General features: G+C 52.3%; 43 protein-coding genes and 2 pseudogenes (1 of these 45 running past the window's edge). 18 read left to right on the forward strand and 27 right to left on the reverse strand.

The genetic code is table 11. The features are described 5' to 3' along the window. Window positions 1-291: hypothetical protein (locus P8N76_12745; GenBank protein ID MDG2382531.1), on the forward strand; the 291-nt coding region annotated here is incomplete at its 5' end. A 135-nt stretch (window positions 292-426) separates the two neighbouring features. Here the strand turns inward: P8N76_12745 and P8N76_12750 are convergent. The 4 genes from P8N76_12750 to P8N76_12765 all read right to left on the reverse strand — a co-directional run bounded on the left by P8N76_12750 (window position 427) and on the right by P8N76_12765 (window position 6,936). After that, complete coding sequence (locus tag P8N76_12750) at window positions 427-1,881, reverse strand: Gfo/Idh/MocA family oxidoreductase (GenBank protein ID MDG2382532.1); 1,455 nt, start codon at window positions 1,879-1,881, stop codon at window positions 427-429. Window positions 1,882-2,061: 180 nt separating this feature from the next. Continuing rightward, window positions 2,062-2,970, reverse strand: coding sequence for a transglutaminase family protein (locus tag P8N76_12755; GenBank protein MDG2382533.1), 909 nt, complete (start codon window positions 2,968-2,970; stop codon window positions 2,062-2,064). Window positions 2,971-2,979: 9 nt separating this feature from the next. Next, window positions 2,980-5,505 carry a circularly permuted type 2 ATP-grasp protein gene (locus tag P8N76_12760; GenBank protein MDG2382534.1) on the reverse strand — a complete coding sequence of 842 codons (2,526 nt, stop codon included), beginning with the start codon at window positions 5,503-5,505 and terminating at the stop codon, window positions 2,980-2,982. A gap of 471 nt (window positions 5,506-5,976) precedes the next feature. Continuing rightward, window positions 5,977-6,936, reverse strand: a complete 960-nt coding sequence (locus P8N76_12765; GenBank protein ID MDG2382535.1) for a sugar phosphate isomerase/epimerase — start codon at window positions 6,934-6,936, stop codon at window positions 5,977-5,979. A 384-nt stretch (window positions 6,937-7,320) separates the two neighbouring features. Here P8N76_12765 and P8N76_12770 point away from each other — a divergent pair. From P8N76_12770 to P8N76_12785, 4 genes and pseudogenes are all read left to right on the forward strand, one after another. Then, a pseudogene (locus tag P8N76_12770) lies at window positions 7,321-7,848 on the forward strand (sulfotransferase family protein). Window positions 7,849-8,404: 556 nt separating this feature from the next. Continuing rightward, entirely contained in the window at window positions 8,405-9,706 is a 1,302-nt protein-coding gene (locus P8N76_12775; GenBank protein MDG2382536.1) for a Gfo/Idh/MocA family oxidoreductase, read from the forward strand. 268 nt (window positions 9,707-9,974) lie between these two features. Then, the gene (locus tag P8N76_12780) at window positions 9,975-12,401 is read left to right on the forward strand and encodes a PSD1 and planctomycete cytochrome C domain-containing protein (protein ID MDG2382537.1); all 2,427 of its coding nucleotides are present in this window, start codon (window positions 9,975-9,977) and stop codon (window positions 12,399-12,401) included. Between the two features lie 80 nt (window positions 12,402-12,481). Further along, window positions 12,482-13,876 (forward strand): DUF1501 domain-containing protein, encoded by a 1,395-nt coding sequence (locus tag P8N76_12785; protein ID MDG2382538.1) that lies wholly within the window; start codon window positions 12,482-12,484, stop codon window positions 13,874-13,876. 128 nt (window positions 13,877-14,004) lie between these two features. On the opposite strand, the gene mprF is transcribed toward P8N76_12785, so the two are convergent. The 6 genes from mprF to P8N76_12815 all read right to left on the reverse strand — a co-directional run bounded on the left by mprF (window position 14,005) and on the right by P8N76_12815 (window position 21,072). Continuing rightward, on the reverse strand, window positions 14,005-16,551 hold the full coding sequence (gene mprF / locus P8N76_12790) for a bifunctional lysylphosphatidylglycerol flippase/synthetase MprF (protein MDG2382539.1): 2,547 nt from the start codon (window positions 16,549-16,551) through the stop codon (window positions 14,005-14,007). Next, window positions 16,548-17,213, reverse strand: a complete 666-nt coding sequence (locus P8N76_12795; GenBank protein MDG2382540.1) for a hypothetical protein — start codon at window positions 17,211-17,213, stop codon at window positions 16,548-16,550. The genes mprF and P8N76_12795 overlap by 4 nt, the downstream gene beginning before the upstream one ends. A 526-nt stretch (window positions 17,214-17,739) precedes the next feature. Next, window positions 17,740-18,417, reverse strand: coding sequence for a hypothetical protein (locus P8N76_12800; GenBank protein MDG2382541.1), 678 nt, complete (start codon window positions 18,415-18,417; stop codon window positions 17,740-17,742). A gap of 344 nt (window positions 18,418-18,761) precedes the next feature. Next, on the reverse strand, window positions 18,762-18,971 hold the full coding sequence (locus P8N76_12805; GenBank protein MDG2382542.1) for an FAD-dependent monooxygenase: 210 nt from the start codon (window positions 18,969-18,971) through the stop codon (window positions 18,762-18,764). Window positions 18,972-19,193: 222 nt separating this feature from the next. Next, window positions 19,194-20,000 (reverse strand): polysaccharide deacetylase family protein, encoded by an 807-nt coding sequence (locus P8N76_12810; GenBank protein ID MDG2382543.1) that lies wholly within the window; start codon window positions 19,998-20,000, stop codon window positions 19,194-19,196. 154 nt (window positions 20,001-20,154) lie between these two features. Then, on the reverse strand, window positions 20,155-21,072 hold the full coding sequence (locus tag P8N76_12815) for a ZIP family metal transporter (GenBank protein MDG2382544.1): 918 nt from the start codon (window positions 21,070-21,072) through the stop codon (window positions 20,155-20,157). Window positions 21,073-21,218: 146 nt separating this feature from the next. Between P8N76_12815 and P8N76_12820 the strand changes: the two genes are divergently transcribed. From P8N76_12820 to P8N76_12835, 4 genes are all read left to right on the forward strand, one after another. Next, a complete protein-coding gene (locus tag P8N76_12820; protein MDG2382545.1) occupies window positions 21,219-21,584 on the forward strand; it encodes a metalloregulator ArsR/SmtB family transcription factor in 366 nt (121 codons plus the stop codon). Between the two features lie 187 nt (window positions 21,585-21,771). Then, window positions 21,772-21,966, forward strand: a complete 195-nt coding sequence (locus P8N76_12825) for a hypothetical protein (protein ID MDG2382546.1) — start codon at window positions 21,772-21,774, stop codon at window positions 21,964-21,966. Then, complete coding sequence (locus P8N76_12830) at window positions 21,963-22,229, forward strand: hypothetical protein (protein MDG2382547.1); 267 nt, start codon at window positions 21,963-21,965, stop codon at window positions 22,227-22,229. The genes P8N76_12825 and P8N76_12830 overlap by 4 nt, the downstream gene beginning before the upstream one ends. 12 nt (window positions 22,230-22,241) lie before the next feature. After that, window positions 22,242-23,021, forward strand: coding sequence for a zinc-dependent peptidase (locus P8N76_12835; protein ID MDG2382548.1), 780 nt, complete (start codon window positions 22,242-22,244; stop codon window positions 23,019-23,021). A gap of 74 nt (window positions 23,022-23,095) precedes the next feature. Here the strand turns inward: P8N76_12835 and P8N76_12840 are convergent, their stop codons facing one another. The 7 genes from P8N76_12840 to pelA all read right to left on the reverse strand — a co-directional run bounded on the left by P8N76_12840 (window position 23,096) and on the right by pelA (window position 33,239). Continuing rightward, on the reverse strand, window positions 23,096-24,751 hold the full coding sequence (locus P8N76_12840; GenBank protein ID MDG2382549.1) for a PPC domain-containing protein: 1,656 nt from the start codon (window positions 24,749-24,751) through the stop codon (window positions 23,096-23,098). Between the two features lie 11 nt (window positions 24,752-24,762). Beyond that, a complete protein-coding gene (locus P8N76_12845) occupies window positions 24,763-26,103 on the reverse strand; it encodes a DUF1501 domain-containing protein (GenBank protein ID MDG2382550.1) in 1,341 nt (446 codons plus the stop codon). Window positions 26,104-26,128: 25 nt separating this feature from the next. After that, window positions 26,129-28,462 (reverse strand): DUF1549 and DUF1553 domain-containing protein, encoded by a 2,334-nt coding sequence (locus tag P8N76_12850; protein MDG2382551.1) that lies wholly within the window; start codon window positions 28,460-28,462, stop codon window positions 26,129-26,131. A 196-nt stretch (window positions 28,463-28,658) separates the two neighbouring features. After that, window positions 28,659-29,756, reverse strand: a complete 1,098-nt coding sequence (locus tag P8N76_12855) for a hypothetical protein (protein MDG2382552.1) — start codon at window positions 29,754-29,756, stop codon at window positions 28,659-28,661. A gap of 17 nt (window positions 29,757-29,773) precedes the next feature. Then, the gene (locus P8N76_12860) at window positions 29,774-30,571 is read right to left on the reverse strand and encodes a glycerophosphodiester phosphodiesterase family protein (GenBank protein MDG2382553.1); all 798 of its coding nucleotides are present in this window, start codon (window positions 30,569-30,571) and stop codon (window positions 29,774-29,776) included. Window positions 30,572-30,639: 68 nt separating this feature from the next. After that, window positions 30,640-31,914, reverse strand: coding sequence for a PQQ-binding-like beta-propeller repeat protein (locus P8N76_12865; protein MDG2382554.1), 1,275 nt, complete (start codon window positions 31,912-31,914; stop codon window positions 30,640-30,642). Between the two features lie 311 nt (window positions 31,915-32,225). Next, complete coding sequence (pelA, locus tag P8N76_12870) at window positions 32,226-33,239, reverse strand: pectate lyase (protein ID MDG2382555.1); 1,014 nt, start codon at window positions 33,237-33,239, stop codon at window positions 32,226-32,228. 441 nt (window positions 33,240-33,680) lie between these two features. Between pelA and P8N76_12875 the strand changes: the two genes are divergently transcribed. The 3 genes and pseudogenes from P8N76_12875 to P8N76_12885 all read left to right on the forward strand — a co-directional run bounded on the left by P8N76_12875 (window position 33,681) and on the right by P8N76_12885 (window position 35,887). Beyond that, window positions 33,681-33,881, forward strand: a complete 201-nt coding sequence (locus P8N76_12875) for a hypothetical protein (GenBank protein ID MDG2382556.1) — start codon at window positions 33,681-33,683, stop codon at window positions 33,879-33,881. Between the two features lie 24 nt (window positions 33,882-33,905). Further along, window positions 33,906-35,009, forward strand: a pseudogene (locus P8N76_12880) (Trx7/PDZ domain-containing (seleno)protein). Between the two features lie 83 nt (window positions 35,010-35,092). Next, on the forward strand, window positions 35,093-35,887 hold the full coding sequence (locus tag P8N76_12885) for a BtpA/SgcQ family protein (GenBank protein ID MDG2382557.1): 795 nt from the start codon (window positions 35,093-35,095) through the stop codon (window positions 35,885-35,887). Window positions 35,888-35,903: 16 nt separating this feature from the next. Here P8N76_12885 and P8N76_12890 read toward each other — a convergent pair whose 3' ends face one another. Both P8N76_12890 and P8N76_12895 read right to left on the reverse strand, forming a co-directional pair. Continuing rightward, a complete protein-coding gene (locus P8N76_12890; protein ID MDG2382558.1) occupies window positions 35,904-37,016 on the reverse strand; it encodes a mandelate racemase/muconate lactonizing enzyme family protein in 1,113 nt (370 codons plus the stop codon). Between the two features lie 160 nt (window positions 37,017-37,176). Beyond that, window positions 37,177-38,343 (reverse strand): M24 family metallopeptidase, encoded by a 1,167-nt coding sequence (locus P8N76_12895; protein MDG2382559.1) that lies wholly within the window; start codon window positions 38,341-38,343, stop codon window positions 37,177-37,179. A gap of 224 nt (window positions 38,344-38,567) precedes the next feature. Between P8N76_12895 and P8N76_12900 the strand changes: the two genes are divergently transcribed. Further along, complete coding sequence (locus P8N76_12900; GenBank protein ID MDG2382560.1) at window positions 38,568-39,791, forward strand: PEP-CTERM sorting domain-containing protein; 1,224 nt, start codon at window positions 38,568-38,570, stop codon at window positions 39,789-39,791. Window positions 39,792-39,867: 76 nt separating this feature from the next. Here P8N76_12900 and P8N76_12905 read toward each other — a convergent pair whose 3' ends face one another. Further along, window positions 39,868-42,729 carry an Hsp70 family protein gene (locus P8N76_12905; GenBank protein ID MDG2382561.1) on the reverse strand — a complete coding sequence of 954 codons (2,862 nt, stop codon included), beginning with the start codon at window positions 42,727-42,729 and terminating at the stop codon, window positions 39,868-39,870. Window positions 42,730-43,420: 691 nt separating this feature from the next. Here P8N76_12905 and P8N76_12910 point away from each other — a divergent pair. Continuing rightward, entirely contained in the window at window positions 43,421-47,956 is a 4,536-nt protein-coding gene (locus P8N76_12910; protein MDG2382562.1) for a CotH kinase family protein, read from the forward strand. A 123-nt stretch (window positions 47,957-48,079) separates the two neighbouring features. Here the strand turns inward: P8N76_12910 and P8N76_12915 are convergent, their stop codons facing one another. The 3 genes from P8N76_12915 to P8N76_12925 all read right to left on the reverse strand — a co-directional run bounded on the left by P8N76_12915 (window position 48,080) and on the right by P8N76_12925 (window position 50,971). Continuing rightward, window positions 48,080-48,964 (reverse strand): glycosyltransferase family 2 protein, encoded by an 885-nt coding sequence (locus P8N76_12915; GenBank protein ID MDG2382563.1) that lies wholly within the window; start codon window positions 48,962-48,964, stop codon window positions 48,080-48,082. A gap of 16 nt (window positions 48,965-48,980) precedes the next feature. Next, on the reverse strand, window positions 48,981-50,645 hold the full coding sequence (locus tag P8N76_12920; GenBank protein ID MDG2382564.1) for a hypothetical protein: 1,665 nt from the start codon (window positions 50,643-50,645) through the stop codon (window positions 48,981-48,983). Between the two features lie 131 nt (window positions 50,646-50,776). After that, entirely contained in the window at window positions 50,777-50,971 is a 195-nt protein-coding gene (locus P8N76_12925; protein ID MDG2382565.1) for a hypothetical protein, read from the reverse strand. Window positions 50,972-51,063: 92 nt separating this feature from the next. On the opposite strand from P8N76_12925, the gene P8N76_12930 reads away from it, so the two are divergent. Beyond that, the gene (locus tag P8N76_12930) at window positions 51,064-52,056 is read left to right on the forward strand and encodes an AAA family ATPase (protein MDG2382566.1); all 993 of its coding nucleotides are present in this window, start codon (window positions 51,064-51,066) and stop codon (window positions 52,054-52,056) included. 24 nt (window positions 52,057-52,080) lie between these two features. Then, window positions 52,081-53,955 carry a hypothetical protein gene (locus P8N76_12935; protein MDG2382567.1) on the forward strand — a complete coding sequence of 625 codons (1,875 nt, stop codon included), beginning with the start codon at window positions 52,081-52,083 and terminating at the stop codon, window positions 53,953-53,955. Between the two features lie 22 nt (window positions 53,956-53,977). Here the strand turns inward: P8N76_12935 and P8N76_12940 are convergent, their stop codons facing one another. After that, a complete protein-coding gene (locus P8N76_12940) occupies window positions 53,978-54,817 on the reverse strand; it encodes a hypothetical protein (protein MDG2382568.1) in 840 nt (279 codons plus the stop codon). A gap of 260 nt (window positions 54,818-55,077) precedes the next feature. Further along, the gene (locus tag P8N76_12945) at window positions 55,078-55,287 is read right to left on the reverse strand and encodes a CDGSH iron-sulfur domain-containing protein (GenBank protein ID MDG2382569.1); all 210 of its coding nucleotides are present in this window, start codon (window positions 55,285-55,287) and stop codon (window positions 55,078-55,080) included. Between the two features lie 182 nt (window positions 55,288-55,469). Here P8N76_12945 and P8N76_12950 point away from each other — a divergent pair, with 182 nt between their 5' ends. Further along, window positions 55,470-55,652: a CPXCG motif-containing cysteine-rich protein gene (locus P8N76_12950; GenBank protein ID MDG2382570.1), complete on the forward strand. Its 183-nt coding sequence runs from the start codon at window positions 55,470-55,472 to the stop codon at window positions 55,650-55,652. A gap of 59 nt (window positions 55,653-55,711) precedes the next feature. Further along, window positions 55,712-56,338 carry a rhomboid family intramembrane serine protease gene (locus P8N76_12955; GenBank protein MDG2382571.1) on the forward strand — a complete coding sequence of 209 codons (627 nt, stop codon included), beginning with the start codon at window positions 55,712-55,714 and terminating at the stop codon, window positions 56,336-56,338. A 185-nt stretch (window positions 56,339-56,523) separates the two neighbouring features. Here P8N76_12955 and P8N76_12960 read toward each other — a convergent pair whose 3' ends face one another. Both P8N76_12960 and P8N76_12965 read right to left on the reverse strand, forming a co-directional pair. After that, on the reverse strand, window positions 56,524-56,958 hold the full coding sequence (locus tag P8N76_12960) for a secondary thiamine-phosphate synthase enzyme YjbQ (GenBank protein ID MDG2382572.1): 435 nt from the start codon (window positions 56,956-56,958) through the stop codon (window positions 56,524-56,526). A 221-nt stretch (window positions 56,959-57,179) separates the two neighbouring features. Then, a protein-coding gene (locus P8N76_12965) for a DUF1501 domain-containing protein (GenBank protein MDG2382573.1) crosses the window boundary here: on the reverse strand, window positions 57,180-57,671 show its 3' end. Its footprint extends 912 nt past the window's final position; the window shows 492 of its 1,404 coding nt (coding positions 913-1,404); its start codon lies beyond the right edge, outside the window — the gene reads right to left on this strand; the stop codon is at window positions 57,180-57,182.

The raw sequence follows: 57,671 nt of genomic DNA on the forward strand, positions 1-57,671 counted from the left end.
TCGTATGTTTCGGAAGATCTGATAACAGGCGAGAATCTTGACAACAGGGGCCTCAGCAGGCTGTCTCGAAGTATGGAAAAGCATGGTTTGCTTGTTCTTGGATTCGACCCTGACACGATAGAAGATTACCTCGCGAAGTTCGGGCTGGTGACGCTTGATCATCGACGTCCGCAAGAGTTTAAGCAGCGGTATGTCATTCAGCAGGCACTCGGTCGTGACGTGATCGAAGTTGAACGCTTCGTCCTGGCCCAGGTCAACGAATGTACTGCTGCCGATCTGGTAGCTTCTTGAACTTTGATTCAATCATACCAGGGTCGCCTTTGTTCACAGAATCGGCTCAACTGTGATAAAAAAACGCCACACGGACCCGATGTGAATCCGTGTGGCCGCAAAATTGCGTGGGGGGCCGATCAATGGAGCATCCGGTTAGACATCACTCGCATCCGGGACTTCGAATCCAGCGTTGTTGGGATCTTTCAGTAACGCATTCGCTGCATCCGCATGATCTCCCGTGTGTTGCTCGGTGGCTGGATCGAAGGTAAGCCAAGGACCGACGACGTATTCGTTTCCATCCTCCGGAATGCCAACTCCGTCTCGCATCACTTCGTGCAATCGCCCGAAATGATCGTGAGCTTCGGCATTGTCGCCGAATCGACCTGCCTTTGCGTTGAACGGTACGGATTCGCCCAACCGATAGGAATTGTTCATCAGATGGCCAAGCACGCAACCATAATGGGCATCCTTGGCATTACCGTTGGCCATTTGAGGGTCGCCTGCACGGCAGGCTGCGATGAAGCTGCCCCAATTTCCACCCGGAGTTACTTTGCCTTTCGGCACGGAAATAGCTTGACCTTCACTACTGCCTTTCGGGTAGTACTTGCCACGAATAATTTTCCCGCCATCTTCAAAGTAGTACTCGTTTTCAACTTGTCGTTGATAACCGTCATAGTTCACATTGCGCACGTTGAAGAACGCATATTGTCCATTGGGATATTCGGCCAAGCCAAACATCGTGTTCGGAGTTTCGCCTTGGTCGTTCCACTTGAACCGTCCACCAATTGCCATGGCCCGAACGGGATGAGTTAAGTCATCATCGAGAGCCCAGCGGGCGACGTCCAATTGATGGGTGCCCTGATTGTTGAGGTCTCCGTTTCCAGTCTTCCAGAACCAATGCCAATCGTAATGGACAAAGTTGTCATGGTATTGATCGATGACGGCTGGACCTTTCCAAAGGTTCCAGTCGAGGTTGCTAGGAGGCGTTCCGGCTTGGTCGATTCCGATGCCGCCGCGAGGTTTGCAGCAGTAGCCGTAGGAGACCTTAAGCTTGCCGAACTGACCATCCTTGATCGCTTCGTGTAAGCCGGCGATTCCGGCATCACTACGCCGTTGTGTTCCGTGCTGTACAACCACGCCGTATTTCTCTTGTGCGGCAACTGCGACGCCCCCTTCGGTAACGTCGTGACTCATTGGCTTTTCGACGTAGACGTGCTTGCCATGCTGGGCGCCCCAAATGGTCATTAGCGAATGCCAGTGATTTGGCGTTGCAATCGAGATTGCATCAATGGTCTTGTCTTCCAGGGCTCGACGAACATCCGTCGCACCTTGGCATTTCGCTTGACCTTCGTTACGTGCGTGGATCTTGGCGAGCGTGTTGTTCAAGACATTCCGGTCTGGATCGACGACGTACGCAATTTCGACATTGTTCTGGCCGGACCAACCACCGATGTGACTTTTGCCCCGTCCGTTCAGCCCGATGACAGCAATGCGTAAACGGTCGTTTGCACCATTGATATTGCCGGAAGCACGTGTCCCTGTGATGAGCAAGGATGCGCCGACAGCTGAACTCGTCTTGAGAAAGCGGCGACGGGTAGGTTTTGACATGATCACCCTCTTGACTAGGCTTGTGTGAAACGGGCTTGTGTGAAACGGGCAGGAACGGATCGACAGAAGTCGCCGTCCACCGTGATTCTAAACAATTTCGCTGCTCGTGCGATGTGAAAATCAGGTCAAACTCCTGCTAAAATCAACGATTTGACCTGACCGTGTCCGAATGGGATCTTTTTAAATCTGCTCGCTGGCCGCAGATTTGGCTTCTTCGTCGCTGGGAGTCATATCAACACCCACACGTAGCTCATGATGGCCTCCCCCGACAAAGATGCCTTGGATAGGGGACACGTCATCGTAATCGCGCCCCCAAGCAACGCAGATATGGGAGTCGCCTGACAACAAGTTGTTGGTTGGATCTAGATCGATCCAGCCACAGTCGCCGCAATAAACCGAGCACCAGGCGTGCGAAGCGTCGGCGCCAACCAGCCTGGATTGACCCGCCGGTGGCGTTGTCCGAACGTAGCCGCTCACATAGCGTGCTGGGAGGTCAAGTGATCGCAAGCAAGCGATGGCCAAATGGGCAAAGTCTTGACAAACGCCTCGACGTAATCGGAATGCTTCATCCACCGTCGTGTGAATCGTCGTGGCTTGCTGATCAAACGTGAAGTCGTTATGAATGCGCTGATTGAGCTCTCGTATCGCTTCCAGAATGGGCCGATTGGCCGGAAAGCTTTGTTGTGCATAAGATCGGATTGGTTCACTGATTTGCACCCGAGCCGATGGCAGCAGCAAGGGGAAATGGCGTAAGCTGCTGAAACGGCGTGTCTCTCGTGCTTGAGCACGAATGACTTCCCAAGCCTCGGATTGCATCTCATCAAAATTCGGTGATGGAGATACTTCGACATGACTTGTCGAAGTCACTTCGAAGGCTCGATAAGCGCCATGGATCGAAAAGTAATCGACGAGATTTCCGAAGTAGTCGGTTTGGCGAGTAATCAGCTTGGGAGGCGGATTGAGAACAAGCCGATAATCGTGGCAGCGCTGACGGTCGGTTTCTCGCGGAGCCAAATGGAGCCGATTGTGACAGACCGCTACCGTCTCGGAGTAACGATACGACGTCGTGTGGGTAACCGAATAGTTCATCAACGTGACTCAGAGGCGATGCTGTGTGGGGCCCGCATGGAAAAAATACTTGTGGGAAATCACGTTCGACAATTCTGGCAATGTGACTTCTGCGATCGTCAAGAGATTGATCAACGGATTGGACGCTTCATACTTGAGTGGCTGTAAGCTCGACAAAAGATCCATGTTTCGTAAATGGTTGAGAATGCCATCCGCTAAACTCTGCTCCGTGCGGTGAGTATCTTCCTGGCCAATTGAAGGTAGATCGCTGACGTGTGTTGCGCAAAGAGCTAATTGATAGGCCAATGAGCGCGGATTGGATTCATCCTGGAGAAGTAAGTCGAGTACGGGGCCCCATTCGACACGTGTATGGTACCGTGAACGATAGGTCATCACTCCATCAAAGATCTCAAGCAGTGCTTCGAGTGCTTGATAATTTGGCTGCTGATCTTGTTCGACAACGGTCCGAATGATGGAACTAATTTGCATCGAACGCTCCAAGCGTCGTCCCAGATCCAAAAATCGCCAAGCGTGGGTGCGCGTCATGCTTTCAGAAACGTGTCCGCCGAAGGCTGCGAGTTGCAGCAACAGCGTTTCCAGTTGGTCGAGTACAGGCAGCAAGCTCTGGCTTTCTGAGTCTGGCCATGAGTCCACATTCATTTGACGAATAATCCGCCAGGTGTCGATCGACATCAAGTCGCGAACAGTGGAACTCAAGAAGACCAGTTCTGAAACGGTTGACCGCATCGTGCCGGGTTGCTGGTCGTCAAACACGGCAGCTGGCAGGGCATTTTCGATGGCCGGTAGTTGATCTTTGATCGCGTCGACAACGAAGCCCGGTTCGATTTGTCCTCGTTCCGCAAGAATACGCAATAAGACGGGCAGCTCCGGAAGTTCATCCGTGTCCTCTTCCCGAGTCAACCGCAAGGTGACTGCTCGTAATAATTTGCCAGAGATTTCTGCTCGAACCGCGTGTCGTCCCAACCAATAGAAATGCTCTGCCGCTCGGCTTGGCAAGTCCACGCCGCCACGCCGCAATTTCAAATCATCGCCCGCAGTCCGCAGCAAAGTGACCTGCGTCACCGGGCCGTCTGCCAACACCCAGGTGTCTTTGCTATGTTCTCCGGCAAGTAGCGATCGATCCAGTGGCGTGAGTGAGCTTGAAACGCGGCTAAGTGCTCCCGGCATGATCGTGTAGTCATCATCATCCGCTACCGCGAAGCTGCGGAGTGCGATGAACGATTGGTGGAATTGGCTGTTCGCCCAAACAGGGACCGACGATCGCACCACTCGTTCTTGTGCCACGAATGCGGCAGGGTCTCGGAGAATCAGTTTCCGCAACCTGTCAGGGTCCATCTCTGACAGTCGTCGGGCTTGGGTTTGTGCCAGACCGCGACGACGGTAGGCAGGTTTGACGCTCAGTTGATCGAGTTGATCCAGGACATGTTTAAGAGAATTCGGATCACCACACCAGAAGGTTTCCACGCCCGGCATTGCCAGGGGTTCACCCAATAATGCAAGGCAAATTTGCGGTAGAAACGCCATGAAGATCGGCGACTCGACCAAACCAGATCCAAGTGAATTGGCAATCGCAACCTGACCGCTGTGCCAGGATTGCACGAGGCCTGCCACGCCAAATGAGGCCGTTGTGGATAATTCCAGAGGATCGCATTCTTCACTGTTTGGGCGTCGGATCAGAACGTCGACGGGTGACAGACCTCCGAGTGTTTTCAAGTGGAGGCGTTGATCGCGAATGGCCAAATCACCCGCTTCTGCTAAGGTATAGCCCAGGTAGCGTGCTAAAAATGCTTCCTCGAGATAGTTGTCGCTGCCAGCCGCTTGGCTTAGCAAAATCACACGCGCGTCGGCGCCTCGTTGACTCAGTCGCGTCATTTGACGCCGGACAGCGAGGAAAAATGGTGCTAAACGTTCCACTTGGCAAGCATGGATCACGTCCGGCAAAATGCGGGAAGAAGCGATGCGGTTTTGCAAGGCAAAGCCAGCGCCGGATGGCGCCTCACAGCGATCTGCAACCACCCACCAGATTCCATCCGGAGATCTTGCCAAGTCGGCGGCGTAAAAGTGCAGTAATCGTTCTTCTGCTGGTCTCGCCTCGCAATAAGGCAACTGGAATCCTGGATGTCGAAAAACGACTTCGGGAGGTAAGATGTTCCCTGTTAATAATCGCTGGGGACCATACAAATCACGCAAAGTCAGATCGAGCAATCTGGCTCTTTGCTGGAGCGCCGACGAAACGGTTTTCCATTCGTCATTAGCAATCATGAGTGGAAGCGCGTCGAGTGTCCAAGGGTGATCCCCGTGCGTGGGACGAGTGGCAGGTTCTGGGTGCGCTAAACTATTCTCTCGTAGCAGCCGTTGAGCTTGCGACCAGCGACGACCAAAGTCTTCGGCAGTCAGGCCTGCACTTGACTCGATAAATCGTTTCCAGTGGGGGCGGAGTCCACCCCTTGTGTCTATGATCTCATCGTACGATCCCGGCGCGCTGGTGTAGCCCGGGAATGGGGCTTGCTGGGTGAACTGTTTTAAGGCAGACACAATAACATCCGACCTGCGGAATGCATTAAATAGGGAGGACAGCTGGCTGGCAAGAAATTGCCAAGCGTTGTCATTATCGGCATGCCGCCTGCTCGAGGGTCAATCCGTCTTTTTTCCTCGTGAGCTCCTCTTGACGGAACGACTAGGGGGCCACCGTGTTGCGTCCCATCCAAGTTTGGTGATTAATGCCGATTTCTCGGTGGAAATTAGGGGAAACGGCCACCCAACCGCAAGGGCTGATCTCCTCTTGCAATCGGCTGGTGGAAACAATCCAAACGGAGCGGTCGAGCCGATTGAAACGAGAATTTGGAAAGTGCAAAGTGAATCAAGGATTTGCCAAACAAGAAGTGATCTGCGAAATCGACCTGGTCGGCAAACTGATCGGAAGCTTTGTGTGCTGCGCGAATCTTATTTTGACATTAAGCTTCGATGAGGATGGATGGGGGCGACGGACGAGCAGCCCGATATGAGTTACTGGCGGTTGACTTGGCTGACACAACGTGACAGATAGCTTCGAGCTTGATTGATTTCCTCTGAAACCTCTTGCGTGGTTGGTAGAATTGGGATGCCGCGCGGGACCGGATGCATGAAAATCTCGGTCCAACCGTCGTATTGAATATCTCGAAGAGCTGCCACGATAGGTTGGAAGTCCAGTTTGCCGCGCCCCGGCATCTGCAGTAATTCGTCTGCTTTGGGTAGCTTTTTCATGCAGCCTTTTCCGTGTTGCCAAGCTTGGAAAAAGGCCAGATGCCTCTTGCCCAAATGCCGGATCAGCGAACCGATCAGATTTGGATCCTGAGGAAGATGGTACGGCGCCATCGCGAGACCAAGATGAGGTGATTTGGCGTAATCCGCAAAGTAACGGAGGGAGTCGGGTGAGCTGAGTAAGTTTCCGCTATGATTTTCGATGCCGATCACCACATCGTGCGCTTCTGCGATGGCAACATGCGGTTTCATGCTTTCGACAAACTTTGCGACACGTTTCTTTAAGCTGTCACCGGTTTGTTGCTGTGCACCGCATACGATCAACTTACCGTCAAAATCTCGGAGAAGCTCAATTTCACTCGCTAAACGATAGGGGCCTAAATCGTATCTTGTGAGCATGCCGAGTTTGAGATTGTGCTTCTGGAGCATTTGCTGGAACTTTAATCTGCCCATCGATTCCATTTGCTCTCGATGATCAGCATGGGGGCGGGGCCAAAGATCGATGTAATTTGCTCCGATTACTTTGGCTTGTTGGCTAACCACCGGTAGCGGCGTTGTGCCGTACATCGGCGATCCCAAGATATATTTCAATGAGAATGGCTTAGTGGGAGCGATTGTTTCAGCTGCTTGTGATGCATGGGAAAGAGCAGTCAAGCAAGTTACCGTTGTGCCGATGGCCTGCTGGCCAAATTGTCGCCGAGTTCGTTGGGCCGTTGTTGGGTTCATCGAGGATTTCCAGTTTTGCTCGTGATCAGACCTTGCCGAATGGCATTTTAGCTGCGGGCAGTGCGTCTAAAGCTGCGGTAAGGATTGCCTAGTCGTGTCCAGAAAGTCGGAACCTTATGCTCACGGTTCTTTGAGTAGCCATATTTGTAGACCTCATAGCCCTTGGTAAGCAAGTGAAATTTTTTTCTAGAAACAGGCGAAATAAGAAACGAATTGGATTACCTTTGGTCAAGAAATACAAAAGCAATTTACCCCTACAGATTTTGGATCGAAAAACAGCCGTTTCGAAAAAATATCGGTATAGCTACAGCCGGATCCCCAAAGCTGCAAATTCCACCGTGGTAGCGACGCTTTTCAAAGGTGAAACAGGCCGAGTTGCCTCCGATGCTGATTAAAGTCAAAGGAAGATATTTCAAATCCTTATCTGACTTGAATGAACAAGACATCGACTCTCTTGACGAGTTTTTTAAGTTTACGGTTGTCAGAAATCCAATCGCGCGCGTTAGATCTGCGTACCTCGATAAAATCGCCCGCTCTCCTGCTCGAAAAGCGAAATAAGTTCGACGAAAACAGGGACTCTCAAAGAATGAGCCAGTTAGTTTTGACATGTTCTTAGACTACTTAGAATGTGGCGGAATAATTGAGAATGGACATTGGTCTTTGCAAAAAGACTTGCTGTTTTTCCCCGTTGAACAGTATGAAGTGATTTGTAAGGTGGAGAATTTACAGGCTGATCTAAGTTTAGTTTTTGCACGAATCTATGGGGAAGATCGTGAACTCATTAAAGCAGACAAGCATAAGACTAATCACAATGAGTTAATTTTATCTTCCGACCAAAAGAAACGAATACATAAGATTTATCAGGAAGATTTTGAGTTGTTTGGATATCCGCTTTCTGTAGGCGATGACTAACCAAGGTCGAATTCAAGTTGGCCATCTGAGCAATCGGTTTAGCGGGAACACGGGTGTTTATCTAGTTGCGAGGAATGTTCCATTTTCATTGGAACCGTGTTTTACGCGGAGTCGACCTGCTCGTTGTACGCATCAAGTATCCAATAAGATCTCTCCCTAAGAAACTGGTTGCGCAATGTCTCTAATTGATTGCCAAGCCGTTGGCTCGCCCGGTTTTCCTGAGTGGAGGCCATGCGCTCAATGACGACTCAGCCCTGTCGTTTTCAACGATCGTTGTGTGGAAATGATCGTTGTGTGAAAAACAGTGTTTGATGTCTCAGTGTTTGATGTCTCAGTGTTTGATGTCTCAGTGTTTGATGTCTCAGTGTTTGATGTCTCAGTGTTTGATGTCTCAGTGCAATGGTCCTTTTGTTTAGCGAAACCCCTACGGGCGGCTCATTTCCTTGGCGATTAGTCGTATTCGATTCATGTTTCTACCGAGCGGATCGTTTACAATAACAATCATCTGGCCGAAGCGAGTTTGGCTGCTAACGATTGAATTTCAAGGATTGCTACATTGACAAGCCACCGCATCGATTCACGTCGTCGATTCCTGCGAACAGCCACTTCTTTGATGGTGTCAGCCACGGTTCCCTCAACGCAGGCTCGCGCCCAAAAAACGGCTGCGAAAAGTGAGCGGATGGGGATCGGTTGTATCGGATTGCGGTATCAGGGTTCTGTTTTAGCGCATCAGGCTCAAGCCTATGGGGATATCGTTGCCCTGTGCGATGTCGATCGACATGTTCGCGAACAAGCTCGAGCGGCTTTCGGCAGCACACCAGGAATCTATGAGGACTATCGTGCATTGCTTGCCAATCCTAATATCGATGTGATCACGATTGGTAGTCCCGATCATTGGCATGCCAAAATGTTGATCGATGCCTGCCGGGCGGGCAAGGACGTGTATTGTGAAAAGCCGCTTACATTGACAATTGATGAGGGGAAACGGATTCGCGACGTGGTGGCGGATACAGGGCGAGTGGTTCAAGTGGGGTCGTGGCAACGTAGTGACCATCGCTTTCGACTTGCGGTTGAAATGGTTCGACAAGGGCGGATTGGAAAACTTCAATCGGTTGAAGTTGTGCTCGGTAAAAACAAGCAAGGAGGTCCCTTCGCCACGGATGATCCGCCACCCGAATTAAATTGGGATCTTTGGCAAGGACAAACACCCAATGTACCGTTTTGCCATGAACGATCGCATTACACCTTCCGATGGTGGTATGCGTACTCGGGCGGGCAAATGACTGATTGGGGGGCACATCACCTGGATATTGCGCAATGGGCAATTGGTGGTTATCCCATTCGGGTTGAATCGCGGGCAAAGTTTCCGCGGATCGAAAACGGTTACGACGTGGCAACAGATTTTGAGGCCACCTATCGGTATCCAGAAGAGATCGTGATGCGAGTCAAAGATTATGGTCGAAACGGGATCCTGTTTGTCGGATCCGAAGGTCGGATTTTCGTGAATCGTGGCTCGTTGAGCGGAAAACCGGTTGATCACCTCAAGGTGTCGCCGCTGACACCGGAAATGTACACCCAATATGAAATTGACAACCGATCGCGTCCCCAGCGGATGGGAAAGCTTGACGCAATTAAGAATCACATGGGGAACTTTTTTGACTGTATTGAATCACGTCGACAACCCATCTCGGACGTTGAAAGTCAACATCGGAGTGTATCGACGTGCCACCTGGGCAATATTTCCATGTGGGAAGCACGAGCGTTGAATTGGGATCCAAATGCTGAACGTTTCGTCAATGATCAAGCGGCGGATAACCATTTGAGTCGAGAACAGCGTGCGGGATATCAGGTGACTTAGGCTCCTGTCCATCGTCGACATGGCACGGCGACAGCGTTTTCCAGGCTTGGGCCAGTTCTTTGCTAGTTTTCTGGCGAGTGACTGTATCAAGCGAACAACGAATGATTCGGAAAGTTACCAGTGGGTTAAGACCGTGGAGGCGGATCGATTTTTCAGCACGGATGTGCCGGCCTCCAGGCTGGGGAAACTTGATACTCAGGTTGTATTGGTGGTAGGCTAGCAGTTACGGAACGACTGTTTAGGGAGTTTGTTCAGGGAGTTTTGCTTCATGCGTTCATTCGTCTTGTTTTTTTTCTTGTTGATGCCAACCGCCGTTTGTCTTTCGGCCGAGTTGGAATCGGAATTCGAGCAGCAGATTCGGCCACTCCTTGTTGCCAACTGTATCAAGTGTCATGGCGCTGCCAAGCAAGAGGGTGAGTTGCGGTTGGATTCTCGAAGTGGACTGTTGGCGGGTGGTGCCAGTGGTTCAGCAATCGTGCCTGGATCGCCTTCGGAAAGTTTGTTGATCCGTGCTCTCAAGCACGACGGGCTCGAAATGCCCCCCGAGAAATCTTTAGCGACTCGCGAAGTCGAAGCCTTTGTCAGCTGGATTCGCAATGGGGCCGTTTGGCCTGACAATCTTCCGCCGTTGCGAACAGCGGCAAATCAGATCGCGAATGAAGATCGAGCTTGGTGGTCCTTCCAGCCGATTCAACCACCGAATGTGCCGGTTGATCCCAGTGACAATTGGTCCCGAAATCCGATTGATCGATTTGTTTATCAGCGCCTTCAACAGCATTCGATGAGACCGGCGCCGATGGCCAGCCCAACGCTGCTCGTTCGACGATTGTATTTCGACTTGTTGGGTCTTCCGCCGACGCCAAAGCAATTGGATGATTTCTTCAAGGATGATGAATCGGTTCGTTGGGAACGATTGATCGATCAATTGCTCTCCGAGTCGGCTTACGGGGAGCATTGGGCGAGGTATTGGTTGGATCTCGTTCGCTTTGCGGAATCGGATGGTTGGAAACAGGACGCCTATCGCCTCCATATTTGGCGGTACCGTGACTACGTGGTGAAGTCGTTCAACCAAGATAAGCCCTATCCAGAGTTCGTGCGAGAACAACTTGCGGGCGACGAACTTAACCCCAACAATCCGGACTCGTTGGCAGCAACCGGATATTTGCGACTCGGAATCTATGAATACAACCAGCGCAACGCTCGAGCCCATTGGAATGATATCCTGAATGAACTGACTGATGTGACTGGAGATGTATTCTTGGGAATGGGGATGGCGTGTGCTCGTTGTCACGACCACAAGTTTGATCCGCTGCTGCAGACGGACTACTTTCGCTTGCGAGCTTTTTTTGAGCCGATGGTTTGGCGCGATGACAGAACCTATGCCACCGATTTAGAGAAAACCGTTTTTCATCGTCGCGATGCAGCTTGGCAACACGCGACGAAATCCCTGCGTCAACAGATCGACGAATTGGTCCGACCCTACCAAGATCGCAAGCAGAAAGCGACGATTGACAAATTTCCACTTGAGATTCAAGCCTGTATCCAGAAGCCTGCGGAAGATCGTACTTCCTGGGAGCATCAGATGGTTTATCTGATCGAACGACAGTTCATTGAAGAGGGCAATAGTCCGCTCAAGTCGCTCAGCAAGGATGATCAGGAGACCTACGATCAGTTACAGCAGAAATTGGTGGATTTTGAAAGTTTAAAGCCTGAAGCTTTGCCGAATCTCATGTCCGTGAGCGATTCACGAGGGAGCATTTCGCCAACGGTGGTTCCCGGGGGTTCGACTCCGATCTCCGTTGAACCCGGCTTTTTGACCGTGTTGGAAACGGATGCGCCAAACACGGTGGGAACGCCGCATAATTCGCATACCTCGGGTCGCCGAGCCGCGTTGGCGGAATGGATTGGTCACGCTGATAATCCGCTGACGTCGCGGGTGATTGTGAATCGAGTCTGGCAACAGCATTTCGGGCAGGGTATTGTCAAATCGGTCAATGATTTTGGGCAGCTTGGTGACTTGCCTTCGCATCCGGAATTGCTGGATTGGCTCGCCAGCCAATTCGTCGAAAGCGGTTGGAGTTTCAAGCATCTTCACAAGCTCATTCTGACTTCAAGTACCTGGCGGCAGGCGGTGGAGCATCCGGAGGCGATGCGTTACGAACAGATTGACCCAGCGGAAAACCTGTTGTGGCGAGCACGTGTTCGTCGCCTGAACGCGGAGCAGATTCGTGATGCGATGCTGACCGTCTCCGGGGAACTCGAAATAGGAGTTGGCGGTCCAAGCGAAGATCAAAACTCTTCACGACGAGCCCTTTACATCAAGAGTTTTCGTAACACGCCGAACGAATTGTTGCATGCATTTGATCAAGCCAATGGCTTGAAAAGTGAACCGCAAAGAAATCGGACGACGACTGCAGTCCAGTCGTTGCTGATGATCAATGGAGAATTTACGCTCGAACGTGCAGACGCATTCGCCCGTCGGGTGACAGCTGATGAAAGTCTTACAGCCAATCAAGCCGTGAATGTTGCATTTCGGCTGGCGTGGGGCCGATTGCCTGATGATCACGAACGAGAACAGGCTTTACGATTTGTCGGTCTTGAGACCAACGCCAGGGAACTCAGCGAGCATTTAGATCGTTGGAGTGATTTGTGCCATGTCTTGTTGAACTCAAACGAGTTCCTCTACGTCGATTGATTGAACGGAGCTTCGGCGTTTTAGGATTAGATTGATAGCGGAGCAGACAAGTGACTGATCGATTTGATGTTCAATGTCCCATGCCTCTTAATCGGCTGGGACGATCCCGCCGGGAATTTTTGCGCCAAAGTGGTGTCGGTTTCGGTGCGATCGCGCTTAACTGGCTGATGCAGCAGGAGCGTTCCGAGGCATCGATCGCTTCGCATCTGCCTCGTGCAAAAAACGTCATTTGGCTCTTTATGGAAGGCGGGCCGAGCCATCTTGATTTGGTCGATCCGAAGCCTTTGTTGAATCAGTTGGCGGGGCAACCATTACCAGCTGCTTTCAAAGAACCGATTACGGCAATGGGGGAAAAGGGTTCACCAATCCTGGCGTCCCCCCGTCAATGGAAGCAATACGGTGAGAGTGGACTCTGGGCTTCCGATTGGATGCCGCATATCGCGGAACAGTTAGACGACATTGCGGTGATCCGATCGTGTTGGACGAACGGTATCAATCATTCCGGTGGCGTCTGTCAAATGAATACCTGCATTGACGTTGCGGGCCGACCATCTTTGGGATCTTGGGTTAGTTATGGGCTCGGTTCGGAAAACGAGAATCTCCCTGGATTCGTCGTGATCTGTGATAGTACGGGCCAACCGGTGAACGGGCCTCGGAATTGGTCGGCGGGTTTTATGCCGGCAAGTTTCCAGGGAATTCGCATCGGTCGTTCGGAAAGTGCGCCGATCGCGAATCTTGCTCCCCCTGCTGCTTATGGGAACGACCGGCAGACAGACAAGCTAGAACTCTTACAACAGTTCAATCGAAAACATGCAATGACCAGGCCACAACAGACAGAATTGGAGGCTCGTATTCGCAGCTATGAGCTTGCCTTCCGAATGCAAGCTCGTGCTCCGGAAGCGATCGATTTGGCGGAAGAAACTCGGCAAACAAAGCGACTGTATGGTATGGATCAGCAGGAGACGCTGCCTTTCGGTAAGAACTGTTTATTGGCGAGACGTTTGGTTGAGCGGGGTGTGCGTTTTGTCCAACTTTACAGTGGTACCGGCAGCAAATGGGACTCGCATTCGGCGATTGAAAAAAACCATTCGCGACTGTGTAAGTCAATGGACAAACCGGTTGCCGGATTGTTGCAGGACTTAAAACAGCGAGGTTTGCTCGATGAAACACTTGTTGTCTGGGGCGGTGAGTTTGGACGCACACCGATGAGTGAAAAAGGGAATGGCCGTGACCACAATCCTACAGGCTTCTCGATCTGGATGGCTGGTGGTGGAGTAAAGGGTGGCCAAGTGATTGGAGCCACCGATGACCTGGGTCTTTATGCAGTCGAGGATCGCATGCATGTCAACGATATCCATGCCTCAATTCTCTGGCTGCTTGGCTTGAACAATATGGAATTGACCTACGATCATAAGGGGAGACCCGAGCGGCCTACAATTAACGAGGGAAGTTTCAATTCCAAGTTGATCGGCTAGGCTTGTGGCGATGCGGGCTATTGGCGCGTGCATGCTTGCCTCGGGATCGATAAACCAATTCGATTCGGTTGGCGGGTACGTTCTGGTTTAGGTGGTTGTCAGAAATTCAAGAGTACCATCCGCATCAGTTATTTCTTCACTAAGCCAATCACTCCGCCGGAAATCAAGGATGCGACGTTGGTAAGAATCAACGGAAGCGTCCAACCACCAACGGATGCGATATACTTGGATGACCACTCCGGTTCGAATTTGTCTTTATACTGTCGCAGGCCTTGGAAATTGTAGAAATGTTCGCCGTGTTCGTAGGTTAAGGCAGCGATCTGATTCCAGGCGGGCGAGTTTTGTTGAACATCGATTCCTGACAAGGGGGCCATGCCGAGGCTAAACCAGTCGTAGCCTTCTTCCTTGCCCCACATCATCAACTGGATGAAGAGATATTCCATCACCCCCCCCGGAGCTTCGGAAACGTAACGCATCAGATCGATGGTTAATTCGGTCTTATCCGCACCGATCCATATGTTTGCGAACGCGATGATTTGTCCTTCTTGTTTAATAATCGCGACCGGACAATCTTCGATATAGGGTTCGCTGAAAAAGCCGAGCGAAAACCCTTTTTCTGCTGCGTTTTTTTCGTTCAGCCAAGAATCAGAAATCCGGCGAAGCTCTGGCATGAGCGCGCTGACTTCCGGTGGCTGAACGATTGAGAAGGAGCAGCCTGCTTCGGCGAGCTTCTTATTTGTTCTGCGTAGATTGCGTTTTGCGTGACCTTCAAGCTTGAAATTCTTGAGTGGTACACGAGCCTCTTCACCGATTTTGATTACGGAAAGGCCCATTTCAACATACATCGGAACCGTATCTTCGCTGATTTGGTAGAAGACAGGCCACCATCCTCCCTCGTCGCAGAGTTCTCGGAAACGCCAAGCCAATTCGCGTCCCGCTGTCGGGTCGCCTACGGGATCACCCATCGTGATCCAGCTTTGCCCTTCGACTCCGTACATGATAAAGGCAGTTTTCTCGTCATCGATCAGAAAACGCTTGTCACCAAGTCTTGCTAAATTACTTTCAATGCTTGGTGAATGGTTGGCGATTTCAATCGCCGTTTTCATGTCGTCATCGCTTATTGTGGGGATGTGTGACTTGCTTCTTAGTAAGCGGATTGCGCCGACGAACAGTACGACAATTGCCACGCCAAAAAATGCCCGCAAAGCGCGTGGCGCATGTTTGTCGAAAGCAAATTGCCACCACATCTCATTTCGATAGTCGGTTGTCTTGTGTGCCATCGCCATCAGCCAAAAGGTGGCGGCAAGCACCAGTGCAATGGCCAGCAGCCATTTGGGAGAGAATCGATCTGTCAATAACGCGCCATGTCGATAGAATTGCTTTCGGGATGGCAGCAACAGGGCCAGCATTACGGCGAGAAAGATTGCTTCTTCATAGTCGAAGCCCTTCAAGAGTGAGACGACGATGCCGGCTGCGAGCAGAGCGGCGGTGACATAATAGGCTGTTTCAATGCGTCGCTGTAACCCTCGCGACAAGATCAATAACAGAACCCCAATCACACTGCCGGCGAAATGAGACAGCTCGATGATGGGAAGCGGGAGCACGTGTCGCAAGTTGGCTAAGCGTTCGGCGATTGATGATGTGGCGCCAGAAAAAAGTAGCACGACACCCGCCAGAAACACACTAACAGTAAGCAGGCGCGGGCCGATCAACGCGGTCCAACGGCCCACCGTGTTTGCCGTTTTGCTGGCGGAACGTCGATTCGAAACAATTTCTGTAACTCCCATGCCCACCAAGCCGAGAGCGAGTGGGAGGAGAAAATAGATCACGCGAAATGCCAGGAGTGCTCCCACCAAGGTTTCCGGATCCTTGGGGTTGAGCAAAACGAGTAATACTAATTCGAGCACTCCTAAGCCGCCGGGAACATGCGATATGAGCGCAGCTACAGTTGCTAATAAATAGATGGTGACGAAGTGCCAATAGTGCACTTCAAGTGTTGCGGGCAATAAGCTGTAAAGCACAGTGGCTGCGAGCAGCATGTCGATTGTTGCTACGAACGTTTGTAGACAGGCCAGTCGTGGCGAGGGCAGTGAGAATTCCCACTTGTGGATCTTGATTGGTTTGCGTCTCGTGAGGCACAACGCCATGTAAATAACATAGAGAGAAACGAGCAGGTATCCGATCGGGCGTGCCGTGCTGACAGGCAGATTAAGCCGTTTGGGGATCGGAAGCGGTTCAATCAAAAAAAGAGTGCCGCCAAGAAAAAGTACACCAAGCCACAAGGTCACGCTGAGGAAAACTATCAACTTAAAGATTTCGATCGCTGAAAAGCCCCACGAGCTATAGAAGCGATACCTGACGGTTGATCCTCCCAGAAGCGAGCCAAAGCTGTTTCCGATCGTGTAACCTAAGAGGGAGGCGAGGCTGATTCGTTTCGGATCAAGGTTCCGTTTCAGATAGATCACTCCCATCCAGTCGTAACTGATGAGAACGAGATAGCTGAGGATTGTTAAACCAATCGCAATCGCCAGATTCGAATTCGGGATGCGGGCGAAACTCTCCAAGAAATCTCGCAGGGTATACTGCTTCAATTCCGCATGCAGAAGCCCCAATGCGACCACAAATACGGTGAAGATCAGCAGTGGTTCAGCCACGGATTTGATGAGTTTTTTCATGAGTTCGATGCGGTTCTAGGTTTAGAATCGTGTGGAGATTTGGCCGTCAGGCGAGCGGAATACAGGCCCAGTGGAAAGGCGATTGCGTGTGCAACATCGGCTGATAACATGCGTCCGTTTTCTGGTAAGTAGAAGGCGGACCAAGCGAGTCTCGCAGCAAGCACGCCCATGATAACGATTAGTGCTAATCGTCGCACCGTCGGTTTTCGTGAGCCGATGACCAGACCAAGGCAACCGTAATAACCGGCTGAAGGTCCCACATCCATCACGTTATAGAGGGTTTCGCCCCAGGAAATCTGGAGTTGTGTGGCAATCGTGATACCGGTTGCGATCACGACTAACGTCACCACGTGGACTCCGAAAAAAGTTGTCAGAGTACGTGTGAATCCGAATTGGATTTCCGCGGTGCCGACGCAAATAGCAAGCATGATGACCGAGAAATAGAAACTCAATCCGCCCGTGGTAAATGCCATCGAGCCGAACAGTTCCAACCAGTGTCCTTGTTGGAGTTCAGCTGGTGAAGAACCCCATTCCTGATACCAGATGGCACCCAACGCCTCTGAGGAGGAACCGGACATGATTCCCGCAAAGCACATGATCACCAACAAGACGATGGTCAGCAAAAGGCTGCGAAAGGTCTGTCTGATGGAACCAGTAAACATCAAGAGTCTTCTTGGAGTCTATGCGAGGATGCGAATGGGGTAATCAAAACAGTCTTTAACCCGCCATCTCGCTCTTCTGTTTCATGAGCTGATAAAAATAGATTAAGCCGTTCAGTGAAAGACGTCATCAGGAGGACGGTAAAACTGAATAGAAAAAATACGATCAGGCATCGGTTGCCTGCAGGGATGATAATGCAGTCACCCTCTCGCAGCCAAACGGTGTCTGTCACTGCTGCGACAGATCGCTTCACAAGATCCATGATTTCCGTTCCTTGCCGCCTTTTGGCGTGACTCCCCAGCCGTAGAGGTCCACCTTTTGCCTCGCCATGATCGTAACGTTCGTCTTGTTCGGATGCCACGACCCAACCGAATCAGGCCGAGCTTTTTTCGTTTTGTGGCTCTGGGCAAGTCCGATGGAATTGGAATCTGGACACGGCGGGTCGAGTCGGTTGATTTTGCTGGTTCGCAGACGTATCGCAGAGGGTAGAGCGATTAGAACGGATGTCGATTGGTATCCTATTGGGGGTTAGAGCCCCCAGGCTTTCCATATTTTCGGGTGAACGGGGTAGATGGCGGATCGATTTTCTTCACTTTCCCAGGCCGTATAAACCGAGTCGTAAAGAGGGGTCTCCAGGAACCCAACTATGTTCAAATTGAGACCGATTGCCCATCTCTCGCGTGCGCGCAAGCAGTTGTTGCCCGGTTCCCAGATCCGCAATGCTTCCTGGACATCGCCGTCCGTGTCTCGTAACGCATCTCGTAATGCCCTTCCGTCTGCATAGGTTTTTGCTGTCCCAGCGGCCGCATGAGGTCGTGCCGCGAAAGCCGCATCACCCATCAGGCAGGTGCGTTCAAATGCCATGCGAGAGATTTTGATGTGATAAATTACCTGGACAAAGCGTTGTTCTACCTTTTCCAGCACTTCCACGAATTGGGACGGTATCTGTTCTCTTGCATAATTCCGGAACCAGTCAATATTGTCTTTGGTTACGCTACCCGGTGGTAGTGAAATCGGGCGACGAACGCCGCTTCGATCATTCATTAACTTGTCGAGCTCTTCGCCTTCAACACAATTGTGATACCAGACGATGTTGGCGAGTCGCTTGCCACGGCCGAGTTGGCCGTCCAGGTTTGGAATTGCATCGATGAGAATCTGGCCAGAGGGAGTCAGGAAATAGGTTAACGCATCTCCGAGGCTGTCCATGCTTTTCGCCGATAGGAGAGACTCCGCTACGATGCCGCGCCACGCGACGTAGCCGGCGTACTTTGGTTGGGCGTCCGGTTGCAAGATCTTACGTGACTGCTAAGAGATAACGTCGGCGCAAACGAAGCGGGTCGACTTGTATAGAAGCGCCGTTGACGAAGCTTAGCTGGGCTCCCTTCTCGTCCGGAGCAATCGATGCCAATTCTCTGCCAAAGTGGTAATGGGCTGGATCAAAATGACTTAGCAATGCTCGATAAAGTTTCGTCCATGACGAGAATCGGTAGTCACTTGTCTCCTGGAAAAGCGTACTTCCGTCCTGACGAAAAAAACGGAGCCATGATAGTTCAATGGCCACTGTTGTTCGGGTCGTTTTCGCTAAGGTACCTGAGGGTCGTTTGGTTCAATCCAATGCCGGCACCTCGACCCTTGAGGGCAGTTGTTTGTCTTTCATTGATGTCAACGGTGCAGCCTAGGTCGCGTAAAATGAGTCCGGTTGTCAATCCTGCCATTGAGCCACCGATAATCGCAACACGTGGCCATTTACTCTTGTGCATCCGACAGTCCTAACTGAGTTGTGACTTGAGAGTGTCGTTGCCGCTTGGCACGGGCGCCGCTTGGCACAGGAAAGCCGAGTAGCGGATCGCTGTGTAAGTTGGAAGGGTGAAGTTCAGGTTTCAGTGCGCGGCACGGCTGCTTTGTAAATCGTGATGTTTGTGTAGACGGGAGGGACTCGTATAAGAAAGAGCTAGCCTTCGCGAACCGTTCGGTAGATCCAATTAGCGGTTTTTCCGTAACGCCTGGGTTCTCTCCTTGATTGTCTGATAAGGGTCCTGCGCTCGCACACTTGGATCGACATATTTGGCCAAATCTCGCATGGCGATCACCGTGCATTGCTGGTCCTTGAGATACTTTATGTACTCTTTGAAATCTTGGGGGCGGTGTTCACTCATGGATGTTCCAAGGCAGGAACTCCATGAAAGCAAAGAACGGCGATTTTTCCATCGCGGGCCTGATCCACAGCCCATTTCAAATCTTTCATGGTCCAACTGAGGGTCATAGGCTGGTCCCGGTGAGCCCTCTCCAGCGTCGCTGTATTCGAGGGTCGAACTCCCCGCCAACTCCCCCTCCTCCGGCGCTTTGACGGCCTCTAAAGTGTGGCCGAATCCGGGGTAACAAAAAGTAACAGCATTCGGAATGCCATGTTCGGCACAGCGTTTCTCGATGTGTTTTACCGAGCTCTTTAATTGATCGCCAGTGATGGAACTGACGCCCCGGTGGTGTTGCGTATGGTTGCCAATTTCAAAACCCATCTCATGAAGTTCGCGAATCTGTTTCCAAGTCGTATAGTGATCCTTGTTCTTCAGAAAGCCTAATCCTTCGGTAACGTAAAATGTTGCGCCGAATCCGTATTGCTTCAGAATATCCGAGACAAAGATTCGATCTGATTTGTTGGCATCATCAAAAGTTAGCACCACTAACTTGTCGGGAATTTGAATTAATTTGGTTTCTTTCGCCTCAAGAAACTTGCCTGTTACCGTTAACTGCCAAAGTAAAATAATGAAAGTGATTGCTAGGGACTTCATGACTTGCCTCGGCGAAAATGAAGTGGCGAATTGTCGCCTCCCATTGTCGCCGAAAAGGTCTCGTTACTGACAACGGAAAGAACCGCGCCTGAAGAAATTGGTGATGCGAGATCACCGTGTGCTCGTTGGGCGCTCGTTGGGCGCTCGTTGGGCGCTAGTGATCGTGGCCTGCGTGATCGTGGCCTGTGTGATCGTGGCCTGTGTGATCGTGGTGGGCAGATTCGGCGGTGCCGCTGTGGGAGTGAACATGAGCAGGTTCCAGAAAGCCAATTCCATACGCGAGCGCCACACCCACTAGCAGTGCGGCAGTTAGCTTGATGCGATCATGAGCATGAAATTCCAGTTCTGGCAGCAAATCGCCCATCGAGATACAAAGGAAAATGCCACTTGCAAAGGCGAGTGAACAGCCAACAATCAAATCCTGTTGGGCCGAACCTCGCACACCAAAGAAAAACAGGGCTGCTCCAACCGGACACATGGTCGCATAGGCGAGATTTACAAACTGCCGAGCTCGCAGCTCCCAGCCACCACCGGCCATCAGGGTTGCGATCGAGAGTGAATCCAACGGCTTGTGCAGCACGACTCCCAGGAAGACGGCCAATCCAAAGAGTAACATGTGCGGCGTGTGTTCGTAGTCGCTCAGAACCGCCGCACCCAGGGCAGCGCCGTCCAAAAGTGTGTGCAGTGAGAGTCCGACGAAAACACCAATCCAGCGGTGTTTGCCTCCACTGGCCGCGTGATCGTGGCTGTGATCGTGGCTGTGATCGTGGCACTCTTCCTCGGATTCTTCCAGTGGAGCATGTTGGTGAGAGTGAAAAACGCGGATCAAGAAAAACGTCGTCAAGAGTCCACCCATCAGCCAGATTAACGCTCGATCCAGCGAGACCTGTGCGTTGACTGCGTGAGGCAAGAGATGAAAGATGGCGATGCCGAGCATCAGGCCGCCAACGCAACTCATCATGAGCTGCAGTCGCGTGTGAGTCAGCCGCACGAGCGACGGTAGCCAGCCGCCGAATAGCGACGCAGCGACGATGAGGATGCAATAAACAATCAGTACGAGGGTTGGCGACATGATCTTAATCTGATGGACCTGACATGGCGCGTCAAGACGCGGTAGATTACAGCCTGTAAGAGATGGGTTATCAGCGATGGGGTCTCGGCGACCAATCAATCAAAAATATAGACAATTAAGCAATTGCTTAAATGAACGGCTTTCGCATGTCATCTCATGAAACCGCGAGTTGTAGCTCCGACGATCACCAAGTCGGCCAATCCTCACCCTTGGACGCAATGGCCTGTCAGCGGGCGGCTGCAATCTTTTGTGCTCTTGGCGATGCCAATCGCTTGCGTTTACTGACGTTGTTGATGAATGGTGAGAAGTGCGTTACCGAGATCGCAAAGGCGCTGAATGACAATAATCCGGCTGTTTCACAGCGATTAAGACTGCTGCGGAGTGAGCGGATTGTCACGCGCCGTCGAGCAGGAAAGCATATTTATTACTCTCTCGATGACCAACATGTTTCGGATCTCATTGCAAATGCGCTCGCCCACGCCGAGGAAAACTGCGAGCGCCACTCGTCTTAAACGCCGCTTCACCGTCTTGCCCAACGCTGAACAACCGTTATAAATGTCGATTCAGTGGTGACTTGGCTAATCCGAATGGAATAGCCAAATAGAATTCTTTATAGCTTATTGCGTATTGGTCACCTTACCAGCCGATGTCTCATTTATCGGTAGGGTTTCGCAGTAGAAGCGTGAAGAGGGCATTTGGGTGTTGATAGCGTGTATTTGCGGTGGAGTGTTGGAAGTGGGCATCCTCGCCTGTTTGGTCAGTGGAGTGACTTGTTTCGGTACCAGTCTCTTGAATCGGTCCCGTCATGTTGCCCATCTGGATCGAATTGCCGACGAACAGAAATCCAATTCGGAAGGCCCTGTCGTCGAGGATGATTCGACTGCGATTGAATGATCAGCAATAGGGCAGATTTGATCAGCAATCGTAACGGACGGGTTGACCTGTTCACTTTCGATCAACGGTCCGAGCAGCAAGAGACCGTCGTGTCAAGCTTTCGCTGGCAAACCCAGTTGTCACTCCCAGTTGTCACTCCCAGTACCGACTCGTTGACCTTTGTGCCTGGCTTTGCAGACTCTGCTGATCCGGCCAGTGATGCCCGATCTGATTGTCTTGTTGGTCAGTCCACGATGCTGGTAGGTGATAGGGCAACCGAGTAAAGCGAGTGGATTATGTTTTCTTCCTGGCTGAAACGTCGTCGACGGCAGCAGATTATTTCCCAGCCATTTCCCGCTGAGTGGAATTCTGTTCTACGTCAGAATGTAAAGCAGTTTGGTTTGCTTACCGATCAGGAGCAAAACCAAGTGCGCGACGATTTGGCTGTCTTGGTGGCAGAAAAAAATTGGGAGGGATGTGGTGGTTTGACCATCTCTGATGAGATCAAGGTGACGGTTTCCGCCTTAATCGCAATCCTCGTTCTCGGAATGGGCGACGAGTATTTCGATGCTGTGCTCTCGATTCTCGTTTACCCGGATGCCTACGTCGCCCCTGGGGCACATGCGGTTGAAGGGGGTCTCATCGTCGAAGGGGGTTCGGCCCGTGAGGGCGAAGCCTGGTATCGAGGTCCGGTGATCCTTTCATGGTCGGATGTACTCCGAAGCGGCCAGGGCAATAGTTGGGGCCACAATCTTGTTTTTCATGAGTTCGCGCATCAATTAGATATGCTCAACGGGCGTGTGGCAGATGGCATACCGCCGCTTGAATCTGCTCGCGAAACGACTCGCTGGGAAAGACTGATTCAGCAAACTTACCAACAACTCTGCCAAAACTGTGCCGAAGGGCAATCGACTGTTTTTGATTGTTATGGCACCACGAACATTGCTGAATTTTTTGCTGTTGCGACGGAAGCTTTTTTCGAGAAGCCGCAGCAATTTCAGCGGCATCACCCAGAACTCTATTCGATCTTCCGGAACTACTACCAACAAGATCCTTTTTCTCGGCTCAGTGCTTGAGCACTGTCTGGATCTCGATTTGCATGAGTGGCGCAGATTCGCGTTGGCTTTGACCGTTGCAAGCGTTGCTGATTTTATTCGGTCGAGGCTGGCGGGGTGATGGTCAGCCAAAGATCATAGCTCGGTTTCCCGGTAGCCGGTTCCGAGATTTTGGCAAATTTGGTGGGGACGCGTTCTGCCAGTCCGCTGATCCGTATCGGTAGGCTCGTCTGGTTGACTTCGGCGGTTGATTGCAGCTTTAATTTCACCGACTTGGCCGAATCGTTGTCGGGTTGTGAGTAAGTGGGCGCTGCGGTGATGCCGTCCGGAAGTCCCTTGGCAAGTATTTTAATGGATTCGTTGAAGCCTCCTTGTCGTGATACGGTGACGGGGATTTCGACGGAGCCATCAGCGGCCAAACTTACTTGATGTTGTCCAACACTCAATTCAAAATCTGATTTGCCGGATTGAAGTGTGAGTCGATAAACAAAGTCTTCACCGCCCCGCTTGTGTAAATCTTGGACCACGAGACGGACGCGTTCGGTCTGTTTGCACTGATATTCCAGCGTCGCATCTCGTTTTCCAGCCGTGTCATCGACTCGTGACAGCTCTTTGCCGTCGGAGGCCAGAAGCACCAAGACGGGGTCCAGCGGATAGCCGAGCGATCGACTTTCCATTTTCGCGATAAACGCCTCACCTTCTTTGAGATCAATAGAGTAGCTGTCTTCATCTCCTGCGGTATCGATACGGCCTGTGATCGTAGATGGAGGATCGACGACCATCGAGTCCGATTTTGGCTCGTGCTCGATGATGACCGGATGGGGGACGAACGGCACACGAATCGTACCCGCGATTCCGGCTGATTGTAGTCGCACGTCGTATCCGGTTGGATCGGGTGCCACCGTCAGTTGGCGTTGCGATGGCCCTAGATTCCAGCCAAATAGCTTGACCTTTGTCTGGCCCTCTGTCTGGACAGCAAGCGGGATGGCGTAGTCGACGATCGCTGCTGTCGAAAGGGTGAGCCGATAGACATAGCCCGCTTCGCCCGCAAATTGGATACGACTGGTGGGTGTAGCTGGGAAGCCGAAAATTCGTACGTACCATAAACCGTCGTACGGAACGTCGAATGCCAGCCGAGGATCAAGCGAAAGTTGATCGTCATTTTGGGCCACGACAAATCCCTGCGGCGAGAGAATTTGCATGACCGCATCCACGCTTGATCCGAGTGGATGATGGGCGTCCATATCCGCAAGCAGTGTCTGTCCTTGCTTGGCGGGGATCGTGAAAATGTCAACGTCACCCGCTTCCTTCAATTGTCCGTTAAAGACGATCGAGTGAGTTGGGGCATCGGTGTTAGATGTAATCGGGGTCGCCTGCTGAGGTCGATTGTTGGGCTCAATTTCATTACATTCCTCTAAATGGCCGACCACAAAAGGGGCGGGAACGGAGCTTCCCGTCTCATCGAAAAGCCGCAGCCAATAGATGTTTGGTTGTGCATCTGGTGAAATCTTGATCGAAAGTCGATGCGTTTTGTCTTCGCCGGTTGGCAGGGCATTTATTTCGAGCCCAGGCTGATTGCACCAAGCTGTGACAGGCCAAGTCGAAAACGTTCCACCTACCTGCAGATCCACTTGCTGACCGACTTGGCCTCCTGCCGGAAAGAAGTAATCAAATTTTGGCTCTGCTTGCGCTTCTCGCCCGAAAAGCAAAAGCAGCAGCAGCAAACAATGGATGGTGCACTTAGTGGTCACGGCTGGCAAAACTACCCCATCAATTCAGCAATTGGCTCCGGGTCACTCACCAGGTGAACCGGTCGACCATTCGGAGCGTGATAGATCTGGCCAGGATCAATGCCTAACTTGCGGTAGACAGTGGAGACAAAGTTTTCAGGTGACAGTATACGCTCGCAGGCGGCGTATCCATTGCGATCGGTTGCTCCAATGATTTGTCCGCCGGGAGTGCCGCATCCGGCAAACAGGATGGACATGGCGTTGGCCCAGTGATCTCGGCCGGGGGTTTTGCGATCTGCCAGCGTCGAGATTTTCGGGGTACGCCCAAACTCACCAAGCATCATGACCAATGTGCTATCGAGCAAACCGCGGTCTTCCAGGTCGGTCAGTAAACTGGACAGAGCCGCATCAACATTTGGCAACGTATCTCGCATTTTTGGAAAGATCTCGCTGTGGTGATCCCAGCCCCCATCGTTAATGGTGACAAAGGGAACCCCAGCTTCGATCAAGCGACGGGCCAAAAGCACTCGTTGCCCAAAATCATTTCGACCATAAGCATCGCGGACTTTGTCGTCTTCCTGATTGATGTCAAAGGCAGCTTGCGCTGCTGGACTGGTGACCAAGTCATACCCTTGACTGTAGACTTGGTCCAAAGCCACAGCAGGATCGGCTGCAGCGCGGTCAGTGATCCTCACAAAGTGATCCACGATCCCACGAAGATCTTGCCGTTGATGAAATCGTTCATCGGTAAGTCCGTGAGGTAAAGCCACATCACGGAGGCGGAAGTTTTTGTTGTTGGGGTCGCCCCCGACAACAAAGGGCGCAAAATTGGCGCCGAGAAAGTTTGGTCCGCCGGATCGCGTCATCGACGGGAGAGAAAAATACGCGGGCATTCCGTTTTGCATTCCCCGCTCGTGAGCGGTCACCGAACCCATGCTCGGATGAAAGCTGACGAAGGCTCCGCATCCAACAGGAATGCGGGGCGGTGCGCCGGTCATCATGTAGTGGTTGCCAGCTCCGTGGTTACCCTGATTGTGTTGCACCGATCGGATGACTGCCAATTTATCAGTGATACCGGCTAGGCGTGGCAGGTACTCTCCAAACCGGACACCGGGGATCTTGGTTCCAATGGTTCCGAGTTCGCCGCGAATCTCTTCTGGAGCTTCCGGCTTGGGATCAAAAGTCTCGAAGTGGGATGGACCGCCATCGAGCCAGATGAGAATACAACGAGTCTCGGGTGTGGCGCCTGTTTGTTTGGCAGCTTGTGCCCGCAGCCCCATCAAACTCAATAGTCCGCCTCCACCGAATGCGCCTAAGCCCAATTGGAGACAACTACGACGAGACATGCCTTCGCAGTTTCGATTTGTATTCATTTCATGACCTCATCTAATCCTGAATCTAATCCTGAAGTAAGAACTCGGGCGAATTCATCAACGCCCATAGCAAGTCTTCGCTTGCTTTTCGCCGTTGCTTGGGATCATGACCGAACAACGGTTCCGCGGCGGCTCTCTCTTGATCGCTAGGATACCGAGAAACCGTCGACAGGTACAATTTTTCCAAAATTTTGCTGGCTGTTTCATCGCTGGCCGCTAACTGTGCGGCCAGCCCTTCATCGCGAGTGACTTTGTCATGGATGTGTTCCGCATTCATCATGTGGAGTGCTTGAACCACCGTTGAGTCACCAATTCGCTCGCAAGGTGGATCTTGATTGGCATCGGGTCGGCCAAATGCATCAAGAAAGGGAGAGGTGAGTCGAAAGGTCCAAGCTTCTGCAGCTCGGGACCCCTGCGGAACTCCTTTTGCACTGTCTCCCAGAAACGCTTCTGCGACTCCAGTCACATCACAGACTGCGTCGAGCAAAACTTCAGCCGGCATCTGTTGGCGATAGTGTCGCGAATAGTTGCGTCGATCGGCTGTGTTGGTTTCATTCGGTATAGAAGAAATCTGGTAGACATGAGACAGGGTGATCGTGCGAATCAACTCTTTCTGATCGAAATCGACTCGACGAAACTCTTCGGCGAGGGCTTTCAAGAGGGATGCATTGCTGGGTGGATTGGTGGATCGCAGGTCATCAACCGGATCCACGATGCCGCGTTCCATCAACTCTGCCCAAATTCGGTTGGCTCCCGCCTTGGCGAAACTGTCATTTTGTTTGCTGACCAGCCAGTCCGCGAACACGCGCCGTCTTCCATTCGTTTCCGTGACCTCCGCTGCTTCCCCGAACAAGGGTTTGGGAGGGACGGTTTGGCCGGTCAACGGGTGGCTTACTTCACCGGAAAGATTGTCAAAAACGATCTCTTCACCGCCTGAGATGGGTGATGATATACCAGATCCCTTGCGGCCAACTCGAGCAAAATAAGCTGCTACGCCGTAGAAGTCATCTTGTCCCCAGATTTCGAAGGGATGATGATGACACTTGGCACACTCGAGCCGGACTCCCAAAAATAATTGACTGATCGCAGTTGTAATCTCTTCGGGTGTTCGGCGGTCGCGAAACACCGTGGCAGCACCATTTCGCCAAGTGCTTCCCTGGGCTGTGACCAATTGATGGACCCATTGGTCATAGCTCAGATTGCGACGGAACGTATCACGCAGCCAAGCGTCCAGATTCAACGTCGCCTTGATCCCCGCCCGGTAGGGATTGGGCCGCAAAAGATCGGCCCACTTGTTCGCCCAGTGGTCGGAGTATTCCGGCCTCTCTAACAGACGGTCGACCAATCGAGACCGTTTGTCGGGCTGATCATCTGCCAAGAATTCACGCACTTCACTCGGTGTGGGCAGTCGGCCAATTAGATCCAAGTGGACCCGGCGAAGAAATGAACTGTCGTTGACCAAGGGGCTAGGCGCGATTTTGAGTTCGCGTAGTCGTTTCCAGACTTGTTCGTCGATGAAATTATTCCGAGGTAGATCATCGTAAAATCTTGGGTCGACGGTACCCTCTCGTGTGATCGCCGTATTCCATGCTGTGATTTGGTCCATGTAGCGAACCATAATCGATGCCTCTCCGGCGAGATTTCCGGCCGTCAAGCGACCTGCCTGGTCGACAGCGACAATCGCCGGTTCGTTCGATTGAAATGAAGTGATTTGCGTGACATCGCGTGAGGATCCATCGGAATAGGTTGCCAGGACGGTGAGCGGCTGGGACTCGCCTGCGGCCAATATTCGTTCGGCAGGGAGCAACGTGATGCTCTGCAGCGTTGGTGCGTCAGGCCCGCTACGAGGCATGCCCTTTGCGATCCAGTCTCGCACCATCATGTACATGGGGCCGTTGAAATTGAGTCTTGCACCACCGCCATGTGGTACGCGAGCCGACGCTTTCATCAGCAGCAGGCTTTCATCCGGCGCGCTAGGACGGAGTCTCCGCCCACGAGCCTGATGGACGATTGCTTCGTAGTCGAAATCCGCATCAAAACCTAACAGGGATAGCTGAAATCCATTCTGGCCGCGTTGCTTTCCATGACAGGCGCCGGCGTTGCAACCTGCGCCACCGAGGATCGGCATGACGTCCAATTCGAAAGAAAGTTGAGTCGTCACGGCCTCACCGGCCAAAGCGTGTGGAAGCAATGAGCCACTCAGACCACTTAGCATGAAAGCCAAGAGGCACGGGGTTGAAATCAGTAGGCGAAGGAAACCGAACATGTGAGGTTGGCGCTGCGGAGGGTGATGCGGCAAGAACACTCCGGTGGAGCGGATAGTATAGCCGTTTTTCGCTTCGTCCCCAAATCTTTCCATCACTCCTGCTGATTGGGGGGAGGGGAATTTTTGGGCTGAGTCAATTGGATCGCGGGCGGAAGCTGAACCGTTTTGTGGTTCAACGGGATTCTCGCAAATGTTTTAAGCCGAATATGACCGGGTAAGTGGGGGGAATGGGCTTGTTTTTGAGCCTCTATGCCGTTCTTCGTGGTTCGTTCGCTGCTCCGTCGACGTCCTAGTTGGTACGACAAGAGGATGTTTCCTCATCCGCAATGATGGCTAAGTCTGCCATGTAAATTGCTGTGATGGAATGACCGGCCGCATCATTTTCATGGGACGAATACCAAGACATGACCGCGCGATCATCGCTGAGTGGAATGAAGCCTGGGTAGGAGTTGTCTCCGCCACTGGGTAATTCAGCGAACTCATGAAGTTCTTTTCCGGTAAGCCAGTACATGGATGTTTTGGGGCCGTCGCCGACTGTTTTTCTACCGCCCACAACCCAGCGGTCTCCCCAACGCGTCAGGAGCGGTCCGCCGATGTAACGACCCAGGTCGTCACGTTGCCATTGATCGTAAGGAGGAGCGGATTGGAGCAGTTGCGCATTTGCCCGACCTCGGCGTCCGATCGCCAGGATGTTTCCATCCGGTTGGAATCGAAAAGCCGTTTCATCTCCTTCGACGGTCTGAAACAACGAGCGTGTGCGCCAAATCAAACCGTCGTCGCTTTCGAGCATGGCGGATTCGACTTCAGGACCTTCACCTCGTGCACGAACGTTAAAAGCGTGTTTGCGGCGGCCGCAAAGATAGGCTTTGCCGCCGTGTGACTCAGCTCGCCAGATGTAGTGTCCGAAGGTCCCTTCCAGCATGACAGGGCTTGTCCAGTGTACGCCGTCAGCGGACCAAGCGGCATAACCAAGGTGCTTGTTCAGATCGTATTCCGAAAACGGCAATTTTGTATCGCCGCTGTACCAAGTGCCGGTGTAAACGAACAAACGATTTTTGAATACAAGAAAGTGTGGGTCGCGAGTGTCACGTTTGTCGACGTTGAATTGATGGACTTTTTTCCAATTGTTTAAGTCTTCGCTCACCAAAACAATGATCGATGAGGTTGGATAGACGCTGTGGCCATCGGGACAGCTGCGAAATGCTAGATAGTACCGATTCTGGAAGGTCACGAGATCGGTAAACGCATTGTGTTCACCATTGTGAAATACGCGGCGCACATTGGTGACCCGGACCGATGGTAATTCAGCTGCTTGGCAAGTCAAGCTGAGTAGCGGCGCAATAAGTAGCGAAGAAATGAACCACTTAATAATATTTTTGTATTTCATAGTTTTGCACCTACATGTTATTTGGAGTCGCTCTCTGTTTTGCGACAGTCGGCTTCGTAGACAGAATCAATTTGAAAATGAGTCACACCGAGCTTCTTGAGTCGGCGAATGTCCTCGGCTGCCAAGCGGCGGTGCTGCTCAGGGGGATAGCGAAACGTATTAATTGCGGCGACGACGACAACCTGATGTTGTCTCGCCAAATCGATGATTTCTTTGTCGAGCTTGGCACCAAGTTCGAAGAGAAAATAGAGCTGATCAACCGGCTCCCCATTTTTGATCGCTTTCCGTAAATTTACTCGATTGATCGACACTTTCGCCTTGCGATGGAGCGCTTGTTTTGACCGGTCCGCTCCCAACACGTAGGCGCTGTTCAGTAAGTCACAGTCTTTCAGAATGGACTCCAATTGTTGGGAAAAACGTGGCCCTTGCCGGCCTTTCGTGTCGAGCATGAGACGTATCCGACCTTGGCAGGCGGCTGCGTATTCTGCAAAGGATAGCGGGCGCAGTGCGCTGACTCTCGAGCGCAATTGTTTCATCTCGTCCCAGGTCATTTCCGACACGCGACGGGGATCTCCGTAGAATCGCTGAAAATCCTGGTCGTGATGAACAACCAGATGGCCATCGCGGCTTTCGCGGATGTCCACTTCTAACATGGAGTAACCACGTCGGATTGCTGCTTCCAGGGCAGGCCGGCTGTTCTCTATATGATCTGCGTCAACGACTCCGCCACGATGGGCGATCAAAAACAGTTCGGCTGCGGGGCTCGTCGTCGAAAGCAGCAGGAGGAAAAGCCAGGGGTGATAAGAACGAAGCATGGGCGGGTAGTCATTGGGTTGGTGCAAACGGGAATAACGACGGGCGTTAGAAGTTTGTTGTGAAACTATTAATTGGATCCGACGCAGAATAAATGGTTTTCGCCTCGAATGAACAATCGGTTGTCGCTGGGGACCAGAGAGGCAATCACGGGCTGCTGCATGTCATTCGTGGCCAATAATTCGAAATTATCGCCAATTTTCGCGACGAAAATCGTTCCGTCTTCGCGGGCCGCGTAGAGTTTGTCACCGGCGATAAGCGGCGAAGAATAAAAGGAAGCTCGTCCCTTGGGAAACGCGCTACTCCAGATCGTCTCGCCTGTGGATGGGTTGATGCATTCGACTTCACCTCGGTCGCGCACCAGGTAAACCCGCCCTTGATACTCAATGGGTGTCGGGACAAATGTGCCGACGTCATCACGTTTCCATACACGGTGGGTTTCGGTGACATCTCCCTTTCCTCCCATACGAATGCCGTGCAGACGGGGAGTACCGCGATCGTTGCGACCGGCTGCGACTACGACGATGTCATCGGCAATTACGGGTGTGGCAATCGCCGGCCACAATGCGTTGGAGTCCGGATTGAAATTTCCGCAGGACCAGATCACACGCCCGTCTACTGGGTCATGCACAGTAATGTGTTCGGCACCCCAAATAAGGATGGCTTGTTGCCCCTGATGCTGAATGACGAGGGGCGTCGTGTATCCATGATCGCCTTCCACCGGGGTCTCGTAATTGCGGTCCACCTTCCATTGCATTTTGCCCGTCTGCTTGTCGAAGGCTGCGAGCCAGGATTCGCCATTGTGCATTCTCGTCATGATCAGACTGTCTGCCGTTAGGACGGGCGAGGTGCCGTGATCCCAGAACAGTGAGTCAGGACCGTACTGGTCGACCAGATTGGTTTGCCAACGAATTGACCCGTCATTGTTGAGTGCGGCCAAGGTACCACTCTTGAAATACACAAACACACCCTTCCCGTCGGTGACTGGGGATGCGTTGCTGCCGGACCCATTTCGATGCTTGCCTTGGTTCTCTTTTCCAAAACGCGTTTCCCATCGTTTCTTGCCGTTCCAATCAAATGCCAGTACGGCGTCCCGTTCATCAATCGGTGCGGTCAAGAAAAGGGTTCGGTCCCAGACAACCGGGGTTGAACAGCCCTTGCCGGGAAGCTCTGTTTTCCATAGTACGTTGTTGGGACTCCATTGAGTCGCATATTGCCCACCCGAGATGCTGCCGTTGTCCTGTGGCCCCCGCCATTGTGGCCAGTTGACAGTGTCGGCTGCGGTTGCCGAGTAAGAGATGGCTAAAGTCATCAAGGCGGCGCCGATGCGCTGCGTGTTATTCATGTTCGAGTTTCCAGGTTGCTGGGATGTTGCAGGAGACTCACCGACTCCGACGTCTGTTGAGTGGATCACGAGTGGAATGAACCAGTGCCAAGCCTAAGAAACCAGCCTAAGGAACCAGCCTGACCGCGTCAAGAATTTGTGAGGGTGAGCCCTGCTTGCACGTATTCTCGTTGTTACCGGGGGCGTTCATCGACCCTTGGAGTCGAACTCCCAAGCTGTGCTCAAAATGGTTGCGAATTCTCTGCGGGGATGCGTCCATGAGGAAAAGGGGGGGTGAGCCGGCTGAAAGCACCGGAAAGAAGAGTCGCGATTTATGGTTGCTGTTGATCGGATTTCCAGGTCGGATATTGTTTTTCGAGCAGATCAGTCGCATAGTATCCAAGCCACGAGTAACCGTTGCGTCGTTCATGAGAAATCTCTGCCAGGGATCGAATCGGTATGCCATCACGACTGCAATAGATTGGTTGGTTGCCCTCAATGGTGTAAAAGCGAGCCCACATGGGCGGTGCGTTCGCAGCTTTGACGACGATTCGATCATATCCGTTGGGTTGAGTCGGTGCGCTGACCCGTTCCACGCGAATGCCCTGCAGTTGCGACTTCCGAAACCAGCTCGTGGCACTTTCAATTGCGTCGATAATTTGTTGATTAGGATTCTCGACTTTCATCAGGAATTTGACGATGCCGACTGATTCACTACCACTTAAGGACGGTAGCTCGTAACTTCGTGCTCGTCGGGGTTCGAAGCTGACTTCGTCATGTTGAGCACACCAAACGGTTTTGTTTCCGGCGACGACAATTTGGCAGCGAAGGATGCAGTCAATTCCCCTCTTAATGGCTTGGGCACACCGGTTGCGTAAGGCAGGACTCACGAACGAGTAAGTGGAACGATCCTTGGCAATGGCACGGAGCATCGACATCACTCCGATCATGGCGCCATCATTGAACGTGATATGTCTCGAGTAGCCTGATCGATCTTCGGGACGCTGTGGCCATCCACCGTTTTTATACTGAGCCTGAAGCACAAACTCAATTCCCCGTAATGCGGCATCACGGTATCGCTGGTCATGCGTTTCGTGGAAGGCTTTGGCAAGATATTGGATTTCCGTGTGGGTGGCACCGTTGTCGATCGTGCTGTCGTTCCTCGACTTTTCTTCAGTCAGTTGTTTGCGATCTGACTGACTTAGCTTTCGTTTGCGATCGTAGTTTTTCGGCCACCCGCCGGCGTCTCGTTGGTAAAGCAGCATCCTTTCCGCGACTTCGCCATCGAATTCAGCTGCACTCGAAATCGGTGCGCTGATGATTAGGAGGGAAATCAAAATTGCCATGCTTGAGCAATGGAGTTTGCAGCGGGTCATATGAGTGCTGTTGGGAAACCTTCCGGGATCTGGTTAACGTCATCATTCTAAAGCATCTTGACCGTGATTTCACCGATTACAGCAGAATCAATCGGGAGATTTGGTTTTGTTGGCCCCAAGAGTGGTACGAAAGCGTCGACGGCGTTGATTTGTGCATGGCACAAAATACGACAAGCATGTTTTGATAAATGCATCCAGATCGGACACTCTGAGCTATTATTGCGTTTGCCCGATCAAGCCGGTCAATTGGAGTCGCCCAGCGCGTGAGGGGCATGCTGTGTGATTGTTGTTGCGGCGTTCTGCCTGCTAATATGATCGCTTCTTGATCGGCTTTTAAATTGCAACCCAACTAGCCAGCTTCTACGATGTGTGCTGAGGTTTGCTTGCTTTAATCCCCCAGGAGACAAGGTGATGGCTTGTCACTTTCGCTTGGCGTTGATTCTGCTAATGCTGATGGCCGCAGGTGCGACCGCTCAAAACGCTCGAGACACGGCTGTTCGACAGGACAAGGCGAAGCTCACTGAGCATGCCACCTGGTTGTACGATGACTTGGACCACGCAGTCGAAGTTGCGGCGAGGATGAATCGCCCCCTGATGATCGTCTTTCGCTGAATTCCCTGAAATGCCTGTCAAGGCTTTGACGAGCAGGTGGTTCGTCGCAATGGAGATTTAAGAGAACTTACGGACAAATTCGTTTGTGTGCGGATCGTAAAAGCGAACGATTTGGATCTGACATTGTTCCAGTTTGACTTTGATTTAACTTTTGCGGTCTGTTTTATGAATGCGGATAGGACGATCTATGCTCGCTATGGTCGTCGTAGTAGTCGGGAGAACGCAACCAAAGATGTTTCCCTGGCAGGTCTGGCAAGTACGATGTCAGAGGTTCTGGAATTGCATCAACAATATCCTGGCAACAGATCGCTGCTGCTGGGGAAACAGGCGGTTGCGAACGCGTTTCGTACTCCAGATGACTTTCCTGCCTTGCGAGGCAAATTCAAAAAAAATCTCGATTATGACGGGGCTGTTACGAAGAGCTGTCTGCACTGCCATCAGATAGGCGACGCGGAGCGTCAAATCTATCGAAATCTGCGGCAGCCGATTCCGGACCGTATCTTGTTTCCCTATCCCTCGCCGGCCGTTTTGGGGTTGTCGATGGATGTCGATAAGTCCCGATCCATTGCGAAGGTCGCATCCGATTCGATTGCCGATCAGGGCGGGCTGCAATCCGGTGACCAATTCGTGACGTTGAACGGTCAGCGGATTATTTCACCTGCTGATATTCAGTGGGTGTTACATCATGCGGCAGCTACAGATCGACTGTCTGTGGAAGTTCAACGTGGTAATCGGCGGAAGCGATTGCAGCTGCTCCTGCCTAATGGCTGGCGTCGAGAAAGTGATATTTCCTGGCGAGTTTCCAGCTGGCCATTGCGTCGCATGGGTACCGGTGGACTGCTTTTGAAAGCGGCCACTATCGAGCAACGTCGCCGTGCGAGGATCCCACAAGGACGGTTGGCGTTGGTGGTGAAGCACGTCGGACAGTATGGACCTCACGCCGCTGCAAAGCGAGCCGGTTTTCGACCCGGAGATATGGTGGTATCGTTCAATGGCCGCACCGATCAGCTTACGCCCAGTCAATTGCTGGCTTACACAGTTCAGGAAACAAAACCTGCTCAGCGACTGCCCGTGATCGTGGTTCGAGGTGAACAACGGGTGAAGCTGATGCTGCCGATGCAAAAATGATCGTCCGTTGGTAGATTTGTTGTCGGGTGATCGGTGTACGAAGGTGTGGCCAGCGAATGGTTGAAGAAATGGAAAGGCGATTTGTGAAATTCCCCCAAAATACTGTGCTGGGAATGCTGCATTTACCAGCGTTGCCAGGGAGTCCTGGCAATACGATGACCGTGGACGCGATCGAGACCTTTGCCTTGCGCGATGCTGAATCACTTATCGACGAAGGCGTGAATGGTCTGATTGTGGAGAATTTTGGCGACGCGCCGTTTTATCCAGCATCCTTACCACCTATCACGGTTGCTTGTCTGAGCCGGTTGGCTTTTCAAGTGAAACAACGCTATCCCACCATTCCCTTGGGCGTTAACGCCTTGCGAAATGACGGCCGCTCTGCACTCGCCGTGGCTGCGGCAAGTGGCGCGGATTTCATTCGTGTTAACGTGCTTTGCGGTGCTCGCCTCACCGATCAAGGGCTCATCGAGGGAATCGCTCATGACTTGATGCGCGATCGACACCATTTCGAAGCCGGGGCGATTCAAGTTTGGGCGGACGTGAACGTCAAACATTCTGCCGCCTTGGCGGACCGACCTGTTGAAGAGCAGGTTGCGGACACCATTCAGCGCGGCTTGGCGGATGCTGTGATTGCGTCAGGGTCGGCCACTGGCCAGCCCACGGCCCTTGGCGAGGTGAAAAGGTTTCGGCAGGCGGCCGGGGAAACACCTGTCTTTGTGGGCAGCGGGGTCTGCCGAGATAATGTGCAGCAATTCTTGCTTCATGCCGATGGGGTGATCGTCGGCAGTGCATTTAAGGAGGGGCGGTCGGCTACTGAGCAGGTTGATCGAATGGCGGTACGCGACTTCATGCAGCGGGTTGCCGATGCAGCCAAATGAAGACCAACCCGCATTTTCAGCCGCTGCTGCTGATTTCAAACACGGGCTCTCCTAAGACGGTCAGGTCAGGTTCAATTCCCAATCCGGGTGACAAGCTGGCAGACATGCGACCGTGGTCCCGTTGCGGAGCTCCAGCTGCCGTGCTGACGGTTACGTAGCTGTTGAAGTCGGTGGAAGTGAACAAGAGTTCTGTCGGGGTGCTGTGCGCGAGGTGTGCAATCGCGGCTGTGGTCACGTCACCTCCCCAACTGTCTTCGATCGTCATGGCAATGCCCAGCGACGCACAGAGATCGCGAGCTTGCCGGGCGCGAGTCAGTCCGCCAAATTTGCTGATTTTGATATTCACGACGTCCATCGCCAAATCGGCTTTCCCGCGAAACAGCATATCGACACTATCGATCACTTCATCCAGCACAAAGGGATGATTGGTTCGGCGTTGAATTGTCAGGCATTCCTCGTAGGCCGCACAAGGTTGTTCGATGTAAACATCAATGTCCTGTACTGCGCGAACCACACGCATCGCTTCATGCATCAGCCAGCCAGTATTTGCGTCTGCGATCAGCTTATCGCCCGGCTGCATTCGAGCTGCGACCGCGCGAATTCGCTCGATATCCACGTCGGGATCACCGCCGACTTTGAGTTGAAACCTACGGTAACCTTCGTCGCGATATTGTTGGACACGCGATGCCATCGCATCTGGATCTTCTTGAGAGATCGCTCGATATAAAACAAAATCCTTGCCGTAACGCCCGCCTAAGAGTGAGCAGACGGGTTGGCCGCTGACTTGGCCTAAAATATCCCAACAGGCGATATCGATCGGTGATTTGGCATAGGGGTGGCCTTTAAGTGCCGCATCCATTTGTCGGTTCAACTGATCAAGGTGTAATGGATTACAACCGATCAAATGAGGTGCGATCTCCGCAATTCCAGCTCGACAACCGGCGGCGTACGCGGGCAGATAAGCCGGTCCTAATGGGCAAACTTCGCCCCAGCCTATCAGCCCTGCGTCGGTTTCTACCCGTACCAGAGTACTGTCAAAGACAGTAACGGATTTTCCACCTGACCAGTTGTAGCTTCCTTCGTGAAGCGGTAGATCGACTTGATATGCCGAAATTCGACAGATTTTCATATTTGCCACAGCCGGTTATCGAGGATGGATTGTGAATACAAAAAGGGGGCTCCGAAGATGATTTCGGAGTCCGTCGTCAGGCAGGAATCAACCAGCATTTCCCTCTACTGCCGATTTTCAAGCAGGCCACAACAGGGTACGAGGTAATCACCGACAAGTCTTAGGACCAGTCTAGACCGTCTTGAAGTTGGTTGAAGTTATCGCATCCGTTCGCTGTGACTGCGACCATATCTTCGACTCGGATGCCACCCAGGTCACGGCGGTAAAGACCTGGTTCAATCGTTAGCACGTCGCCTATGACAAGGGCAGGTCCCTTTTTGTCCAGTAAGGGCGGCTCATGGACCTCCAGGCCGACACCGTGTCCTGTACCATGCGGCATGGCACAATACGAATCGGGATCTTGTTCGGAGGGCAATCCTATCTTGAAACCATGTTTCCTGATTGCCTCACAGGTTACCGCATGAACGTTTTCTCCCGTCACCTCCGGCGCCGTTGCAGCGATAGCCGCTTTTTTTGCATCCACCACCGCAAGATGCATCTTGTTCAATTCGTCTGAAATCTTTCCATGAACGACAGTTCTTGTGCAATCGCCGTTGTATCGAGTTGCTCGGTTCTGTGGAAAGATATCGATAATCACCGGTTGCTCTGTTTTCAGAATACCCATTCCCAATTCGTGGCAATCAGCTCCGCTGGGGCCACCTGCGATAATCGCTGGAACATTGGCGTAGCCTCGATCCATGAGCCAGTGATCGACTGCCGTGCGAACCCTTTCGGACGTTAAGGGTTCACCATCAACGAGTAGTTCGCCATCGTTTTTCGCGGTGGCGGTGGCTACCATTCGACATGCCATTTCCATCGCGCCTTCGGTGGTTTGTTGGGCTTCGCGTAGCCATGCTAATTCTTGCTCGTCTTTTGCTCGTCGTTGAAGAATGCCCAGTTCGGCATCCAGCTCAACCTCAATTCCTATCTGGCGAGCGAAATCCGCGTAGATAAAGGGAAGTGAACGATCGGCCCGTACGTGTTGAATCCCATGGCGCCGGAGGCATTCTGCCGCCGCTTGTGCGGTCGCCGTTTCGCGATCTCCGGATAGACCACCCTCGGGTGTGTAATCCGCTGGACAGGCGATCTGGTCGACACGAGCCGCTTGCCGGGCCCGTCGCATTTCAATGTCACGGAGAATCAGAATCGACGTTTCAGTACCGTCGGCCGTGGAAAAACGAATGACGGCCGTCGGATCGCCAACTGAAAAGCGCAGTTGATGGAAAATGGCCGCATTGTGGTCAGGGATTCCGGCCATCAAAACGGGCGTTTTCTCTTGATTTTTCATGGGGATCTGCTCAGGGCCAAGGGCTGTGGCTGGATTTGATCGAGATTATAGCGACTTGTCGCCAAATGATTCAGTGTCGTTAAATTGCATGAAGTGACGCATAAATATAACAACAAAGGTTTGAATAATCGACGCTAACCCCTTATCTTACGAGTCGGTGGATTGGAGCAGTTGGGGCACAACCGGATTCATTTCACTTTATTTAGCTGTCAGGAGATACGTTAATGTCACGGAACCTGCGTTTTTTAACAAAAATCTCAGCGCGTTTATTTCTTGCCTGCGGTCTGCTCTTTGTGACCGCGAATGCTTCTCAGGCAGACCTCTATGGCCATTGGCCGCTCGACGATGGAGAGGGTGATACAGCCAAAGACCTCAGTTCGAATGAACAGCATGGCGAAATCTATGATTATGACTTTCTTGGACTGGGTGATGATGGGAGCGTATGGGTTGATGATGACGAGCGCGGCATGGTAATGGGTATTGCTGGGGCTTGGGTTGACGCCGGTGAGTTGCCCGTGATGGATTTGGATAACGATTTTTCTTGGGTTCTCTGGACCAAACAGTCATTCGATGAACCGAGTCCTTCCAACAATATCATCATTGGAAATCGCTTTGGGTTTGGGGGTTCCGATACGTCGCCCCGTGAGTTCATCAAATTCACGCCAAATCGATTTGAGTATCACATGAATGCTGGGTTTGATAACGATCTTCAGTATGACCCTTGTGATTGCCCGGAGCGACACATTCCCAGTGACGAGGAATGGATGCATCACGTGGTGGTCAAAGATGGCGAAGTGATGACTTACTTTCGCGATGGCGAACTCATGAATGACACAGAACTCCTCGACCCGCAGTTCAGTGAAGATCCGCTTCCCTTTGCTATGGGCGGCCAAGATGGACGCGAGACCTGGACGGGATATCTCAGTGATGTTCGTCTCTATGACCATGCATTGACAGAAGCCGAAGTCGCCTCGATCTTTAGTGGCGCGCCGGACGGCGATCCGGGTGACTTCAATGGCGATACGGTCATTGATGCGAAGGACATCGATCTGCTAACCGCGGAAGTTATTGCTGGTACCAATGACACTTTATTTGATCTAACGGGTGATAACCTCGTCAATCAATTGGATCGCGATGCTTGGGTTAACGATATTAAGAATACCTGGTTTGGTGATTCCAACTTGGATGGGGAATTCAATTCCACAGATTTCGTCGTCGTGTTTAGCGCAGCCGAATTTGAAGATCAGCTGGAAAAGAATTCAGGCTGGGCGACTGGCGATTGGAATGGCGACCTGGAATTCAATAGCAGTGACTTTGTCACGGCTTTCCAGGCTGGCGGATTTGAAGCAGGACCAAAGGCTGCTGCGGCTCAGCTCGTACCGGAACCCAACACGGCGATCCTGTTGTTGCTAGGCTTCTTAGGCCTTTTTGCCACACGTCGTCGTTAGTCGTTAACTCGAAAAGATTGTTTTTCCAAGTTGGTGCCGCACTTGGTTGCGGCGCCAACTGAGCGGAGTACACGATCTAGCGGATCTGTAGCCCTTTCGGAAGTGATTCACCAAAGGCCCGTTGCTGTTCAGCAGCATCCAGGCTGCCGCCTTCTTTGACCAAGTGAATCATGTGATCGGCACTGTCGTGATCTGTTAACCAAGCAACCACATCGTCGCGGGCTGCTTGGTCGATGTCGCGGAAACGATCCCCTGTTCGACGCGTCAGCTGCATGAGAGCGAATGCTTGGCTCATATCGTTGACATTTTGATTCATCAAACTCCGGATCCACTTCGTCGCCGTTTCGGCGGCGACGACCGTATTGAGCGGTCCATATAATGGTTCTCGACTTCCAAGGCGGCCAAGAGTCCAGACGATGGCAGGGCGTACTGATTCCAGTTTTCGCTTGCCCAGGAGATCGACCAGCATTTCCCCTAAGTTGGTTTTGGTTCGTGGAGGTAACAACTCGAGTGAGGCTAACAGTCGCCAAAGTTCGGCGAATTCAGGAATGGTAAAGTGAGCGTCCCCTTTCACACTGGCCGCTGTCATTCGGCGATGGAGGGCTTTCACGGAGGCCAGTAATGGTTCCGCTAGGGCTCGCTGTTGTCCCGCCGGAAGTCCACCCGCAATGCGACGCCAGAGAATCCAGGATTCGGTGCGGCAGACCGGTGATTTGTGAGCCAGTTTGCCCTGGACCATACGCCAGGTTTCGGTGACGCGCCAATCGTCGACCGACATTCCATAGCCCGGGCGAAGTGCGAAACCAAGTAGGTTTAACCAACGCGCCTCATGTTGCTGGCTGCGACGGCGCCCCGATTCAAGCTGGATAAGCTCTTCCCAAATGCGTCGCAAGAACGACATCGGCCATGCGGTGCGTTCCATCTCAGACGCTTCAACAAGTCGTTTGATGAGAGCATTGGGTTTCGATTTGGCGTCTGGTCCAAAGGTGTCTTGAAGTGCGTGCTGGCAGTTGTGCCACAACGATTCATCCAGAACTCCCTCTTGTTCTCCGGCGGAGGCAGCGGCGTGGCGGTCGGTTTCTGTTGCGGATCGTACGTCAAACTGAAGACGCCAGCTACGGTCCCCATCCATCTGTTGCAACCAAAGTTCGATCGTCCCGATTTCGCTCAGTTGGGTGTGAAGACGGACGGGCACCGTGCCTCGTTGGTTCCGTCGCTGCGATCTGAGTGCGGTGCGTAAGGGTGGCAGAGATTTCATCTGTTCGGGATCAATCTCGATGAATTCTCCTGGTTGGTCTGCCAGGCGAATACTCGACACATGGAGGGGAAATTCGACGGGCTCTGAAATCCGTAAATCAAACTCCAAATCCGATAGCGCAATCGCGTCGCCCGGTTGTGCGGAACCAGGCACGACACAAACCCCAGTGGTTGCCTCTCCCGTGCTTGACGATTCGCGATTGCCAACTTCAACGTAATAGCTCCGTGCGAGCCCCGCGGCAATTTTTACTCCTTTGCCACGACGGACCATGCCGTAATAAGCTGCGCCGCGTGCCACGGCTAAATCGAGTCGATCATTGTCAAGAAGTTGCGGAGACCAGTCATCCGATTCATTCCCACGAAACCATTTTTCAATGACGGTTACCAGCCGCTTGCGTATCAGTGGCGAAGCGAAAAGGCCACCGTTTAAAAGAATCAAATCCGGCCTCGCTGGATCGTAGGGAAGTTCTGCGGATGGATCGCGATCATCGGCGTGCCGATGTGCACGCAGAAAAGCGCTCAGGTATCGCGTGATGGCTGAGTCGGTTGTGTAGGGCAAGCCAAATTCTTGGAAGCCTGATCGACGTTGATCAGGGTTTTCACTCAAGTCGACTTCTGGGAAAAAACCGTCAATCAGAACCCTTTCCGCTTCCTCACGTGTCAGTTCAACTCGCAGGCTTCCACCGACCAATTTGCTGCTCATGCTTGGAAGGTTGATCGTTAGGGTTTCGGGTGGATTGTTGCCCAGTAAACTTTCCTTTGCCTGGCGACAGCTGCGAACCAGCATGTCCCATTGTCGAGCTTGCAACGGCGATTTGGCCTTCAGTCCGACCTCGAGATGTTTCGCTAGCGCAAGATCCAGATTGTCACCGCCCAGGATCAGATGGTCTCCAACCGCAATACGGTGAAAGACAACGGCTGCGTCACTGTGATCTTCATTTTGTGCCGCACGAACCCGAATCAATGTGAAATCCGAAGTGCCCCCACCAATGTCGCAAACTAAGATTTTCTGTCCGGTTTCCACCAGGGATTGCCAGTCATCGCGATGAAGATTGACCCAGGCATAGAAGGCCGCTTGAGGTTCCTCGATCAAAACTACTCGCGGCAAATCAGCCAGCGCGGCTGCTTCGACCGTTAACTCACGAGCCACTTCGTCGAATGAAGCTGGCAACGTGAGGATAATGTCTTGTTCCGACAGGGGGAAATCAGGGAACCGATGGTTCCAGGCGTCTCGTACATGTTGCAAGTATCTTGCACTCACTTCTATTGGCGAGAGTCGCTCGACGTCATCGGTGCCGTGCCAAGGAAGGATCTCAGCCGTGCGGTCTACCCCCGCATGGCACAGCCACGATTTTGCTGACGCAATCATGCGGCCAGGTGCCAACGAACCCTCGTCTCGGGCCATCGATCCGACGACATGTTTTTCTGGTTTTTTTTGCCAAGGCAGGCGGTAGGCGTCCGTTTGCCCCTCAGCTTGAACTGGCTGAAAATGAAACGAAGGCAGGGTTTCTCGAGCATCCACTTCGCCGGTGGCAACCAGTTGATCGATCGCGAATGTTTGAACTTGCCAGTCTACAGATTCAGTATCAATGAAGCAGATTGCTGAGTTCGTCGTGCCCAGGTCGATACCGACTACATAACGACTTGGGGATTCTTCAAAAGATAGATTTGGATCAGACATTATTTCGAATAGTTTTCGGCTTTTCCCTTAGCGATGGCGAAACCGTGCAAACGGCGTGTGGAATGCTAGTGATGATAGTCGCTCAGCAGTTTTCGGTACATGACTCAAGGGGGTGATCGGGTTTGTTGTGTGCTTTTTGGGTAGCCCTTGGCATTTAACCAGGAGGGTGCATTTGAATGGAAATTTGAAACTTCAATCGAGTGAAGCTTTGCTTGGCTTCATTGAGCTTCTCAACTCTTGTCGATATTGCAGCAAGATCGAAACCGCATGGCGGAAGAGATCTTTTCGCGGAGATCCGAAGGTGGACGATCCGAAGGTGGACGATCCGCTTCAGAAACGGAAGCTTCCTGGTGAGATTTGCTGTCGATGCGACTCCACAAGCCGCTTGAATCCGCCCTCGGGATCGATGGGAAATGCGCCTGTCTGAGTCTGCCGAGATCGGTTCCGGTTCGATTTGGTGCGAGTTGGCAGTGGTTGATGCGTACCGCGTTTAAAAAAAGCGACGGAAGATTTATGGAGATGTCGCTGATTGGCAACCCGATTTTTTGCCCCGACTCTCGTTGGTGACAAAAAAATTCTATTGTTTTTCAGTGTCCTTTGGTACGATAGCGTCAGCATTGTCCAACGTAAATCTCTATGCGTGAGTGTGAAAGAATTGGGACTGAACGCCCAACACAACGAGGCATGGGAAATGATGACATCGATCAGCAATCGACGGCGTGTGAAGCGAAACATCCGAGCGCTCCGGTCAGGCGACCGAAGACGGATGTCCCTGGAACAACTTGAGTTGCGAGAGTTGTTGGCAGCGGCACCGATGATATCGGAATTTCAGGCTGTGAATCGTGCTACGCTTCAAGATGGAGATGGAGATTTTTCAGACTGGATAGAGATTCGCAACGACTCGAACCAACCTATTAATTTGCAGGGCTGGTATCTCACTGATGATGCCGACGAGTTAAGGAAATGGCAATTTCCTGCTACGTCAATTGCTGCGAACGATGAGATCGTGGTGTTCGCATCTGGCAAGAATCGTGTTGTCGTTGGTCAGGAGTTGCATGCAAGTTTTAAACTTTCAGGCGACGGTGAGTATCTCGGTTTGGTTGATCCGAACGGGCAGGTTTCACAAGCATTCGCTCCGGAGTATCCAGCTCAGGTCCAAGACGATTCCTACGGCTTAGGCGTGGGGCGTATTACCACTCAGCTGTTGGATCGCCAAATGGCAGTGCGATCTTTCGTGCCGCGCGACGATTCTCTCGGCGACGATTGGACTGCGCTGGGATTTGACGATGGTCAATGGCAACAAGGCATGGGACCGACTGGCTATGAACGCCCCTTGGTTGGCTCGGAAGAGTTAGAAGAGTTCACGGATGGGTTGGGAGCAGATTGGACGATCGATTTGCCAATGGAGGCTTCAAGTCGCGTTGCGGTGGAAGGTGGGCAATTGACGCTTGAGCTGCCTCCCGAGCAGTCATTGATGGGAGAGGCTGGTCGAGGTTTGGCGCCGTTGGTTTACCGTGAATTACCGGCGAACACGAACAGTTTTGACTTGGTGGCCCAAATTGATTCGGGGAAGTCTCGAGGAAACACAGGGGTTGTGGTTTTTGACGCGAATCGGGATGAACCGGTGTTGGTTGCCCAATACGAAGCGCGACGTCAGTTTGCCATGCGTAGCGGTGGTGGGGTTGAGATTGCCAAGGCTCGCAAGCCAAACCGAGACAGTTATTACATTCGTGTTGGGTTTGACCATGAGGTTCGTGAATGGACGAGTTACTACAAGGTGAAACTCGATGATGAATGGGTGCAGATCGGTACGGTGAGAGAGGGAGAGCGTGGTCTTGGCACGCCGATTGACCTGCGTGTGGGAGTTTTTGCCGAGTCAGGAAGTCGAGACGTCTCGGCTGTCATCGGATCTTTCGCGATCAGTCGCTTGCCCGGATCAGTCTATGAATCAACTATTGGTAATTCTGTTGAGTCGTCTTTGTATGATCACAATAGCTCGATTTTCTTGCGTGCCCCGTTCGAATTGGATGTGAATTCGTGGGATCCGACGCTGATTGATGGACTTGATTTCTCCGCAGCATTTGACGATGGCTTTCGCTTGTTTCTTAACGGCGTAGAGGTTGCTTCCCATCATGCGCCGGATGACGCCGGTTGGAACGCGCAGGCTACGGGAAGCTACGGGACTTCGTTAGGGGCGATTCCAACCAAGTCGTTTGACCTTTCCGAGCAGGTTGATTTGCTCCAGCCAGGTGACAATGTCTTAGCGATTCAGGGTATGAATCTCGATAGTGCCGATGTCGATTTTTATTTTGCTGCAGAGCTAACCGCTTTGCAGTTTGAACCGCTAACGGAACAGGAGTTTTCTAACCCAACACCCGGTCGTCCGAATCTTGCGCCCGCGCTGCCGTCACCAAAAATTGTAGGTGAACAGGGTGCGTTTGTTGGCACTCGAATGATCTCGGTAGAGAACCTTGCCGGGCCGAATACGGAGATTCGATATACGTTGGATGGAGAGGAACCCACCATCCATTCAGCCCTTTATCAACAGCCGATACCGATTTCTAAGACGACGATGTTTCAAGCACGCGTTTTTGATTTAGATGAGCATGGACGTGACCCAAGTCAGTTGGTGGGTGGGACCTTTTTGGCATTCGCGCCGGATGTGATGGGACGAGAGTCGGATCTTCCGATTTTGGTATTGGACACGCTCAGCCAAGATATTCCGCAAACTGAGGCGACTGAGCTAACCGCTGCAAATGCACTGCTATACGATTTGAATCCTGAAAAACTCGTTTCAGCTTTGGGCAGTGGTGATGTTGGTTATCTCGGTCGAGCGGGGCTTCGTGTTCGCGGTTCGACAACGCGTGGACAGGCTAAGCCAAATTTGACCTTCGAAACCTGGGGTGTCAATGGATTTCAACAAGATGATGATGTCGATGTGAGTCTTGTCGGGTTGCCACCCGATAGTGATTGGGTCTTGCATGCTCCGTTTGGATTTGATCGAGCACTCATCAGGAATCAGGTGTTCTTCGACTTGGCCAACAGTGTACTCGATTGGTCACCGCATACTCGTCCGATCGAGGTCTACCTCAATCGGAATGATGATGTTGTTTCGAATGAAGACTATGTCGGGATGTATGTGTTGATCGAAAAAGTGAAACGAAGTCCAGATCGAGTGGACATTCAACGCATCACGCCAGCCGATAGCGATCCGAATCGTCAAGAAATTAGCGGTGGTTACATCTGGAAAGTTGACCGATCCGATCCGGGGGACGCACCCTTTAGTGCGGGTGGTCGAAGTTTGAATTGGGTCTATCCGAAGAATTCTGGTGACCGTTCCAGGATTGACCAACAGGTTACGGCTGAGCAGCAAGCCTGGGTGCAGTCTTATTTCGAAGAATTCGCGGCGACGCTAGAGAAGCCTGATTTGAATGACCCGGCTGGCTATTCCAACTATATCGATGTCGATTCTTGGATCAATGCTCATTTGGTGAATGTACTTTCGTTTAATGTTGATGCATTGCGTTTGAGCACTTACTTGTTCAAAGATCGCGATGGGAAAATCGAGTACGGACCGCTTTGGGACTGCGATCGCTGTATGGAATCGAATGATGATCGGGATGATGATCCAACAATCTGGTCGCATCCAGGTGGAACGGATTTCTTCGCAGCGGGGCCCCACAATGATCCATGGTTCCGGCAGTTGTTCAAAGATCCGAATTTCTGGCAACTTTATATAGATCGTTGGTCCGAATTGCGACAGACGATTTGGTCCTCCGCCGGTCTGGACCAAATAATCGATCAACAAGCCGCACAGGTGGCGGCATCGAGTCAGCTGGACGCTGATCGCTGGAATCGAACATTTCGCGGATCCGCGGAATATGACTCCGGTGTGTTGGATGAGACTTGGGAAGGCGAAGTCGAACATCTCCGGATGTGGCTCCACGCTCGGGCTGAATTCATGGATCAGAATTTTGTCAGCCGTCCAGAATTGTTAGTCGGCGATAAGGCAGCAGGTTTGTCTCAGGAGATTCGTGTCACGTCGGGGACGAAAGTTTCCATTTCGCCGACGAAGATGACCTTCCTGGGCGAAACCACGACGCTCACGGGTCCGCCAGAGTCGACCATGGCATCGTATCGAGTACCGTCCGATAACTCGCTTGGCGAATCCTGGACCACGGTTGGCTTCGACGATTCCGCCTGGTCGACCGGCCCACTTGGTTTTGGCTTTGATTCGCGCGACAATTTTACCGAGCACATTCAAACAGAAGTGCCGGTCCGTGACCTGGTACCGGGAGCGACCACCATGCTGGTCCGAATTCCGTTCGAGCTTGAGGAGATGAACCAAGTCGCAGATAAAGCGATCAAGTTACGTATCAAATTCGACGACGGATTTGTCGCCCATTTGAATGGACAAAGAATTGCCTCACGGAATCTGCGCGATGAAACGCCTTCGTGGGATTCACAGGCAAACATTCGGCGAAATGCGGCGGCTGTCGAATTCCTCGAGTTTGACGTTTCAGACCATCGACAGGCGTTGATCGAGGGAACTAATGTTTTGGCGATTCAACTCGTCAATGCGGCGGCCACAAGTGGGGATATGCTGCTCGTGCCTGAACTTGTTAGTCAACAAGTAAGCGTCGGGAAAAATCCGGCTGCAAAAGTCTATCTGACGACGGATGGCAGCGATCCGCGATCGGCCGAGGGGATTCCGAGTCAAAATTCTGCCGATTGGGATGTGAATCAAAAGTTCACCGTGAACGAGAACGTCCGTTTGATTGCCCGGACTTTGGATGATTCGGATCGTGGACCCGAGTCGAAAATCGTTTTGACCGATTGGAGTGCACCGACGATTTACGATTTTGTCGTCAGCTCGATTGCCGGTGATTTCGATCACAGTGGGGTGTTGGATGTGCGAGACCTAGATCGCTTAACGGAAGAGTTACGTGTTGCAAATCCCGATATTCGCTTCGATTTGAACGGCGACGGTGTTGTGAATTCAGCGGATCGAGAACAGATGGTTATGGGGGTGCTGAATACGCCCTTCGGGGATGTCGATTTTAACGGAGCCTTTGACTCAGCGGATCTGATCGTTGTGAATCAGGCCGGTGAATACGAAGACGGTCAGTCGGGCAATTCAACCTGGGCAGAAGGCGACTGGGATGGGGATGGTGAATTCACAACGGCGGATTTGGTGTTCGCCTTTCGCCGTTCCAGATTTGGGTAGTCAGCGATCGCGTGTCGCCGAGATTGATCTCCGATCGATGAAATCAAATTCCGGGAGCCAAATCGGAAGCCAAGCTCCGAAGAATGATGGTGCGATCCAGATCTCATACCGAGAACAGGTAGTCTAGTCGCAGAAAGCATAGCGGAGGATGCAGAACACCGTTTCGATTCCGTCCTTGATGCCGATTTTCTTGCCTTCACTCCAGTCGCGCGCACTGTAGCGCACCGGAAGTTCAACGATGTGGTGCCCTCGCCGAGCAACCTTGGCAGTGATCTCTGGCTCGAATCCAAAACGATCCTGGTGAATCGATAAGTCCGTGATTACCTCCTTACGAAAAACCTTGTAGCACGTTTCCATGTCGGTCAATCGAAGGCCAGTAGTCAAGTTCGATAGCTTCGTGAGCAGACGGTTGCCGAGTCGATGCAATTTTGAGGAGCCAGTCCAGCGGTTCGTAAGAAAGCGTGATCCATAGACGATGTGGCTGCGTCCTTTCAGAATTGGATCCAATAAATGAGGAATGTCACGCGGGTCGTATTCGAGATCGGCGTCTTGAATCAAAACGACGTCGCCGGTCGCCTGTTCAAAGCCTGTACGAACTGCCGAACCCTTGCCTTGATTCTTAGGCTTCAACACAACGCGAAGTCCTGGTAGGTGAGTGAGACGCTGCAAGATTTCGCGAGTTCCGTCGTCGCTCCCGTCGTCCACAACAATGATTTCTTTCGGTATGCTCAAGGCCAACAGTCGCGCGATGATTTGATGGATCGTGCGGGACTCATTGAAGACCGGTATCACCACCGACAAACAGAAATTGTCAGGATATCGACATTCGGCTTCGGGTGGGGTGTAGCTGTCCTCTGAATTCAATTGCTGAGCAATCTGCTCCAGTTCGCGGAGCATTTCGTCGGTCTGCCGAAGTGGTGCCTCCGTCGATGCGGACGATGGAGGAAGCGGCACCTGGCTGGGCGAGGTTCCCATCAGTGGACTGTTGATTGCGGAGTCGTGATTCATGTTGGACATGGCGTCCTTATTTTCGATTTTGGGCCAATTCGAACGATAGCTGGAGTCGAGGTGCTGCTGGCCAGGGCACAACTCCCGTTTGAGTATCTGAACTGATGTGTCGTCGTGACTTGGGTAAAAATCGCGTACTTTGGATTTCATCGAATTCGCTCGCCCGTCCCCATAATTGGGCCAATTCATCCTGATACAACAAAACCCATTCGGAGTGGACTTGTTGCATGACAGCAACCGAATGCTGCTGGCGTCTATTTAACAACACTAGGTCCGGTTCTTGCCACCTCAGTATTTGAGTGGGATCGGCTGGTGGCGACTGTGGACTTCGATATCGCTTCTGAAAGTCGCCATTTCCCACAAAAAAATCGAAGTGACGGTCGACTGCCTCTTGGGGATAACAGGTTCGAAATCGGCCGTCGAATGCCACTTTGATGCCGGAATCACTGGGTTTCCTGGCCCCAAGGACGGAGATTGTGTATTGTGCCCAACGCCCTGAGACGACAAGCTTTCCTGTAAGCCCCTCATTTGCCATGAATTGAATTGCCGAAACGGGAAACTGCTCGCGAGCTACTTCGACTTTTTGGAGGCGGCGGCCGAGTTGTACGGCCAGGAATGTACAAATTAGCATCAAAAGCAGGCAGATGGTCGTTCGCGTCGGAGTCGAAAACGTGTTCTGTGGTGAAGCCGATTGACCAGTCAGGCTCATTCGCAGCCGTTCGCCTACCGATTGCAGATGCGGTGGTAGCCAAAACCCAAACAGCAACACGACAAAAGGTAGATGTCGTTGATGTTGTATCCCCTGGCTGAGTACCAATGCGAGTACGAGCAGTTGAGTAAAGTCGCGGGGCAGGCGACTAAAGATTAGCCCAAGGGTAATCAACGCCAACAGGACCCAAAGTTTCACGGCTGCTGGGGTGAATAGATCAGGCGGATGCCATTCTAGGATTTCGGGGCGGGGTACTCGTAACGCTTCGAACAACCAGCGATGCAGTTCCGTTCCATACGGGTTGAGTATTGTGGCCAAGCCGCCGACGATCATCAGAGATCCTAGGTAAGCGATAACGCTCACCCGTAACTCCTCACCACGAAAACCGTATTCAATCGCTCGGCTGCCGAGAATCACCAAATAGACAGCTAAACCGGCCAGGAAGCCGCCATGGGTGTTGGCCCAGATCCACAGTAAAAAAGGGCAGAGCCAGAGTCCGGCCAGCCGATTCGTGTAGCGCAGCCGGTTGGGTTGCTCGGTGGGTGCCGGCCAGGGCAGGTTCCAGCGGTTAGTCCATCCCTGGAAACAGCAATCCGTCCAAGCGATTAACAAGGCAAAGTAGAAAAAGCTGAACAGATGGGGGCGCAAACCCCAATAGAACGAAAGATTGATCGAGACGATCAGGCAAACCAATGCGATGATCACACTGTTAACCTGTTGTTTTAGAGCCCGATAGACAATCAGCAGCAACACGATGCATCCGAGTAGGCACTTGAGAAGCAGGAGGCTTTCGACACCCAGCAGATTGGATCCGCTTGCGAAGATGATTTCACTTAAGTGTTCATGGTTAATCCAGCGATGCCCCTGTGCTGTGAAGGTATAGGTGGCCGTCTCAGCGATGCCGTGTTTGAGCGTGTCCTGTCCATATTTCACATGGCCCCAAAAATCGGAATCAACCGTGCTGGGGCTCATCGGGATCGCGCACCAGAGGATAACGGCGGCGAGAAAAGTGAATCGAAGCAAGCGCGGATGAAAAAAGCCTGTTTTCGCGCTGGATTCGAGAGTAGATTCCATCAGTATTTGCGTCCGATCGGCAACTTTCCTTACGTTTTGTCGTTGAAATAATAGGTCGCGGACGCTTCGGAGTGCGGGCGCGTCGCAGGGCTGCCTGAATTCGTTTTGCTTGTTTTGGGATGCGGGACGTTATAGACGGCCCAATCCTTGCAAGCGGTGGGGTGAGGCGGTTGATTCTGTGTCCAAGATAACTGGTGCAAATCTTGAATTGTGGCTTGATTCATCGGCAGCATTTTCGACCCACGCTAGTTCAGACGTAGATCGAAGGGATAGAATGAACAGGACACATTTGAACTGACTTCGACATGAGGCTTTCATGGATAAACCGCAAGTGACAGAAGACGATCCGAGCTACGTCGAGATTGACGGAGTGCGGTTGCAGTTGAGCCATCCGAACGAAATTGCTGGCGAGTGGATTGGGCAGAGTGATATTCTGCAACAATTATTGGCTTGTTGGCTCGTTGTCGACAAGGTCGACTTACCCTTATCACCTCGGCTGATCGGACCTCCTGGAATTGGGAAGACGGCGTTGGGGATGGCCGGTTCTCGGATGCGTGAGCAGCAACTGTACATTTATCAGTGCACGGCAGACACGCGTCCAGAAGATCTCTTAGTGACCCCCGTCTTGGCCGAAAATGGCAAGATTGCCTATCACGCTTCGCAGCTTGTGACGGCCATGTTGCGTGGGGGCGTGTGTTTGTTGGATGAAGGCAATCGCATGAATGAGAAATCGTGGGCCAGTCTGGCACCGTTACTCGATCATCGACGATATGTCGAATCGATAGTGGCCGGCATCACGATCCGCGCTCATCCCGAGTTTCGTTGTGCCGTCACGATGAACCAAGATGAATCAACGTACGAGATTCCTGACTACATTCTTAGTCGGTTACAACCCACGCTTGAACTTGGTTACCCCAACAAGCAGGATGAAATGGCCATCCTTCAGTACCATTTGCCATTTGCCGAAGCGGAGATGTTGGCGATGACCGTGGAGTTCCTACAACGCTCGCACGAGTTGACCTTGGATTTCTCGACGCGTGACGGGATTAACTTGTTGCGTTACGCCATGAAACGCCTCGAGCAGATCCCAGACCATCCGATCAACAAGGATGAACTTTGGCGGGAGGCTTTACACCGTTGCTTGGGCGAAGATGCCTTGGATCTTGATACACTCGCTGATCGCCAAAAACGTACGCTTGGTGGGGACTCGATGCCCTTGGGGCTTGGTGATTTCTTTTTCTCCCAAGATGATCCGCTCAATCCGGATCGTGATGAAGACGATGATGACGAGACAGACGATTTGATTTGAGCCATTCTTCATACGGGTTTGCAGATGTTGGACGTTCTACGCTTAGGCGAACGAATTGTGGTGTTGCCGGTGATTCACGGAAGTGGTGATTTCGCGCTCGAAGTGCGTCGCATTATGTTGGATCATGAGTTTCGTTGTGTCGCGGTCCCCCTACCTCCCTCGTTTCGCGAAGATGTGCTTGCCGGAGTCGACTCCTTGCCCACGACCACGATGATTACTCAGCGTGAGGGCTTGGATTACGGACGTCCATGGTCACCCGATGCGGAGCTGGAGAATGATGAAGAGGATCCGTCGATCAGTTATGTGCCGATTGATCCTTGCCAACCTGTCATTGCCGCTCTGCGAATCGCTCGAGGGGAGCATTTAGCATGTGAATTCATCGATCTGGAGACGGCTCGTTTTGAGTCCTTTTCGGCCTCTCTGCCAGACCCCTACGCCTTGAAGAAGGTGAGTGTCGAGCAGTTTGCTGCGGCCATGCTTCCCAGTATTCCGCCACCCGATAAGGGGCAACTAGAAGATCGAATTCGCTATATGGCCGGGCAGTTGCGACAGCTTGAGCAGCAATACGAATCGATCCTGTTTGTCTGCTCGGTGATCGACTGGCCTTGGATTCGGGCAGCCTATTTGGACTCGCTCCAATGCAATGTAGAGAACGATTCGGTGCAAGAGACCGAAGTCTACCAGCCTGAGTCCAAGACGCTGATTTTCTTGATGGGTGAGCTGCCGTTTATTACGGGGCTTTATGAACGGGCACGAGCGGATCTTGAAGATGACGAAAATTTATCAATTGATGGTGTCAAAGAACTCTTGTTGACCGCTCGTGAGGCTTATCGGAATGACTTCCGTGGACGTGCCCGAAAGATAACGCCGCACTTGCTCGCAACCTGCTTGAAATACATTCGCAACCTGACCCTTTTGGAACGACGTTTGACTCCCGACTTGTATTCGATTGTGATGGCTGCGAAACAGGTGTGCGGTGATGGTTATGCCCTTCACGTGGCAGAGGTTGCGCGGGAGTACCCCTACCAGGGCGCCTTGCAGCAACGATCGGTTGGTATGGGCGTTGATCAAATTCGCATGCCTGACGGGGGGACGCTGGTCGCGAAGAGTCGTTTGCCGGGACCACCCGTTACCTGGCGCTCTTGTGAGTTGCGTCGCCGTCCTGACAAAAGCGAACGCGAACGCTGGGGGATGAAATGGAATCCCATGTCGCAATGCAGTTGGCCACCTGAAGACGACTTGATCGAAAACTTTCGCGCTCATGTGGTTGATCGAGCGAAACAGTTGATGGGTGCCGACTTGGTACGCACCGAGAAGTTTACCACGAGTATTAAAGATGGAATTGATATCAGAGATACGCTGAGGAATTGGCACACCCAGCAAATTTACGTCAAAGTGTTGCCTCCGACTCGCGGCAAGTTGGATGCCGTGGTGATGCTGTTTGATTCGCCGGCCGATCCGCGTGATTATCCCGTCCGCACCACCTGGTTCGCCGAACACGAAAATGAATCGACGTTGGCATTTTTCTCATCGGATTTTTCGGAGGAGCTGGTCGGTCCGGGAATCGGTTTGGCGACCTATGGGGGAGCGATGTTTTTGTTCCCGCCGGTTGCCATTCCTGATATTTGGAACGACCCGCGTCTCGACTTTGTCGAGACTTTGGAGGAACGGATCTTGGCTGCAGCCTGTTTGCACAGCGAAAGCTCAACCATCGCCCTCTTGTCTGCTTACCCACCAGGCGCCGCATGGAGGAGACTGGCTAAGCGGTTCGGCAAGAAATGGATCCATGTGCCACTCGCGCAGTTCAGTGATGCGACGGTGCAACAACTGCGCATGGTTCACGTGTTGAATGGACGCGAAGTTCGTAGCTACGCAGCTCACTTCATTCGAAAGGCTTAAGTGAGCCGTTAAACGGACAGAATCAATCGACTGACGGTGCCAAAGCTAACTCTTTCAACGCATCGAGGCTTGCCAAAACATCATCTCGAGAAATCTGCTGCCAGTCTTCTGTCTTGTGGTGCAGAATTGCAAGCTTGAATGTCTCGAATGCCTCTGAAAGATCCGATGGCAGTTCGGCCAAGTTCTCGAACGGACGCACGAAGGGAGCCGCATCTTGTTGATCATCAGCGTAGATCGAAGCTCCAGAAGTATCCCCCGTCGTGTTTGGGTCGCCGTCCGATTTTGACGTTGGGACGTCGTCATCGTCGCCGAAATCGGGCCCGGCTGGGCTGCGCGCTTCCGCGACAAATTCATTGTCAGAAACTACCAGACGTTCTTGGGCTTGAGGCGATGTTGGATCTTCCACCTGGAAATCTTCGTCAGTTTCCTGGCTGACGATATCCTCATCTTGCGGTTCGTCATCCGCGATTGCGCCGGTAGCTTCCCATCGCTGGCGCCGCATTTGAGACACCGACCAGTCGCTTTGGACTGAGCCTTCCAGCCACATCTCGGCATCTTCCCAATCGACGGCTGCCTGGAAATGGCTCCAGAATAATCCTTGAAAGTCTTGGTGGTTTGAGCCAAAACGCTCAAAGACGCGGCGCAAACGGCCCACGTGCTGTCCAGTCACCGCTCCTACAATGCGACTCCACGCCTCATCCGAGTAGTCGGTTGTGGGGGCTTCCGCAGCAATCAGTGACTCTCGCCACTCGAAGATGATACGGCCCTTTTCCCAGTTGGTTGTACTGATTAGCCGATTCCAGCGGCCCACGTAAGGTTGCGAAGTTACATCGACTGAGACAGCTTCTTGCTCGCTATCCATTTGCGCTTGCTCCTGACCAAATCCATATCCTGCTGAAGTCGATCGATGCTAACCAAGGGAATAGCGTTCGTGAAGATGCAATCAGCGATTGTTGCCCTGGATAGAATCTGAACCATTATTTCTCGAATTATTTGCCAACAACTTGGCGTGGATTTTGTTGTCAGGAGCCAACTTGCAATGGGGATAACTTGTCGAGAAACGGCAGGCATGTCCTGTGAGCACATTCCGAGCCCAAGATGACCCCATGGAATTACGAAAACCTAGTCTGCCCGTTCCGTAGAATCGAAGCCACAGCCCTTGTGAGAACCGTCACAGAAAGGCTGATTGGTCGAATGGCCGCAGCGACACAACGCAATTGCGGGTTTGCTTTTGTCGATCGGGTAAGCGTTGCCTTCGCCATCGACGAGCGTGATTGGACCTTCGACGAGAAATGGACCGTTGTCCCGCACCGAAATCTTGACATCCGACATGCGAATAACTCCTTGGTTGAAAGCGCCTGGGATCATGAGAAAACAGCGATGATGATCGAAGTTTATCGACTTGAAGAGATTTGAGTAGATGTCTTCTGCGAGTTTCGCTTACTTCCGGCGCTGTGACGACGAGCCCTACGACTCTTGAGCGATTCGGCTTACAATTTGAACGGAGGACAACGATGCAAGACGAAGCCTTTTATGTTTGCCCTGCTTGCGGGGAGGAAATCGTTATCCCTGTCGATTTTTCTGCAGGACGCGTCCAGGATTACGTCGAAGACTGCCCGGTCTGCTGCCGGCCTAACCTGTTGCATGTCGAGACAGAAGATGACGGTAGTGTGAGGGTTTGGGGCGAGTCGGAGTAGATTTTGTGTTCAGTTAGGATTCGGTTGCCGTGAGACCGCCGAAAAACTGAGGCCCTTTCGTGACTAAGGTAACAACGAACAGAAAGCGGAGAGCTGTTCATGCAGTTCGCGGAGAGCTGCGAGCTGTGCTCCTCTTTGTCGCGATTGTCTGGGTCGTGTTTGCGGTCTCCCAATTCGTTCCTTCCCTCCGTGCCTGGGGGGTGATCCCACGTTCCTCCCGAGGGTTGATTGGGATCCTGACGATGACGTTCTTGCATGCGAATTGGCAGCATATTGCCAGCAATACGATTCCGCTGCTGATTTTGTTAGCGCTCTTGGTCGGTTCGAAAATCTCGTCCTGGAAAATCGTCGTATCCATCATCTTGGTCGGTGGATGTTTGCTCTGGGGCGTTGGTATGCAAGGTAATCATATCGGTGCTAGTTTGTTGATTTACGGCTTGATCGCCTTCTTGATTTCATCAGGATTGTTCTTTGAAAAACGACCGATTCCATTGGTCATCGCCATCTCGGTGGGCTGCCTCTATGGTTTCCCCTTACTGACCGGTGTGCTGCCCAGGATTTCAAATCCGGAACACCTATCATGGGACGGACATTTGTGTGGTGCGATTGCCGGGGTTGTTGTGGCCTATTTCTTGGAGCGACGTAACGTGGGGCGATTGTCGAAGCAGAAAATTCCCGCTAAGTAAGATAGGTCAGTGCGGAGTCGATTACCGAACAGTGGCCGATCAATCTTTCAACACGGTTCGTTGACGGTGCCGGAGAATATTGTCTAAAGGCGAGAGCTGCTCGTCCCGATGAGCACGAATAGCGGTTCGCTGGGCCGATCGAATGGCATTTCGGGGGTCACTCAGCAGCGACGGCGGAGCTGCACTCACTCGCCCAAAATCTTGACCAAGATGCGTTTGCGCCGTCGTCCGTCAAATTCGTAATAGAAGATGTGCTCCCATGGCCCGAGATGTAGTTTTCCATCGGTGATAGCGACCACTACCTCTCGGCCCATGATCTGACGTTTGTGGTGGGCGTCCGCGTTATCTTCGCCGGTGCGATTGTGTAAATATCCACCTGTCGCCGGATTTGTTCCTGCATCAAACGGTACCAAGTCTTCCAGCCACCGCTCGTAATCGGCGTGCAGCCCTGATTCGTTGTCATTGATGAATACACTCGCTGTGATGTGCATTGCGTTCACAAGCACAAGACCATCGGTCACACCGCTCTCCGCAACAAGCTGTTCGACCTGATCGTGTATTGAAATGATGCCCCGACGTTCGGGTACTTCCATCCACAGTTCTTTTGTTAACGTTTTCATCGCTTCCTCCGTCCAATCATTGTACCGATCTTAGCCGCGGGACACAGTCAAAGGATCGGTGACTTCATCCGGAACGCGTGAGCCCGGGGTTGTTCGAAGTGTGTCTCGATCGAACAGGTTACGAAACAGAGCGCGTTCCATGTTGGGAAGACCAAGATAGACGTACTGTCGACACGGTTGAGGCCGGCTAAGCGTTTTGGTATCACTCGGCGAAGATGATTCTAAATCAGCTCGCGAATCGGTTGGCCTCGATCGAGTAGATATTGAGGACGGCCGGACGGGTCGGTAATTGTTGTGGCTAATGCGTCGATCCCCAAATGATGGTAGAGCGTCGCGACCACATCTTGGTAATGGATGGCACGGGATGTTACCTCTCCCGCCCAACGATCGGTGGTACCAATCACTTGGCCATGTTGTAGGCCTCCACCGGCCATCATGCCCATCGCAACGCGAGGCCAGTGGTCTCGGCCGGCCTTGGCGTTGACTTTTGGTGTGCGTCCAAATTCGCCCCAGATGACAATCAGTACGTCATCCAGCTTGCCGCGTTCACGTAAGTCGGTGACCAGTGCGTTTAAGCCGTGATCGAGTATGGGTAGTATGTGTCGAAGTCGTTTGAAGTTGCCAGTATGCGTGTCAAAATCACTGAAAGAAACACCCACACAGCGAACACCCGCATCAATCAATCGTCTTGCGAGCAATAGCTTCAACGTTGC

Source organism: Pirellulaceae bacterium, assembly GCA_029243025.1.
GTDB lineage: Bacteria > Planctomycetota > Planctomycetia > Pirellulales > Pirellulaceae.

Coding starts and splice junctions, on each gene's coding strand:
- P8N76_12750 (MDG2382532.1), bottom strand. CDS start 1,881: ATGTCAAAACCTACCCGTCGCCGCTTTCTCAAGACGAGTTCAGCTGTC.
- P8N76_12755 (MDG2382533.1), bottom strand. CDS start 2,970: ATGAACTATTCGGTTACCCACACGACGTCGTATCGTTACTCCGAGACG.
- P8N76_12765 (MDG2382535.1), bottom strand. CDS start 6,936: ATGAACCCAACAACGGCCCAACGAACTCGGCGACAATTTGGCCAGCAG.
- P8N76_12780 (MDG2382537.1), top strand. CDS start 9,975: ATGCGTTCATTCGTCTTGTTTTTTTTCTTGTTGATGCCAACCGCCGTT.
- P8N76_12785 (MDG2382538.1), top strand. CDS start 12,482: ATGCCTCTTAATCGGCTGGGACGATCCCGCCGGGAATTTTTGCGCCAA.
- mprF (MDG2382539.1), bottom strand. CDS start 16,551: ATGAAAAAACTCATCAAATCCGTGGCTGAACCACTGCTGATCTTCACC.
- P8N76_12795 (MDG2382540.1), bottom strand. CDS start 17,213: ATGTTTACTGGTTCCATCAGACAGACCTTTCGCAGCCTTTTGCTGACC.
- P8N76_12800 (MDG2382541.1), bottom strand. CDS start 18,417: ATGGACAGCCTCGGAGATGCGTTAACCTATTTCCTGACTCCCTCTGGC.
- P8N76_12805 (MDG2382542.1), bottom strand. CDS start 18,971: ATGCACAAGAGTAAATGGCCACGTGTTGCGATTATCGGTGGCTCAATG.
- P8N76_12810 (MDG2382543.1), bottom strand. CDS start 20,000: ATGAAGTCCCTAGCAATCACTTTCATTATTTTACTTTGGCAGTTAACG.
- P8N76_12815 (MDG2382544.1), bottom strand. CDS start 21,072: ATGTCGCCAACCCTCGTACTGATTGTTTATTGCATCCTCATCGTCGCT.
- P8N76_12820 (MDG2382545.1), top strand. CDS start 21,219: ATGTCATCTCATGAAACCGCGAGTTGTAGCTCCGACGATCACCAAGTC.
- P8N76_12830 (MDG2382547.1), top strand. CDS start 21,963: ATGATCAGCAATAGGGCAGATTTGATCAGCAATCGTAACGGACGGGTT.
- P8N76_12835 (MDG2382548.1), top strand. CDS start 22,242: ATGTTTTCTTCCTGGCTGAAACGTCGTCGACGGCAGCAGATTATTTCC.
- P8N76_12845 (MDG2382550.1), bottom strand. CDS start 26,103: ATGAATACAAATCGAAACTGCGAAGGCATGTCTCGTCGTAGTTGTCTC.
- P8N76_12850 (MDG2382551.1), bottom strand. CDS start 28,462: ATGGAAAGATTTGGGGACGAAGCGAAAAACGGCTATACTATCCGCTCC.
- P8N76_12855 (MDG2382552.1), bottom strand. CDS start 29,756: ATGAAATACAAAAATATTATTAAGTGGTTCATTTCTTCGCTACTTATT.
- P8N76_12860 (MDG2382553.1), bottom strand. CDS start 30,571: ATGCTTCGTTCTTATCACCCCTGGCTTTTCCTCCTGCTGCTTTCGACG.
- P8N76_12865 (MDG2382554.1), bottom strand. CDS start 31,914: ATGAATAACACGCAGCGCATCGGCGCCGCCTTGATGACTTTAGCCATC.
- pelA (MDG2382555.1), bottom strand. CDS start 33,239: ATGGCAATTTTGATTTCCCTCCTAATCATCAGCGCACCGATTTCGAGT.
- P8N76_12875 (MDG2382556.1), top strand. CDS start 33,681: ATGGCTTGTCACTTTCGCTTGGCGTTGATTCTGCTAATGCTGATGGCC.
- P8N76_12890 (MDG2382558.1), bottom strand. CDS start 37,016: ATGAAAATCTGTCGAATTTCGGCATATCAAGTCGATCTACCGCTTCAC.
- P8N76_12895 (MDG2382559.1), bottom strand. CDS start 38,343: ATGAAAAATCAAGAGAAAACGCCCGTTTTGATGGCCGGAATCCCTGAC.
- P8N76_12900 (MDG2382560.1), top strand. CDS start 38,568: ATGTCACGGAACCTGCGTTTTTTAACAAAAATCTCAGCGCGTTTATTT.
- P8N76_12905 (MDG2382561.1), bottom strand. CDS start 42,729: ATGTCTGATCCAAATCTATCTTTTGAAGAATCCCCAAGTCGTTATGTA.
- P8N76_12910 (MDG2382562.1), top strand. CDS start 43,421: ATGATGACATCGATCAGCAATCGACGGCGTGTGAAGCGAAACATCCGA.
- P8N76_12915 (MDG2382563.1), bottom strand. CDS start 48,964: ATGAATCACGACTCCGCAATCAACAGTCCACTGATGGGAACCTCGCCC.
- P8N76_12920 (MDG2382564.1), bottom strand. CDS start 50,645: ATGAGCCCCAGCACGGTTGATTCCGATTTTTGGGGCCATGTGAAATAT.
- P8N76_12925 (MDG2382565.1), bottom strand. CDS start 50,971: ATGAATCAAGCCACAATTCAAGATTTGCACCAGTTATCTTGGACACAG.
- P8N76_12930 (MDG2382566.1), top strand. CDS start 51,064: ATGGATAAACCGCAAGTGACAGAAGACGATCCGAGCTACGTCGAGATT.
- P8N76_12935 (MDG2382567.1), top strand. CDS start 52,081: ATGTTGGACGTTCTACGCTTAGGCGAACGAATTGTGGTGTTGCCGGTG.
- P8N76_12940 (MDG2382568.1), bottom strand. CDS start 54,817: ATGGATAGCGAGCAAGAAGCTGTCTCAGTCGATGTAACTTCGCAACCT.
- P8N76_12945 (MDG2382569.1), bottom strand. CDS start 55,287: ATGTCGGATGTCAAGATTTCGGTGCGGGACAACGGTCCATTTCTCGTC.
- P8N76_12950 (MDG2382570.1), top strand. CDS start 55,470: ATGCAAGACGAAGCCTTTTATGTTTGCCCTGCTTGCGGGGAGGAAATC.
- P8N76_12960 (MDG2382572.1), bottom strand. CDS start 56,958: ATGAAAACGTTAACAAAAGAACTGTGGATGGAAGTACCCGAACGTCGG.